This window comes from Curtobacterium salicis, from assembly GCF_011759505.1.
Lineage (GTDB): Bacteria > Actinomycetota > Actinomycetes > Actinomycetales > Microbacteriaceae > Curtobacterium > Curtobacterium salicis.
In genome coordinates, this window is sequence record NZ_JAAOYO010000004.1 from 168,512 (window position 1) to 224,522 (window position 56,011).

Here is a 56,011-nt window from a genome sequence, read left to right on the forward strand (position 1 = left end):
CCGGGCACGAACCCCGGTACCGACCCGGGCACCGACCCTGGCACGAACCCGGGTACCGACCCTGGCACGAACCCGGGTACCGACCCTGGCACGAACCCGGGTACCGACCCCGGCACGGACCCCGGTACGAACCCCGGTACCGACCCCGGTACGAACCCCGGTACGAACCCGGGCACCGGCCCGGTCACCGGGACGCCGAGCACCAACCCCGTGCCGGTGACGGGGACGACGACCGACCCGGGCACGCCGGTCACCGCTGTCCCTGCCGTGGGCACCGACCCGGCCGGCACGGTCCGGATCGCTCCGGCCGCGCAGGTCACCACTCGCACCACGGCCGCTCCGGTCGGCACCACGGTGACGGGCACGGGTACCAGCTCCGGCAGCACGGAGTCTGACCTCGCCACCCTCGCCTACACGGGAGCGGAACGTCCGGTCCTCCCGGCCCTCGCGGCACTCCTGCTGCTGCTGGCCGGTCTCGGGACGATGGCACTGCGACGTCGCCACTGACGCCACTCTGCTGAACAGCAGGCCGCCGGGCTCTGCACAACAGAAGCCACCCCGAACCACGGCATCCCGTGGTTCGGGGCGGTTTCCGTTGTGCGCGGGCCAACCGCACCAGCCGATCGGCGGCCGGCGGCCGGGCGCACGCGAAGCGCCAGCGGCCCGGCGACCCGCGGACCGCACCCGTCCTGGGGGAGCACTGAGTGCCTCCTGGGTGGCCCGCGCCGCTTGCTGAACACAGCGGCAGCCGACCGGCGGCTGTGCGTCAGCTGGACGGCAGCACGATGAACGCGTGCCATCCGACCTGCTCCAGCTCCCGATCGTCCTCCCGGCCGTGCTCGTGCCGGTGGACGTCGTCGCCGTCGTCCTCGTCCTCCTGACGGTCGTCGGCCCACGGGGACGCAGCAGGGGGACGGACACCCCGGCAGGCCCGGTCCGGCATCGCTGGGACCGCGGTCTGCCGGCCGTGCTGGTGCGGGTCGCCGCCCTGGCGGTGGGCGCCGGCATCGGACTGGTCGCCGTCTGGTGGTTCGGCGACGTCCGGGACCTCTTCGGGGTCTCGTTCACCCCGGTGACCCGCATGTGGGTCGCGTTCACCACGGCCGCCGTCCTGCTCTTCCTCGTCGTCCTCGTGCAGGGCGGGAACGGCCGTCGCGTCGTGGCGCTCGCCGCTGCGCTGGCCGTCGCCCTCACCGCCGGACTCGGCATCAACGTCGACTTCGGTGCCTACCGCACCATCGGCGAGGCCGTCACCCCGAACCCGTACCCGACCGGGCGCCTCGACCACCAGCACCCGGCGCGCGCCGGAGCCCACGAGGTGGACGCGGCGACCTGGACCGCGCCGGTCGGCATGCCCCGGCACGGCCGGACCCTCGCGGTCCGGATCCCCGCGACGGTCTCGCGGTTCCACGCCCGGCGCGCGGTCGTGTGGCTGCCGCCGGCTGCACAGGTCGCCGATCCGCCGACCCTCCCGGTCCTCGTGGTGCTCTCCGGGCAGCCCGGCCAGCCGTCCGACATGTTCCAGACCGGTCGGATCGGCACGTTCCTCGACCGCTACGCAGCCGCGCACCAGGGCCTCGCACCCATCGTCGTCTCGCCCGACCAGCTCGGCGCACCGGAGCGGAACCCGATGTGCGTCGACAGCCGACGACTCGGACGGAGCGCGACCTACGTGATGACGGACACCGTGCGGTGGATCCGGCAGCACCTCGACGTCGCGTCCACACGGTCGGCCTGGGGGATCGGCGGCTTCTCGCAGGGCGCGACCTGCTCCATGCAGTTCTCCAGTGCACACCCGGAGGTGTTCGGCGCGACCCTCGCGATCTCGAGCGAGCTGGCTCCGGCGAACGGGTCCCTCGAGCACACCGTCGACGTCGGGTTCGGCGGGTCGCGTCGCGCGTACGACCGGGCGACCCCGGAGGCACTGCTCGCCGCCCACGCGCCGTACCGTGGCCACCTGACGGTGTTCGGCTACGGCGAGGACGACGCCCCGTACGAGCGGTCGACGCTCGCCCTCCGCGCGGCCTCGGCCCGAGCCGGCATCGCGACGACCCTCGTCGTCTCCCCGGGTTCCGCGCACGACTGGAACACGGTCCGGTACGTGCTCGGTCGTGGCCTGCCGACCGTGATCGCCCACCTCGGTCTCCCGGTGGGCGAGGTCCGACGGTGACGGGCTCGGATGCCGGCCGCGCGGTCACCGCGCGCGTCCTGCCGGAGGTGCGGCGTGCCTCGCGAGCGCTCGGGCAGGCCGTCCGTCGACGACCGGTGACCGCCGTCGTCCTGCTCCTGGTCCTGGCGGCCTCGGTCACAGCCGGCACCATGCGGTTCGCGCACGGCCGGCCGGTGCCGGACGCCCTCGTGCCGTTCCGTGTGTTCGCCGTCACGACCGGCGTCCTCGCGCTGGTCCTGACGCTCGCTGGCGTCGTCGTGCTGGTCGGCGCGGCCGAACGGCTGATGGGGTCGCGGCGGACCGCCGCCGCCTTCCTGGCGACGAGTGTCGCGGGAGCCGCAGCCGCGGCGGTCGTCGGCGTCATCGACCCCGACGGACGGCACGGTGCAGCCCTGTTGTCCGGCGCCGAGGGCCTGGACCCGTGGACGGCGATCCTCGGGACGGTCACCACGGCGAGTGCCTTCGCCGGTCCGCTCTGGCGTCGGCGCATCCGGGTGAACGCCCTGGCGGTCGTCCTCGCGCTCTTCCTGTACGCCGGGCACACGGCCGACCTGTCCGCCGTCGTCGCGACCGCTGCCGGCTGGGGACTCGGCGAGGTGTTCCGTCGCACCCCGAAGCGGACCGGCTGGACCCGCAGTTCCCACCGGGAGACCCGGGTGCTGCTCGGGACGGTGGTCCTGGTGTCGGCGGTGGGACCGGTCATCGCCCTGGTGTCCCGCGCGCGGGTGGGGCTGCTCGCACCGCTCGCCGCGGTCGTCGGACTCGGGCCAGCCGACCAGCCGTCCGTGTGCCGCGCCGACGGTGTCGCCGGGGAGTGCCTGCACCGGCTGCTGACCTACCGGGCGACCGACCCGTGGTCCCTGCTGCTGGCGGTCGCGCCGTTGCTCGTGCTCGTCGTCGGCGCGGTCGGGCTCTTCCGGGGCAGCCGGTTCGCGGTCTGGCTCGTGGTGGTGGTCGACACCGTCACCGGTATCGCCGCCGCGGTGACGTACACCCACGTCCCCGGGCGGGTGGCGCAGCTGCGCGGCTCCGAGGACCACGTCGTCGTCGTGCTGTCAATCGCCGCGTCGATCGCGGTACCGCTCCTGACCGCGGTCGTCCTCGTGACGTTGCGGCGCTCCTTCACGGTCGTGGTCGCACGCGAGCGTGTCGTCGTGTTCACGGTGACGGTCCTGGCGGCCGCCGCGGTCCTCGCGACGGTCGTGTTCGTCGCCGCGGACGCGTCCCCGGTGCGGGTGCACGACCCGTTCGGTCTGGTGGTCGCGGTCCTCGGGCCGTTGTCGCCGGTCGTCCACCGTCTGCCGATCCGTGACCCGGGCCTCCGGACGGTGCTGAGCCTCGTCGGCCCGCTGCTGTGGGCCGTGGTCGCGGTCGCCGCCGTCCGGCCCGCGGGCGCCGCCCCGGGCGCGTCCGACGCCGACGTCACCACTGCCGACCGTGAACGGGCGCGGGCGCTGCTCGTCGCCGGTGGCGGGGACACGTTCGGATGGATGGCGACCTGGCCCGGCAACGCCCACTGGTTCAGCGCCGACGGACGTGCCGGGGTCGCCTACCGACGCGCCGGGACGGTCGCGGTGGCCCTCGGTCCGTTCGGCTGGCCGGACGCCCGGCACTCGGCGCTGACCGACTTCGCCCGGCACTGCGACGACAACGGGTGGACGGCGGTCTTCCACGGCATCGACACGACCAGTGCGGCCGCCCTCACCGCACTGGGTTGGCGGACCCTGCCGGTCGCCGAGGACGCCGCGTTCGACCCGCGGCAGTGGACCACGAGCGGCAGTCGCAAGCAGGACGTCCGGACCGCCGTGAACAAGGCCCGTCGTTCCGGCTGCACGGCCACCTGGTCGTCGTGGCAGGACCTGCCCGCGTCGACGACCCGGCAGATCGAGGCGATCTCGGAGGAGTGGGTCGCCGACCGCGAGCTCCCCGAGATGGGCTTCACGCTCGGCAGCATCGACGAGATGCGCGACCCGGCGGTGCGGACCCTGGTGGCGCAGGACGCCGAGGGAGCGGTCCTCGGTGTCACGAGCTGGTTGCCGTCACACCGCGAGGGCCGCGTCGTCGGGTGGACGCTCGACGTCATGCGGCGACGGGCGGATGCGCCGAACGGCGTCATGGAGTTCCTGGTCGCGTCCGCCGCCGAGGTGATGCGTGACCAGGGCGTCGAGCGACTCGGTCTCTCCGCCGCGCCGCTCGCCCGCACGCCGGGCACCACCGCGCCGAGCCGTGCATCGACCGACGCGGCGACCCCGGCCCGAGCGGACCCGGCCAGCGCGAAGCCGGCCACCGCGACGGTCAGCAGCCCGACGCCGGGCACGGCGCCCGCCGGGAACACGTCAACCGGAGACGGCGTCGAGACCCTGCTCAAGCTGGTCGGCGGCGTCCTCGAACCGGTCTACGGCTTCCGCTCGCTCCTCCGGTTCAAGCGGAAGTTCGGTCCGGACCTGGAGCCGCTCGTCCTCGCCTACCCGGACCCGGTGGCCCTGCCCGCGATCGGGGTCGCGGTGGTCCGCGCATACCTGCCCGACCTGTCGCTCCGGCAGGCGCTCGCCCTGGTCCGCGGGCGCGGCTGAGCCGTCGGACGGGTACGGCCGAGCCGACGGACGGGAGGCACGACACCCGTCCGAGACGCCGCATGACGTCCGGTGGACGGTCCGCCCACGACGGTCGGGGGCCTGGGGTATCGTCGGGGACACGCAAGCGCTCCGGGGTCGGTGTAATTCCGAACCGGTGGTGACAGTCCACGAGCGCCGCGCCGGGCCCGCCCGGTGCGGGGTTGACCCGGTGAAACTCCGGGACCGACGGTGAGAGTCCGGACGGGAGGAAGCGCTGACGGAAGGTGACGGTCGTTCCGCGACCCCTGCCTCCCGTCCGCCGACGACCGTCGCGCGCACCCGGAGTCCCGTTGAGAGGACACCAGTGTTCACCGGCATCATCGAGGAACTCGGCACCGTCACCGCCGTCGACGAACGAGGCGACTCCGTCGCGCTCACCGTCCGCGGCCCGCTCGTCGTCTCGGACGCGCAGCACGGCGACTCCATCTCGGTCTCGGGCGTCTGCCTGACCGTCGTCGAGCAGACCCCGGAGACGTTCACCGCCTTCGTCATGAAGCAGACCCTCGACATGAGTGCGCACGGGTCGCTCCGGTCCGGCGACCGGGTGAACCTCGAGCGTGCCGCCTCGGTGGGGGACCGCCTCGGTGGGCACATCGTGCAGGGCCACATCGACGGCACCGCGACCGTGCTCGAGACGGACGACGGGGACGGGTGGCGGCGGGTGCGGTTCGCCCTGACGCCGGACCTCAGCCCGCTCGTCGTCGACAAGGGCTCGATCGCCATCGACGGCGTCTCGCTGACCGTCAGTGCCGTCTCGTCGGAGTCGGTCGCTGCCGACGCTGCCTGGTTCGAGGTCAGCCTCATCCCGGAGACCCTGGCCGCCACGACGCTCGGCGCCCGGGTGCCGGGTGACCGCGTGAACATCGAGACCGACGTCCTGGCCCGGCACGTCCGCCGGATGCTGCGGCTCGACGCCGCTGCCGTCACGGCTGACGCGTCCGGCGTGGCAGCCGGCATCCCGGTCGCGGCGGAGGCACGGTGATGGCCGCCGAGACCGCCCCCGTCGCGCAGACCGTCCCCGCCGTCCCGGGTCTGTCCTCGGTCGAGCAGGCGATCGCCGCGATCGCGGCCGGCCGGCCGGTCATCGTGGCCGACGACGAGCACCGCGAGAACGAGGGCGACGTCGTCCTCTCCGCCGAGCTGGCGACGCCGGAGTGGATCGCGTGGACGGTCGCGCACTCGTCCGGGTTCATCTGCGCCCCGGTCAGCACGGACATCGCCGACGCCCTCGACCTGCCGCCCATGGTCCAGCACAACGAGGACGTCCGGGGCACCGCGTACACGGTGACCGTCGACGCGGCCGTCGGGGTCACGACCGGCATCAGCGCGCACGACCGCGCCCGGACGCTCCGGGTCCTCGCCGATCCGACCTCCGTCCGCGACGACCTGCACCGACCGGGGCACGTCGTCCCGCTGCGCGCACGGCCGGGCGGGGTCCGCGAACGGGCCGGTCACACCGAAGCCGCGATCGACCTCGTCACCGCTGCCGGACTCCGGCCGGCGGCGGCGATCTGCGAGATCGTCGACGAGCAGGGCGGCATGATGCGCCTGCCGGAGCTCGTCGGACTCGGGACACGCGAGGGCGTGCCCGTCATCACCATCGCCGCGTTGGCCGACTGGCTGGACGCGGCCGACCGGGCGGCGGACGTCGCCCGCACCGAAGGGACACACGCATGAGCGGAGCAGGAGCGGCGGAGCGCGAGCTCGTCGACGGCAGCGGCATCCGGGTCGCGGTCATCGCCGGACAGTGGCACGACGTCATCGCGAACGGGCTGCTGGCCGGGGCGCAGCGCGAGATCGAACGGCTCGGTGCGACGGCCCAGGTCGTCCCCGTGCCGGGCAGCTTCGAGCTGCCGGTCGTCGCGAAGGTCGCCCTCGAGTCGGGCTTCGATGCCGCGGTCGCGCTGGGCGTCATCATCCGCGGTGGCACCCCGCACTTCGAGTACGTCTCGGACGCGGCGACGAGCGGCTTGACGAAGGTCGCGATCGACACCGGCAAGCCCGTCGGCTTCGGCGTGCTCACCCTGGACGACGAGCAGCAGGGCATCGACCGCGCGGGGCTGCCCGGGTCGAAGGAGGACAAGGGGGCCGAGGCTGCGCACGCTGCGATCGCCACCGCCGTCACCCTGCGGGAACTGCGCGCCTCGGCGTAGCGCCACCGCCGATCGCCGGCGACCGGCCTGCGCGCAGGACCGCCGGCATGCAGAACGGCCCCGCACCGAGAGGTGCGGGGCCGTTCTGCATGCGGAGGTCGGTGACTACCGCTTGCCGAAGACGTGGATCGGCAGGAAGAAGGAGAGACTCATCAGCAGCACGCCGGCGATGAACACGAAGGCCTGACCGGAGTCGACTTGGAACGCGAACCCGAACAGGTACATCGACACCAGCAGCAGCAGGATCGAGAAGACAGCAGCGATGACGCGGCCCACGGTGGTACCTCCGGGAATCAGCGGGTTGAACAGAGGTCAGTCTATCCCCAGGACCGAGGACGTCGGTTCACGGAGCCGGTTTCGTCGCGATCAGGCGGTCCACCACCTGGAGCAGCGCGGCCATGTCGACCGAGGCCCGGTCGGGGCGGACGTCGCTCGCGGCGCCCAGGGACGCGGCGTGGTAGAGCCCGTCACCGAGGAGCTTGACCGCCTGCGCGGTGGGGACGTCGTCGAGCGCTTCCACCAGGGTGGCGAGCCAGGCGTTCTCGGTCTCGTCGAGGGTCCGTCCTGCCTCTTCGTACCCGGCCTGCTGCAGCCGCGAGGCCGCGAGCAGGGCGAGGTCGAGCTCACTGCCGACGAACTGGCAGTTCTCGACGAAGTAGCGCGCGGGTCCGTCCTCCGCCGCCCGCATCCGCTCGATGTCCAGGGCGGACAGGTCGGCGAGACGTTCGCAGAGCCCCTCGACCAGGGCGGCCTTCGAACCGAAGTGGTAGAGCAGTCCACCCTTCGAGACGCCGGCGCGCGCGGCGACGGCGTCGAGGGTCGCGGGACGTTCGCCGTCCTCGCACACGATGGCGACGAAGCTGTCGAGGACGCGGTCGCGAGCACTTGCCATGCGCACGAGTCTAGGGACACCCCGGGGGAAGTCCCGCCCGTGAACGTTCACGGCCGCTTGTCCGCTGTGTCGTCAGCGGATAGCCTCGCTCCGACCGTGAAGGTTCACGACGAACAGGATCCGCATGTCAGCGCAGACCGCGACCCCCACCACCCCCACCACGAACGACACGACCCCCGGCTGGGCGGTCCTCGGCCCCGGGGGCATCGCACGCCGTTTCCTCTCGCAGCTGTCGACCAGCAGCGGCCGACTGCTCGCCGCCGGCAGTTCATCGATCGAGCGGGCGCAGGCGTTCGCGGACGAGGCCGCCGAGCACGGCTTCCCCGACGTCACCGCGGGCACCTACGACGACGTCCTCGCCGACCCGCGCGTGGACGCCGTCTACATCGCGACCGTGCACACCGGCCACGCGGCACTGGTCCTCGCGGCGCTCCGCGCAGGCAAGGCCGTGCTCTGCGAGAAGCCGCTGACGCCGAACCACGGCACGACGATGGCGCTCGTCGACGCGGCACGACAGGCCGGACTGCCCCTGGTCGAGGCGTTCATGTACCGCTTCCACCCACAGACCGCCGCCTTCCTCGACCTGGTCCGCGACGGTGCGGTCGGCACGGTCACGCACGTCGACGCGTCCTTCGCGTTCCGGACCGAGGAGCGCACCGGACGGCTGTTCGACGTCGAGACGGCCGGCGGCGGCATCCTCGACGTCGGCTGCTACCCGGTCACCATGACCGCGGCGATCGTCCAGGCCGCCACCGGCGTCGCCGCGGCCGAACCGGTCGAGCTGCACGCCGTCGGCACGCTCGGGCCGACCGGGGTCGACGAGTGGACCGTGGCCAGCGCGACCTACGCGACGGGCATCACCGCGAGCCTCCGGACCGGCGTCCAGGTCGAGGACACGAACGCCGTCGTCGTGCACGGCACCCGCGGCACGATCACGCTCCGCGACCCCTGGACCATCGGCGGCGACCCGGTCATCGAGGTCCGCACCGTCGACGCCGCTCCGACCGAGACGTCCTTCGCCGGTGCCGCCCCCTACGGGCTCGAGGCCGACGCCACCATCGCGGCACTCCGTGCCGGCCGGGTCGACGCACCGCAGATGACGACCGACGAGAGCCTCGCCGCCGCCCGCACCCTCGACCGCTGGCGTGCGGCGGTCGGTCTGCGCTTCCCGTTCGAGGCCGAGACCGCCGACATCCCCACGGTCAGCGGCCGTCCGCTCACCGTCGCACCCGACGCCCCGATGACGTACGGCGAGCTGCCCGGCATCGACAAGCGCGTCTCGCGCCTCGTGATGGGTGTCGACAACCAGCCCGACCTGGCCCACGCGAGTGCGGTCTTCGACCACTTCGCCGAACAGGGCGGCACCGTGTTCGACACGGGCTACGTCTACGGCGGTGGCGAACTCGAGGGCCGCCTCGGCGCGTGGATCCGCAACCGCGGTGTCCGCGAGGACGTCGTCGTCATCACCAAGGGCGCACACACCCCGTACTGCGACCCGGAGTCGCTCACCCGCCAGCTGCTCGAGAGCCTGGAACGTCAGGGCACCGACTACGCGGACGTCTACATGATGCACCGGGACAACCCCGAGATCCCGGTCGGGGAGTTCGTCGACGTCCTCGACGAGCACCGCCGCGCCGGCCGGATCCGCGTCTTCGGCGGGTCCAACTGGACCCCCGCCCGGTTCGACGAGGCGAACGCGTGGGCCGCGGCGAACGGCAGGTACGGGTTCGAGGTGCTCAGCAACCACTTCGGGCTCGCCGAGGCCCTCGACGTCCCCTGGGCCGGGTGCGAGCACGTCACCGATCCGGCGTCGAAGCAGTGGCTCGAGGAGCGCCAGGTCCCGCTGCTGCCCTGGTCCTCGCAGGCACGCGGGTTCTTCACCGGCCGGGCCCGTCCGGACGACACCAGCGACGCCGAACTGGTCCGCTGCTACTACTCGGACGCCAACTTCGAGCGCCTGCGTCGGGCCGAGGAGCTCGGGGCGCAGTACGGCGTCCCGGCGACAGCGATCGCCCTGGCGTACGTCCTGCACCAGCCGTTCCCGACCTTCCCGCTGTTCGGCCCGCGGACCATCGCCGAGGCCCGCTCCTCGATGCTCGGCCTGACCGTCGACCTCACGCCCGAGCAGGTGGCATGGCTCGACCTCCGCAGTTGACCGGCGCCGGCGGCCGCGCGACGATCCTCGACGTCGCCGCGGCCGCCGGGGTGTCGCGGCAGACCGTCACGCGGGCGGTGAACGGCCTGCCGGGGATCAGCGACGCCACGAAGGAGCGGGTCCTCGCCGCCGCCGAGGCGCTCGACTACCGCCCGTCCCGGTTCGGGCGAGGGCTCGTGTCGGGAGGCGCACGCCAGCTCGGGTTGCTCGTCGACGACCTCCGGAACCCGTACTCGCCCGAACTGGCGGCGGCGGTCCTCCGGCTCGCTGCCGCCCGGGGGTGGAACGTGATGCTCGCCGACGTCGGACTCGCGGGCGACTCCGACCGGTCGGTGCAAGACCTCGGCGCACAGAGCGACGTCGTCATCGGCTCCCTCGGCGCACGGGCACCGGAGTGGATCGACCGGCTCGGCTCGGTGCCGGTCGTCGAGCTCGATCCGCACGGAGCACCGGCCCGCGGTGCCGTCCGGCTGGACCCGACCGACGCGGTGGAGGCGCTCGCCGACCACCTGGTCGCGGTCGGCGTCAAACACCCGCTCGTCCTCGACGCGCCGTCCGCAGTCGCAGCACCGGGGGAGCCGAGCGCGCGCGGTGCGCTCCTGCTCGACGCGTTGCGCCGACGCGGGTACCTGCCCGAGCACGTGCACGCCGAGGCTGCCTCGGCCGACGCCGGTGCCGCGGGGACGACCGCAGCCCTCGCCCGGCACGCCCGGCTCGACGCCGTCGTCGCGTTCAACGACGTGATGGCGCTGGGCGCGCTCGCCGCCTGCCGTGGCGCCGGTGCCGACGTCCCCGGCCGCGTCCGTGTGGTCGGGATCGACGGGCTGACGCTCGGCACGCTCGTGGCGCCGACGCTCACCACGCTCGCGGTCGACCTCGACGAGCTGGCCCGCCACGCGGTCGACCTGGCGCTCGGCATGCTCGACGGGTCGCTGCCGCGGTCCGGTCCGTCGGTGGAGCGGGTGGTCCGGCACCGGCTGGTCGTGCGCGGATCCGCGTGAGCGGCTGACCGGTCGCCCACCGGACGGGAGGCGCAGGACGGCCCGGATCCGTGCCTCCCGTCCGCCAATGGTTGCATTTGCAACCACCACCGTCCGGACGGTACACTAACAGGACCCTGACGGGGCGCGTGACGACTTCCGCGTCCCGTCTCGTCTGCGCTCGGCCCCTCGCGGCCGACGGCGCGACACGCTCGAAGTCCTGGAGTCCGCCATGTCCGCCCTGCTCACCAGCCCCGTCGCCACCCGGATCGCCGCCAGCCGTGGCTCCCGGTTCGCCGCGCTCGCGGTGCTCATGCTGCCGGTGCTGCTCATCTCGGTCGACAACACCGTCCTGAGCTTCGCGCTGCCCTCGATCTCGCGCTCCCTGCACCCCGACGCCACCACCCAGCTCTGGATGGTCGACGCCTACCCGCTCGTCCTCGCCGGCCTGCTCGTCGTGATGGGCAGCATCGGGGACCGCATCGGTCGTCGCCGGATCCTCGTCGTCGGCGCCACCGGGTTCGCCCTGCTCTCCGCCGCGGCCGCCTTCGCCACCGAGGCCTGGATGCTCGTCGCCGCCCGACTCGCGATGGGCGTGTTCGGCGCGATGCTCATGCCCGCGACACTCTCGATCATCCGCAACGTGTTCCCGGACGCCGGCGAACGACGTCTGGCGCTCGCGGTCTGGTCGACGATGTTCGCGGCCGGCAACGCCCTCGGCCCGCTCGTCGGCGGCGTGCTGCTCGCGCACTTCCACTGGGGCAGCGTCTTCCTCGTCGCGGTGCCGATCCTCGTCGTGATGCTCGTCGCCGTGCCGTTCTGCGTGCCGGAGTCCCGCGACCCGGAGCCCGGGCCCGTCGACGTCCCGAGCATGCTGCTGTCCCTCGGCGCCCTCGCCCCGACGGTGTGGGCCATCAAGTCGCTCGTGCACCCCGAGGAGCGCGGCCTCGCGATCGCGATGGTCGCCGTCGGCGTCCTCTGCGGCATCGCCTTCGTCCGTCGGCAGCTGCGCTCGCGCACCCCGATGCTCGACATGCGGCTGTTCCGCAGCACGGCGTTCACCGGCAGTGTCCTGATGAACATGGCCGCGATGTTCTCCCTCACCGGGTTCCTGTTCTTCATCGCGCAGCACCTGCAGCTCGTCGCCGGCCTCGACCCGTTCGCCAGTGGCGTGGTGCTCATCCCCGGCGCCGTCCTGACGATCATCGCCGGCCTCGCCGTCGTGCCGGTCGTCGCTCGGGTCGCTCCGCGCTGGGTCGTGTCCGTGTCGCTGCTCTTCTCGGCCGCCGCGTACGCCCTCGTCGCCGTGCTCGGCCACCACGCCTCGATCGCTGCCCTGGCGTTCGCCTTCGTGCTGCTCGGCATCGGCATCGGCGCATCCGAGACCGTGACGAACGACCTCATCATCTCGACCGCCCCCGCCCACAAGTCCGGCGCGGCCTCGGCCATCTCGGAGACCGCGTACGAGATCGGAGCCGTCCTCGGTACCGCCGTCCTCGGCACGATCCTGGCCACGGCCTACCGGGCGCACGTCGTCGTGCCGGACGGGCTCTCCTCGACGGCGCACACCGCCGCGGGGGAGACCCTCGGCGGAGCCGTCACCGCGGCGACGCAGCTCGGCGGGTCCGCGGGGCAGGCGCTCCTGGAGTCCGCACGTGCCGCGTTCGACTCCGGGGTCACCACGACGGCGGGTGTCGCGGCGGCGCTGATGGTCGTCGCGGCGGCCGGTGCCGTCGTCATGCTGCGGCGTCGCTGACCCGGTCGCGGGCCGCGCGTCGCGGCACGCCCGGGATGAGCCGATCCTGTGAATCATGGACCGGCACCCGGGCACAGGTCCTACGTTGGGAGGTGGCCGCGACGACCGTGGCCGCACCCACGAACGAGGAACGACCACGACTGACATGCCCGACGCCGCTCCGGTGGACGTCCCCCAGCCCGGCACCCCCGCCGCCCCGCCCGAGGTCGACGCCACCACGGCGGACATCACCGCCGCGTACAAGGACGCCTTCCGAGGACACCCGGCCGGCGTCGCCGTGATCACTGCCGAGGGCCCGGACGGTCCCACCGGTCTCACCGCGTCGAGCGTCGCCTCCGTCGCGGTCGACCCGCCCGTCCTGGTGTTCTCGCTCTCCACCAACTCCGGGTCCGCCGGGGTCGTCCTCGGCGCCCCGCTGTTCGTCGTGCACCTGATGGACGCGCGCGGCGTCGCCCTCGCCAAGCGGTTCGCCTCCACCGGCAGCCCGGCCGCCGACGACCCGATCTGGGGCACGCTCCCCTCGGGCGACCGCTACCTGCCCGACGCTGCCAGTGTGCTCCGCTGCCGACCGCTCTCGACCACTCCCATCGGCAGCTCGACCGTCGTCGTCGCCGAGGTGCTCGACATCGTCGTCGGGCTCGACCGCGGCGAGCCGCTGGTCTACCACAACCGGGAATTCCACTCCCTGACCGATCGTTCCCGGCTCTCGTGAGCCGCGGAGCCCCGCACCCCACACCACCGATCGAAAGGACCGCACATGGCTGAGTACACCCTGCCCGAGCTGCCGTACGACTACGCCGCCCTCGAGCCGCACATCAGTGGCAAGATCATGCAGCTGCACCACGACAAGCACCACCAGGCCTACGTCACGGGTGCGAACACCGCCCTGCAGCAGCTCGGTGAGGCCCGCGAGTCCGGCAACTTCGGTGCGGTCAACAAGCTCGAGAAGGACCTGGCGTTCCACCTCGGTGGCCACGTCAACCACTCGATCTTCTGGACGAACCTCGGCCCGGACACCAAGGTCCCGGAGGGCGAGCTCGCCGCCGCCATCGACGAGTTCTTCGGCTCGTTCGAGAAGTTCCAGGCCCAGTTCGCCGCCGTCGCCAACGGCATCCAGGGCTCCGGCTGGTCCGTCCTGGCCTGGGACGTCGTGGGCCAGAAGCTCGCCACGTTCCAGCTGTTCGACCAGCAGGGCAACATCCCGTTCGGCCTCGTGCCGATCTTCATGCTCGACATGTGGGAGCACGCCTTCTACCTCGACTACCTCAACGTCAAGGCGGACTACGTCAAGGCCGTGTGGAACATCGTCGACTGGGAGAACGTCGCCGCGCGTTTCGAGAACGCCAAGTCGCAGAGCTTCGTCACGCTCTGAGCGTCCCCGACGCGGGTCGCTGAGGCGACCACCTGACGGAACGGGAGGCCCGGTACCAGCTGGTACCGGGCCTCCCGTCATGCGGTCGTCGCGTCGCACCCCGCCCGGGTCAGTGGACGGTCGCGCCGATCTCGGCCGCCATCCGCCGGGCGACGATCCGGAGGGTCTCGTCCGCGAGGGCGGTGTCCCCGTCGAGGACCGCGCCCCACTGCGCTCCCCGGGCCGCGAGGACCGCGGTCCGCGCCACGCGGACGGCGTCAGCGTCCCGCGCCCCGTGCGCGCGGCACCAGGCAGCGAGTGTGTCGACGTGTGCCTGGTGCAGGCGACGGTGCCGGTCGTGCCCGCTCAGGTACTCGACGGCGCCGAGCTCGAACGTCAGGCGTGCAGCGAGGAACCGCTCGGGGACGTGGAGGTCGCCGAAGACGCGCACGAGGTGTCCGGCCAGCGCCTGCTCGTCCGCGCCGGGGTCGAGGCAGACCGCGAGGACCGGGCGGCTCAGGTGCTCGACGACGGCGTCGATGAGGCCGTCGCGGGAACCGAAGTGGTAGACGATCGGGTACGCGCTGGTCCCGAGGACGCGGCCGAGGCTGCGGACGGAGACGTCCTCGAGCCGGGTCGTGTGGAGGTGGTCCGTGACCTTGCAGACGATCGCGGGCTTGAGCGTCGGGTCCGGTTTGCGTGGCATGGTCTCTTCCGGGGCGGTGGTCGGACGGATGACCGCCACGAAGACCGAGCGGACATGTCGCATGTTACCGGACAGTCCGAGCGAACGGATCCGATCCGCTCCCGCCCTGTGCCACCCCGCTCGGTCAGGCGGGCGTCGGCTCCGCGCGGACGGTCAACGTCTGGACCAGACCGGCAGCCAGCGGCGCGAGCCGGATCTCGACCCGCAGGCGGCTGCGCTCCCCGGGCAGCCACCACCGCAGGTGCGTCGGGGTGCCCGACTCCTCCGCCACGGGATCCGCGCCGAGGTCCGCACCCACGGCGTCGACCGCGGCGGCGAGGGCGGCACGTCGGCGGTCCCACGGCACGTCCAGCGGCACGTTCGGCGTGCAGACCAGCGCGGCACGGTCGTCGTCCCAGTCGGCCAGGAGGCGCCGCACGGCATGCTGCGCCGCTCGCGTCTCCGGCAACACCGGGCTCGCCGCCACCGCCGGAGCGGGCAGGGTCGGTGCGGGCCCGGACGGGAGGTCGGCGCTGCCGACGGTGATCGACTCGCCGCCCGCTGACAGGACGTCCGTCAGGACGAGGTCGTGCGCTCGTGTCGCGGCCACCGAGACCTTCGCCTGCGTCGCGTTCTCGAACGCGACGACCCCGATCCCGCGCGACGCCGACCAGCGCATGTGAGCCGAGAAGCCCGGGTACCCGCCCGAGTGCGACACGATCGACCCGACGACGGGGTCGTGCTCGACGAACAGCCCGAAGCCGTACCCGGTCGCCCGGCTCGAACCGGGCATGGCCTCGCCCGGCACCATCCGCATCGCCTGCTGCATGGCCCGGCGCCCGGTCGTGTCGAGCGGCACCGGTGCCGCGACGACGGCGGACGACCCCGGCGGCGCCGTGCGTGTCGGGAACGGGGGCGTGGTGCCGTCGAACGCGGCAGCGAGCCAGGAACCCCACCGGGCGAGGTCGCGCACGGTGGAGAACAGCCCGCCGATCGGTGAGAACGCCCCGGGCCCGGGCGTCGTCAGGGCCTCCCAGTCGGAGCCGTGCCGTCGATGACCGGTCACCACGTGCCCTCGGGCGTCCGCCGCGGCGAAGACCGTGTCGTCGAGCCCGAGCGGGCGCAGGACCCGCTCGGTGGCGACCGTGGTGAACGGTGCGCCGGCGGCGACGGCGACCACCCGACCGAGCAGCGCGTAGCCGAGGTTCGAGTAGGCGAAGCGCGTGCCCGGCACCGAGTCGAAGAGCAGTCCGGCCCGCAGGACGTCGTCGAGGTCGTCGTCGGAGATGTTCTCCTGCCGGTCACCCCAGGGGTCGTCGGTCGGGAAGCCCGCGGACATCGTCAGGAGCATCCGGACCGAGGGCACGGGGGAGTCCGCCGTCGGCAGGGCGACGGACCGGAACGCCGGCACGAAGTCGGTGACGGGAGCGTCGAGCGACAGCAGCCCGTCCGCGACGAGACCGAGAAGGGCCGTGGCGGTGACGCTCTTCGTGCACGAGGCGATCCGGTACACGGTGTCCGCGTCCGGCGCGGTGCCGTCCCCGCGGTCACCGGCGCCACCGGAGGCGACGAGGCCGTCGCGGTCGAACACGCCCCAGACACTGCTCGGGGCGATGCCGTCGGCCACGCGCTGCCGGTGCAGGGCATCGACGGCGTCGATCGCCGCCGAGGACGGCCGGGTCATGCGCGCCGCATCTCGGCGTAGGCGTCGAGCGCACGCTGCCGTGTGGCCTTGAGGTCGACCATGGGTTCCGGGCGGTCCTCGTCGGCCGGGACCCAGCGCCGGACGTACTCCCGGTGCGGGTCGAACCGCTCGAGCTGGCGGTCCGGGTTGAACACGCGGAAGTACGGCGCCGCGTCGAAGCCCGAGCCGGCGACCCACTGCCAGTTCGCCGCGTTGTTGGCGGCGTCGGCGTCGACCAGGGTGTCCCAGAACCACTGCTCCCCGATGCGCCAGTCCACGAGCAGGTTCTTCACGAGGAAGCTCGCCGTGGCCAAGCGGACGCGGTTGTGCATGGCGCCGGTGTGCCAGAGCTCGCGCATGCCGGCGTCGACCAGGTCGAAGCCCGTCGTACCGTGCCGCCAGCGGTCGAGCTCCGACTCGGACGCGTCACGCCACGGGAACGCGTCGAACTCACGCCGGACGTTCGTCCGGGCGATGTCGTCGCAGTGGAAGTACTCGTTCCAGTTGAACTCCCGCCACGCGAGCTGGCGGAGGAACGCCGGTGCTGCACGACGCTGGTCGGGCTCGAGCGTCTCGTGCATCCGGTGCCAGACCTGGTAGGGGCTGATCTCGCCCCAGCGCAGGTGCGGGGACAGGCTGCTCGTCGCGGCCTGGGCCGGTTCGTCGCGCTGGTCGTAGTCGGCGAGGGCCTCGTCGACGAACCGTTCGAGACGGTCCGACGCGCCCTGCTCGCCCGGCGTCCAGGCGTCACGCATGCCACCGGCCCAGTCGGGCGTCGTCGGCAGCAGACCCCAGTCGTCGAGGCTGTCGGAGGCCACGTCGTGCGGCGCCGCGATGGTGTCCGGCTCGGCCCAGGGGTGCCGGGGCTCGGGCATCGCCTGCGCCGCGCGCCAGAAGGGCGTGAAGACCTTGAACGGTTCGCCCTTGCCGCTGAGGACCGTCCAGGGCTCCCAGAGCAGGTTCGCCGCTGCGCTGTGCGCCTCGATGCCGCTGGCGATGAGACCCGACTTGATGCCCGCGTCGAGCTCCCGCTCCACCGGGCCGTACCGGCGGTTCCAGAACACCGCGCCGGCCCCGGACTCCTGCACGAGGGAGGGGATGACCTCGGCCGCCGGACCACGGCGCAGGACGAGTCTGGAGCCGTACCCGCGCAGGTCGGCGTCCAGGGCGGACAAGGATCGGTGGAGCCACCAGCGTGCCGCGGCGCCGAACGGCCGGATGCCGTCGCTCTGCTCGTCGAGGACGTAGACGACCGTGACCGGGCCGCCGCGGTCGGTCGCGGACCGGAGCGCCGGGTTGTCGGCGAGGCGGAGGTCGTCGCGCAGCCAGACGACCGAGCCGCCGGGACCCGCCCTGCCGGCGTCGTCGCCGCTCACGCCGGGGCCCCCACGGAACGACGGGTCGGCGTGGTCGCCGCAGCGGCGACACGGAGCTTGGTGCAGAGCTCGGCGAGCGTCCGGAGTTCGGCGTCGTCGAGACCGGCGCCGACCTGGGCCGCGATGGTCGAGGCGTGCTGCACCGCGACGGTCCGGTACACGTCGAAGCCGTGCGGCGTGAGGGCGACGATCACCCCGCGGGCGTCGGTCGGGTCGGGCTGCTTCTCGACGATGCCCTTCGCGGCGAGTCGGTCGACCAGGCGGCTGACGCTCGGCTGCGTGAGCAAGAGGTGGCCGGTGAGGTCGCGCATCCGGCACCGGCGACCGGGCTGCGTCGACAGGTTGAAGCACACGTCGTACTCGTTGAACGAGATCTCGGCGGAGGGGAACTCCGTGTTGAGGTTCCGCATCACGGTGACCTGGGCGCGGAACAACGACTCCCATGCCGCGACCGCGGTGGCCTTCTCGGTGCGGTGATCGCTCACGGGTCTTTCCCTCCGTCTGGTGGACCACCACCCTACCGACGGGGTCGGACACAGAACGCGGGCCGGTCGTCCTGGTGGACGACCGGCCCGCTCCCTTGCACCAAGAGATTCCTGCAATCACATTCCACAGCCGGTGCCACAGCAAACACCGTCTGCACGACCGACTGTATAACGGTGCGGTAACGCTGGGGAAGGCCGCCTCGCCGTCGAATCCTGCGAGTTGTCCGATCGGCGCGCGAGAACCGGTTCAGGAGAGGTCGGGCGACGGGGTGGACGCGTACCGCACGGAGACGTCGGCGTGCCGGTCGAAGCGGTACCCGACCCCGCGGACGGTGCGGACGATCTCCTCGAAGGCGCCCAGCTTCGACCGGAGTCGGCGGACGTGCACGTCGATGGTGCGCTCGTTCGGGGCCTCGTCCTCGCCGTCGGACCACAGGCCCTCGATGATCGCCGAACGGTCGACCGTGCGACCCTCGCGGAGGACCAGGAACTGCAGGAGCTCGAACTCCTTGAAGGTCAGCGGGGCCGCTTCCCCGTCGAGGACGACGCGCTTGCGGGAGATGTCGATGACGACCCCCGTCTCCTCCGGTTCGGGCTTCTCGGTCTGCTTGCGCGCCGCGACCGCCGAGCGGTCCTGCAGGGCCAGACGGACCACGTCGACGTCCCGCCCGCCGGAGCCCTCCGCGGCGACGGCGACGGCTGCGTACGTCTGGGCGGACGGCACGAGCTGGGCGGTCAGGGCCTTGAGCTGCTCGACGACCGCGGCGAGCGTGGTGCCCGCGGCAGCCGCAGCGGCCTCGTCGAGACCGACGTAGAGGGCGAACCCACGCGCCTCGGTGCCCTCCGGCAGCGCGCGGTTGCGTGGTGCCGCCACGGCCGGGCTGGTCGGGACGGCCGAGTCCGCGGCGGCCGGGCGGACGGGCTGTGCCGGTGCAGCCGACGGGCGACCGCCGCGGATCGGCGTCACGCTGCCGAGGTCGGTCGTCGCCGGCGTGGCGGTCCGGAGGGCGGGGGTGCGGGGCTGGGCGATGGTGAGCGACATGGTGCGGTCTCCGGGTGGTGCAGGGGCCGAGCGGGATGTGGTGCATCGGCCGGTGTCGAATGCGTCGGCCCGGATCGGCGACGGCGTCGGCGGTCACTGGGACAGCGGTCGTCGAGACGCCCTGCGGTCCGTGGGGGACCGGGGCGGATCCGGGGGAGCGGGGTCCGACCTCGCGACGGTGGTGCGCGTCGTCGACGGGATCGTCACCGGGGGATCACGCGCGCGCGACGGGGGTGGTGTCGCGGGGGATCCGGCTGGAACGGGTACCGATCAGGCACACATTCGACAACGCATGACCGCCGTGGTCGGCATCATCATGCCGACGGTCCCCGAGGCCTCGTGGAGGGCGCGAGTGGACACGGTTGCAGTCATGGCACGAGTATCGGCGGTATACCAACGCCGTGTCAACCGTTCGCACGGACGGTGGCGGATGTGGACAGTGGTGCAACGACTGACGGGAGGCTCCCCACCGGTCCGGTGGGGAGCCTCCCGTCAGGAGCGTGGTGCGGCGGCTACTCGGCCAGGCCGTAGAGGCGGTCGCCGGCATCGCCGAGACCCGGCACGATGTAGCCGTTCTCGTCGAGCCGTTCGTCGAGCGCGCCCAGGACGATGGTCACGTCACGGTCACCGACGGCCGTCTCGAGCGCCGCGAGGCCCTCGGGAGCGCCGAGGATGCAGACGCAGGTCACGTCGACGGCGCCACGGGCGAAGAGGAAGTCGATCGCCGCGGCGAGGGTGCCGCCGGTCGCGAGCATCGGGTCGAGCACGAAGCACTGTCGGTTCGACAGGTCGTCGGGCAGACGCTCGGCGTAGGTCTGCGGCTCGAAGGTCACTTCGTTCCGGGCCATGCCCAGGAACCCGACCTCGGCCGTGGGGACCAGCTTGACCATGCCCTCGAGCATGCCGAGTCCGGCACGGAGGATCGGCACGACGAGCGGACGCGGCTTCGCGATCGCGACGCCCATCGTCTGTGCGACCGGCGTGGTGATCGGCGTGGCCGTCACCCGGACGTTGCGCGTGGCCTCGTACGCCAGGAGCGTGACGAGTTCCTCGGTCAGGGCGCGGAACGTGGGGGAGGGAGTGGTCCGGTCGCGGAGCACCGAGAGCTTGTGGGTGATGAGCGGGTGGTCGGCGACGTGGACTCGCATAGGGTCGAGCGTACCGTGCCGCACCCCTCCCGTCGGTCGCGGTCCCAGCGGACGATCGGAGCACCCGTGGACCACCCGGCGCACCGCCCCTTCGTCCCCGCGATGGAGCGCGCCCTGGCCGAGGCCCGCGCCTGCCTGGCGACCGACGACGTGCCGGTCGGTGCCGTCGTCCTCGACGCCTCCGGTGCGGTGGTCGCGGTCGGCCGGAACGAACGTCAGGCCCGCCAGGACCCGACCGCACACGCCGAGGTCCTGGCGCTCCGCGCGGCCGCGGCGGTCACCGGCGACTGGCACCTGGCCGAGCACACCCTGGTCGTCACGCTCGAGCCGTGCCCGATGTGTGCGGGTGCCGCCCTCGCGGCACGGGTGCCCCGGATCGTCTTCGGTGCCTGGGACCCGAAGGCCGGGGCGAGCGGCAGCGTGTACGACATCGCGCGGGACCGGCGCCTGCCGCACCGCGCCGAGGTGGTCGCCGGCGTGCTCGAGGACGAGTGCGCCGCGGTCCTCGACGCGTTCTTCGCCGAGCGGCGCTGACCGCCGAGCGGCGCTGACCGCCGAGCGAGCCGCTGACCGGAGAGCCAGCCTGGGGCGTCTCCCTCAGTCGGCTGCGCGCAGGACGATCGCCTCGGTGCTCGGGTGCGGACCGTCGTGGCGGACGTCGGGCTCGATGTAGATGACCCGGGCGATCGGGACGGCTGCACGGACCCGCTGCTCCACGGTGTCGATGCCCGCCGCGACGTCACCCAGGCGGCGGTCGCCGTCGACGGCGACCTTGACGCCGACCATCAGCTCCTCCGGGCCCAGGTAGAGGGTCTTGAGGTGGATGATCGAGTCGACCTCCGGGCCGTCGAGCACCGCCTGCTTGATGCGGGTGACGTCGCCGGCGCTGGCACCCTCGCCGACCAGGAGGCTCTTCGTCTCGACACCGAGCACGAGGGCCACCGCGATGAGGAGCACCGCGATCAGCACCGTGCCGATCGCGTCGAACACGCCGTCGCCGGTGAGTGCGGTCAGACCGACGCCGAACAGTGCGAAGACCAGGCCGATGAGGGCCGCGGTGTCCTCGAGCATGACGACCGGCAGTTCCGGGGCCTTGGCGCGTCGGACGAACTGGATCCAGGACTGGCCGCCCTTCTGCGGTGCGGCTTCCTTGAGGGCGGTCCGGAGCGAGAAGCCCTCGAGTCCGATCGCGATCACGAGCACCACCATCGGCAGCCACCAGTTCTCGAGCGGGTGCGGGTGGGTGAACTTCTCGATGCCCTCGTAGAGCGAGAACACGCCGCCGACCGAGAACAGCACGATCGAGACGACGAACGCGGAGACGTAGCGCTCACGGCCGTGGCCGAACGGGTGCTCCTCGTCAGCGGCCTTCTTCGCCTGGCGCCCACCGAGCAGGAGGAGCAGCTGGTTCGCGGAGTCCGCGAGGGAGTGCACCCCTTCGGCGAGCATCGACGCGGATCCGCTGATCGCGGCGGCGATGAACTTCACGATCGCGATCCCGATGTTCGCACCGAGTGCGGCGAAGATCGCCTTCGTCCCTCCGGAAGCGCTCATGTGGCAGTCCGACCCCTTCTCTCACCCGACCTGGACCACGATCCTAGGCTGCCACCGGTCGCTAGGTTGGAGGCCATGACCATCGAACTGCCCCGCGTCGCCATGCTCGGCGTCGGCTCCATGTCCGGCGCGGTCCTGCAGGGGCTCCTGGCGTCCGGGGTGGCGTCGGACACCGTCGTGCTGACCACCCGTTCGGAGTCCTCCGCGGCGGCCCACCGCGTTTCCGGGCTCGATGCCTCGGCGACCGAGACGGACGCGGACGCCAACCGGGCCGCCGTCCGCGGCGCCGGACTCGTCGTGCTCGGGGTGAAGCCGTTCGGCATCGTCGACCTGCTCGACGAGGTCGCCGCCGACCTGGCGCCGGGGGCGGTCGTGGTCAGCGTCGCCGTCGGCGTGACCACCGCGACCATGGAGGCGCATGTCCCGGCGGGGGTCCGCGTGGTCCGGGCGTTGCCGAACACCCCGATCGGGGTCGGCCTCGGCGTCACCGGCATCAGCGCGGGTGCCTCGGCGGACGCGGACGCCACGGCGCTGGCCGGGCAGCTGTTCGCGGTCTCGGGCGAGGTCATCGAGGTGCCCGAGTCGCAGCTCGACGCCCTGTCCGCGGTGTCCGGCTCCGGCCCCGCCTACGTCTTCCTGCTCGTCGAGCAGTGGCAGCAGGCCGCCGAGGCCCTCGGGTTCACGCACGAGCAGGCGCGCACCATGGTCCAGGGCACCGTCCGGGGCGCCGTCGAGCTCCTCGCCCGTTCCGGCAGCGAGCCCGCGGACCTGCGGCGCGCGGTGACGAGTCCGAAGGGGACGACCGAGCGTGCCGTCGCCGTGCTGCAGGACGCGGACCTGGCCGGGACGCTCGAGCACGCGGCACGCGCGGCCATCGCCCGTGCCGAGGAGTTGTCCCGGCTCTGAGCCGTGCCGGTCGCTGCGGGAGCGGCTACTCGAGCGCGGCGAACCGCTCGAGGTCGGTCTCGGTGCCGGAGACGATGATGACGTCGTCCTCGCCGATGACGCTGTCCGGGGTCGCCGGGACGAACGCCTGCCCGGGCGGCTTGATGCCGAGGACCGTCAGCCCGAAGCGCGTGCGGATCACCGTCGTCGCCAGGTCCCGCCCGCGCACGGCCCGCGGCGGGAACATCTTGACCACGGCGAAGTCGTCGTCGAACTCGATGAAGTCGAGCATCCGGCCGGACACCAGGTGCGCGGTGCGCTCGCCGGCTTCGCGCTCCGGGTAGACCACGTGGTTCGCGCCGATGCGGTTGAGGATCGTCCCGTGGGACCGGCTGATCGCCTTCGCCCAGATCTGGGGCACGCCGAGGTCGACGAGGTTCGCCGTGATGAGGACGCTCGACTCGAGGTCGGATCCGGTGCCGACGACGGCGATCGCGAAGTCCTGCGCACCGATCTGCTTCAGCGCGTCCATGTCGGTCGCGTCGGCCTGCACCGCGTGCGTGACCCGGTCCGACCACTTCTGCACCAGGGCAGCGTCGGTGTCGACGACCAGGACGTCGCGTCCCTGTCGCTCGAGCTGCCCGGCGGTCGCGGCACCGAAGCGTCCGAGGCCGATGACCAGCACCGGGGCGTCGTGGCTGACGGGACCCTGCTGGTGGTGGGTGCGGTTTCGGTCAGCCAACGATCGGCCTCTCCTCGGGGCGGCGGAACAGCTGCCGGCTCTGACTCGCTGCGAGCGCGGCGGCGATGGTCACTGTACCGACCCGGCCGAGGAACATCGTGGCCGCGAGCACGTACTTGCCGGAGTCCGGCAGGGCCGAGGAGACGCCGGACGACAGGCCGCAGGTGGCGAACGCCGAGATCACCTCGAACAGGACACGGTCGAGCGGTTCGTGGGTGATCTGCAGCAGCACGACCGTGGCGACCGCGACGATGGTCGCGCCCCACAGGACGATCGCCACCGCGACGCGGAGCACGTCACTGGGGATGCGCCGGCCGAACGCCTCCATGCTCTGCCGGCCACGTGCCTCCGCGACGGCCGCCAGGAACAGCACGGCGAGCGTGGTCACCTTGATGCCGCCGGCGGTGGAGGCGGAGCCGCCACCGATGAACATGAGCATGTCCGTGACCAGGAGGCTCGAGCCGTGCAACTCGTCGAAGTCGACGAGCGAGAAGCCGCCGGACCGGGTCATGGTCGACAGGAACAGCGCCTGGAATGCCGTGCGGCCCGCACCTTCCTGCCCGAAGGTGGCCGGGTTCGAGGCCTCGAGCGCGACGTACGTCGCCGCTCCGCCGAGCAGCAGGATGCCGCTCGTCACCAGGGTGAGCTTCACGTGGATGGGCCAGCGCCGCGGGGAGCGCAGCTGCTTCGTCAGCGTGCGGATCACCGGGAAGCCGATCGAGCCGGCCACGACCCCGACCATGAGCAGGCTGAGGAACCAGTAGTCGTGCGCGAACGGGTCGAGGCCGTCGGCGTTCGGAGCGAACCCCGTGTTCGTGAACGCCATCGCCGCGTAGTAGAACGAGTCGCCGACCGCGGACCAGAACGGGATGCCGGTCACCAGGACGCTCGGCAGCAGCAGCAGGCCGAGGACGATCTCGATCGACAGGGTGCTCACTGCGACGGTCAGGAGGAGCGTGCCGACGTCGCCGAGCCGGACCGCCTGCCCTTCCGGGACGGCGCCGTGGTGGGTGCGCAGCGGGTTGGAGTCACCCGCCGCGATGAGCTTGGCGCGGAGGCCCAGCCGACGGGTCACCACGAGCCCGAGGATCGAGGCGAAGGTGAGCACCCCGAGCGCACCGATCTGGGTCCCGATCACGACCAGGACCTTGCCGAAGACGGACCAGTGCGTCGCCATGTCGACCGTCGCCAGTCCGGTGACACAGACGACGCTGGCCGCCGTGAACAGGGCGTCGGAGAAGTGCGTGGTCGAGCCGTCCGCCGTGGCCATCGGCGTCATGAACAGCACGGTGAACAGGAAGATCAGCACGATGAACACGAGGATCGCCAGGCGGGAGGGCGAGGACCGCAGTGCGGTGGTGATGCGGCCGGGGTGCCGCCGGGCCGACGCGGGACCCGGGGCGGGGACCGGCTCGGTGCGGTCGAGCATCGTATGCCTCCGGGGACATGGGCGGGACGGTTCGTCATGGTACATCCGCACCGCGGCGGTTAGCCTCTCCCCATGGCCGACATCTTCAGCGTCGTCGCGGACCCGACGCGGCGTGCACTGCTGGGCGAACTGCTCACCGCGTACGGGGCGGACGCGACCGGCGGTGAGCTCAGCGTCGGACAGCTCGTCCTGCGGCTCGGTGTGAGCCAACCCACCGTGTCGAAGCACCTGCGGGTCCTGCGGGACATCGGACTCGTGACCAGCCGCGAGGAGGGCCAGCACCGCTACTACCGCCTCGACCCGGAGCCCTTGCTCGGCATCGAGGACTGGGTCGTCCCGTTCACGAACGCGGTGGACGCCGACGGCACCCCGGCCACGACCTCGTGGACGCCGGACGGCCAGCCGGTGTCGTTCCGCCGCGGTGCTCCGGGTGGCAGGGCGACCGTCGAGGTCGGGACCGAACTGGGCCGGGTCATGGCCGAGGCGTCGCACCGCGCGACCGTCGCGTTCACCGGCGCACAGCAGGGCTGGGAGCGTGTCGTCGACCGCAGTCGGCGCCGGTTCACCAAGCGTCCCGAGGACGACTGACCGGCTGCTGGACAGCGAGGCTCACGCGCCTCTACAGTGTCCAGAGACCACACAGGTCACAACAAGCAAGCCAGCCCGAAGGCGGATCATGACCGGCAGTTTCGACGACGTGCGCTTCCTCACCGTCGCGGAGGTCGCCGAGATGATGCGGGTCTCCAAGATGACGGTCTACCGCATGGTGCACGCCGGCGAGCTCCCCGCCATCCGGTTCGGTCGGTCCTTCCGGGTCCCCGAGTCGGCGGTCGCGGAGATGCTCCGCGGCGGCGTCGCCGACGTCGGCTGACCCGACGCATCCGCCCCGGGCGTCCATCGTCCGTTCCGGCGCCGTTCGACATCGCGACAGCCCTCCGGTAGACTCGGGCAGGTTGATTTTCCGCGGCTTCATCGGCCCGGTGTCCGTACATCACCATCAGTCCGAGCGAGGTCCACATGGGTTCTGTCATCAAGAAGCGTCGCAAGCGCATGGCGAAGAAGAAGCACCGCAAGCTCCTTCGCAAGACGCGCCACCAGCGTCGCAACAAGAAGTAAGTCGCAAGACTTGCCGCAGAAGCCCCGGTTCGCCGGGGCTTTCGCATTTCCCGGGGCAGGTCCGGGCGACACGGATCCGCCCCGATGCCCGCTGATCCGCGGATGCCGGGGCGCTCGTCGGTCCGAGGGCCCGCCGGGCTACCCTGGAGCAATGCCCGACGTGACACTCCTCACCAAGCCCGGATGCCACCTCTGCGACGACGCGCGACCCGTCGTGGAACGGGTCGTGTCCGCGCACCCCGGCACGACCCTCCAGGAACGCTCGATCCTCGACGACGACGCGCTCCGCGAGGAGTACTCCGAGGACATCCCGGTGGTGCTCGTCGACGGCCGGGTACACAGCAACTGGCACGTTGATGCCGAGCGACTCGCCCGGGCGATCGAACTCGCGGAGGCCCGCGCATGATCCGTCACGTCGTCTCCTGGACCCTCCGCGACGACCTCGACCGCACGGTCGCCGTCGCCCGGGTCCGCGAACTGCTGACCGGTCTCGTCGGCGTCATCGGGTCGATCCGGTCGCTCGAGGTCGTCGAGAACGTGGCGTACCCGGGGAAGAACCAGGACCTGGCGGTCGTGGCGACCTTCGACGACCTCGCCGGGCTCGACGAGTACCAGTTCCACCCCGAGCACCAGGCCGCCGCCGCGGAGATCCGCGCCATGGTCACGAGCCGCGCGGCCATCGACTGGCAGGAGTGACTCCGGCCCGGCCGTCGACTCCGTGACGGTCCGGCGTCGACGGCCCCGACGGGTGGACCGTGGCACTGCACGACGAGAACCGGCTCGAACCACGGATGTCCGTGGTTCGAGCCGGTTCCTGTTGTGCGAGGGCGCTCGGCGCCGGGGGCGGTCCGCGCCGCCGGAGTGCCTAGGGCGTGAGGCGCGTCGGCCCGCGGAAGAGGTACGTGACCTCGCGGATGGACGGTTCGCCGAGCATGAGCATCAGCACTCGCGCGAGGCCCATGCCGAAGCCACCGTGCGGCGGGACGCCGTACCGGAAGAAGTCGAGGTACCAGCCGAGCTCGGCGGGGTCGAGGCCCTTCTCCTCCGCCTGCGCGGTGAGCACGTCGACGCGGTGCTCACGCTGCGCGCCCGTGGAGATCTCGGCGCCGTTGAACAGCAGGTCGTAGCTGTTCGTGAGCGTCGGGTCGTCGGCGTGACGCATGTGGTAGTACGGCCGGATCGAGGCGTCGTAGTCGGTGACGAAGACGAACTCGGAGCCGTGGTGCTCCTTGGCCCAGGCAGACACGCGGCGCTCACCCTCGGGGTCGAGGTCGCCGTCGGCGCGGACGACGTCGTGGCCGCTGTCGGCGACGATCTGGCGCGCCTCGGCCAGGGTCACGCGGGGGAACGGCGTGGACGGGACCTGCAGCTCGAAGCCGAAGACCTCCTGGATCGCGTCACCGTACTTCTCCTTGACCGCCGTGATGCCGGCGACCAGGACCTCTTCGTGCATCGCCATGACGTCCTCGTGCGACTCGATCCACGAGAACTCGGCGTCGACGCTGGTGAACTCGGTGGCGTGGCGCGAGGTGAACGACGGGTCGGCGCGGAAGGCGTCGGCGATCTCGAACACGGCACCGAAGCCCGCGGGCTGCGCCATCTGCTTGAAGTTCTGCGGCGACTGCGCCAGGTACGCGGTCGTCTCGAAGTACTCGAGCTGGAAGAGCTCGGCGCGCGACTCGGACGCCGACGCCATCAGCTTCGGGGTGTGGATCTCGATGTAGTCGCGCTCGACCCAGTAGGTGCGGAACGCGTGCTCCAGCGTGGTCTGGATGCGGAAGATCAGGTTCTGCTTGCGGTTGCGCAGGTCGAGGAAGCGCCAGTCGAGCCGCTTGTCGAGCGAGGAGTCGTCGGCGATCGGCGTCTCCGGGATGGCGGCGCTGACCACGGTGAGGGTGCCGACCTTGACCTCGAGCCCGCCGAGCTTGACGCGCTCGTCGTGCTTCAGGGTGCCGGTGACGTGGATGAAGGACCCGTGCGCCAGGCCCGAGATCGACTCGGTGGTGGCGAGGGCCGCGGCGGAGGTGTCGTCACCCTCGACGGCTTCACGGGTGGCGGGGTTGACCAGCTGGACGGCGCCGCTCTCGTCGCGGAGGACGACGAACTGCACCTTCTTCTGATCGCGGACGGTCTCGACCCATCCGGCCACGGAGACGGGGCCGTCGGGGAGGCTTGCGAGGTCGGCGATGCGGGTGCGTTCGATCACGGTCGTCGAGTCTACCGGCCGGGCGCGCGAGTGGCGTGCCGCGGGATGACTCGGGTCCGACCGCGGCCTCCCTGCACATCGCGATCGCTCGGGCTGTTCCTCCACAGGGACTGCCGGGAGGCGTGACCCGCGCCCGTCCGGTCCCTAGCGTCGTCGTCGTGGCCAGGTCGCGGGACGCGGCGGGGTGGGACTCATGACGGAGGGTCCCAGCAGGTGCTGCGGCCTGGCCACCCGAGTCCCCACACCGGTCAGACCGAGGCGCGCAGCCGTCCCAGGGTCCCGATGAACTCCTCGGCCATGGCGGCCCGCTCCAGCAGCTTGGCGTGCCGGGCCCGGGCGTCATCGAGGAACTCGTCGAGCCGTGCAGCAAGTGCCGGCGCCTCGGAGGGATCCGCCGTCGCCAGCCCGTCGACGACCCGGAGCAGACCGGCCATCTCCTCGAGCGTGAACCCCAGCGGCTTCATCCGTCGGATGACGAGCAGGCGTTCGAGGTCCCCGGCCGTGTAGACCCGGAAGCCGCCGGACGTCCGACCGCTCGGCACGAGGAGCCCGACCTCGTCGTAGTGCCGGATGGACCGGAGCGACATCCCGGTGCGTTCGGCGAGTTCGCCGATGTGCATGGTGGCGGGGACGTCCGGGTCGGTCATGCCCGCCATCGTGGCAGAGGCGGTGGGGAAGGTGCTCCGGTCGCCGCAACCCTCACGCGACGGTAGAGTTGTCGCCGATGTCGATCACCAGCACCGTCCCCGGCCCGACGAGCGTCCTGTCCGCCCTGCGTTCGCCGCGCCTCCTGACCCGGGAGGTCCTGGCCGGCGTGGTCACCGCGCTCGCCCTGATCCCCGAGGCCATCTCGTTCTCGGTGGTCGCGGGCGTCGACCCGGCCGTCGGGCTCTTCTCGAGCGTGGTCTTCGCGATCGTCATCTCCATCGTGGGCGGCCGTCCGGCGATGATCTCCGCCGCGGCGGGGTCCGTCGCCCTCGTCATCGCGCCGCTGGTGCGCGACCACGGCGTCGCCTACCTGGTCCCGACGATCGTGCTCGGCGGCCTGTTCCAGCTCGCGCTCGGGTTCCTCGGCGTCGCCCGGCTGATGCGGTTCATCCCGCGGAGCGTCAACGTCGCCTTCGTCAACGCGCTCGCCATCCTGATCTTCACCGCGCAGCTGCCGAACCTGTTCGGCGACGACGTCCCCGTCGTCGTGTGGCCCCTCACCGCGCTCGGCATCGGGCTCATCGTCGGCGTCCCGTACGTCACGAAGGCGGTCCCGGCGCCGCTCATCGCCGTGGTCGTGATCACCGGCATCACGGTCCTGTTCGGCGTGGCCGTCCCGACCGTCGGCGACGAGGGTGCGCTCCCGACGGCACTGCCCGGGTTCAACGGGGTCACCGTGCCGTTCACGCTCGACACCCTGCGGCTCATCGCGCCGTACGCGTTCGGCGTCGCGATCGTCGGCCTCATCGAGACCCTGCTCACCGCGCAGCTCGTCGACGCCGTCACCGAGACCCGCTCGAGCGCGTGGCGGGAGTCCTGGGGCCAGGGCATCGCGAACATCGCCGCCGCGTTCTTCGGCGGCACCGGCGGCTGCGCCATGATCGGCCAGACCGTCGTCAACGTGAAGACCGCCGGTGCCCGGACGCGGGTGTCGACCTTCACCGCAGGCGCGGCGATCCTGGTCCTCACGATCGTGCTGCACGACGTGGTCGCCGAGATCCCCATGGCCGCACTGACCGCCGTCATGCTCATGGTCTGCGTCGCGACCTTCGACTGGCACAGCGTCCGGCCACGGACGCTCCGGCGGATGCCCCTGGGGGAGACCGCCGTCATGGTCACCACCGTGCTGGTGGTGCTGGCGACGGACAACCTGGCGACCGGGGTGCTGGTCGGTGTCGTCGTCGCCGCGCTCGTCTTCGCCCGCCGCGTCGCCCACGTGGTCGAGGTCGTCCGGGAACCCGTCGACGAGCACACCGTCCGGTACCGGGTCCGGGGCGCCCTGTTCTTCGCGTCGTCGAACGACCTCGTCACCCGGTTCTCCTACGCGGCGGACCCGGCACACGTGGTCATCGACATGGCCGACGCACACGTCTTCGACGCCAGCACGGTGGCCGCACTCGACGGGATCGAACAGCGGTTCGCCCAGCACGGGTCGAGCGTCGAGGTCGTCAACCTCGACACCGGGTCGACCGCCCTGCACGGACGGCTCTCCGGCCACCTCGGATGACGGCCCACTGAACGGTTGTGCAGCCGTGGATCTGCTGTGCGGCCGGTGGGCGAGCAGGACCGACCTACACTGGAACCCATGCCCGCGAACACGATCCACCTCGTGCGCCACGGCGAGGTCCACAACCCCGACCGTGTCCTGTACGGGCGGCTCCCGGGCTTCGGTCTGAGCGAGCTCGGCACCCGGATGGCCGGGGCGTCCGCCGCTGCCTGGAAGGACGCCGGGGTCGACGTCCGGGCGATCGTCGCCTCGCCGCTCCAGCGCACGCAGGAGTCCGCCGCTCCCTGGGCGGCCGCCTACGGGCTCGACGTCCGACTCGACGAACGCCTCATCGAGCCGACGAACCGGTACGAGGGCCAGCCCCCCGGGTTCACCAAGCGCTCCGTCCGTCGCCCGAGCGAGTGGCCGTGGATCGCGAACCCCTGGCGTCCGAGCTGGGGCGAGGCCTACGAGTCGATCGCGAACCGGATGCTCGCCGCCGTCACGACCGCCTGGGAGAGCGTGGACGGCGGGGACGTCGTCCTCGTCAGCCACCAGCTCCCCATCTGGATGGTGCACCGTCGCCTGGCCGGGGAGCCGCTCTGGCACGACCCGCGGAAGCGCCGGTGTGACCTCTCCAGCATCACGAGCCTCCAGCGGGTACCCGACACCGCTTCCGGTCGTTTCACCGAGGTCGGGTACGCGGACCCGGCGGCGGACCTCCGCGCGTCAGCCGTCGACGAAGGAGCAGTGTGACCCGCACGACCCGAACGAACCGCGCCCGTCTCCGGACCACCGGAGCCGCGGCGATCGCCGTCGCCGCAGCACTCGTGCTGGTCGGGTGCAGCTCGGCGGACGGCGGCCTCGCCCAGCAGTACGGCAAGGGCAGCACCCAGAACTACATCTCGGGCACCGGCGCCGTCACCGAGGTCGCGGTCGACAAGCGGACCGCGCCGATCGACTTCACCGCGGAGTCCATGGACGGCGACCAGCTGTCCGCGAAGGCGATGCGCGGCGACGTCGTGGTCATCAACTTCTGGTACGCCGGCTGCCCGCCGTGCCGCGCCGAAGCCGGTCACCTCAACACGGTCCAGGACGAGTTCGCCGACGACGACGTGCGCTTCATCGGCGTCAACGTCCGTGACGAAGCCGGCACCGCGAAGGCGTTCGAGCGGAAGTTCGGCGTCGACTACCCGACCGTGCTCGACGCCCGCTCCGGCACCATGCAGCTCGCGCTCTCCGGCGACATCGCCCCGAACGCCGTGCCGACCACGATCGTCCTCGACAAGAAGGGCCGGGTGGCCGCCCGCGTGCTCGGTGCCGTCGACGGGCCGAGCATCCTGAAGACCCTGGTGGACGACGAGCTCAGCGGCAAGGCGTCCTGACCGGTGTCCAGTGGCAACCCCTTCGCCGACGCGATCTTCAGCGGGCAGCTCCTCGTCGGTCTGCCGGTGGCGGCACTCGCCGGCCTGGTGTCCTTCCTGTCCCCGTGCGTGCTGCCGCTCGTGCCCGGGTACCTGGGCTACGTCAGCGGCATCGCCGACGGCAGCCGGCACTCCCGCGGGCGCGTGCTGCTCGGCGTGCTCCTGTTCGTGCTCGGCTTCACCGTGGTGTTCGTCCTCGGCTCCGCGGCCGCAGGCGCCGTGGGCTTCTGGCTGGTGCGCTGGCGTGACCTGATCGTCCAGCTCATGGGCATCGTCGTGATCGCGATGGGCCTGGTGTTCATCGGTCGGTTCACGTTCCTGCAGCGGACCGTCAAGACGAGCTTCACGCCGCGCACGGGCCTGCTCGGTGCGCCGCTCCTCGGCATCGTCTTCGCGTTGGGGTGGACGCCCTGCATCGGCCCGACCCTCGCGGCCATCAACCTCATCAGCTTCCAGTCCGGCAGCGCCTGGCAGGGCGTCGTGCTCGGCATCGCGTACTGCATCGGACTCGGCGTCCCGTTCCTGCTCGTCGCACTCGGTGCCGGCTGGGCCTCGGGCGCGATCGGTGTCGTCAAGCGGCACATGCGCACCGTCAACATCATCGGAGGAGCGATCCTGATCGTCATCGGTCTGCTCATGGTCACCGGCATCTGGTCGGCCGTCATGTCGAGCGTCGGGGCGGTGATCCAGAGCTATGTCCCCGCGGTCTGACATCGACGGGGACGACGTGACGGACGCCGGCACCACCGGCGCCGACAGTTCCTCCGACCCGCAGCGCCCGTCCGACCACGTCGACGGGACGCCCGTCGTCCGGAACGACGCCGACGGCATCGCCCAGCCGAAGCTCGGTCTGGTCGGCTACCTGCGGTTCGCGTGGCGGCAGCTCACGAGCATGCGCACGGCGCTCTTCCTGCTCATGCTCCTCGCCCTCGCGGCGATCCCGGGGTCACTCGTGCCGCAGACGCAGGCCGACCCGAACGGCGTCGTCCAGTACAAGAACAGCCACCCGCAGCTGTCGCCGGTGCTCGAGAAACTGCAGGTGTTCGACACCTACACGTCCGTGTGGTTCTCGGCGATCTACCTGCTGCTCTTCATCTCGCTCATCGGCTGCATCGTCCCGCGCACCCGCCACCACTGGCAGGCCCTCCGCACCCGGCCGCCGAGGACCCCGGCGCGCCTCGGCCGTCTGGCCGGCTACCGGTCCGTGACGATCAGCCCGGAGACGGTGGGCGGCGCGGCGGTGGGCGGCGCGGCGGGCGCGGCCACGGGCCTCCCGTCGGTGGACCATGCGATCACGACGGCGATGACCCAGCTGCAGAAAGCGGGCTACCGCGTGGAGCGGTTCGGTGACTCGGTGAGTGCCGAGCGCGGCTACCTGCGTGAGACGGGCAACCTGGTCTTCCACTCGGCGCTCGTCGGCGTCCTGCTCGCGGTCGGCCTGGGTGGCGGGTTCAGCTACACCGGGCAGCGGCTGCTCGTCGAGGGGCAGACGTTCACCAACGTCCTCGGCTCCTACGACTCGTTCAACCCGGGACGCTGGTTCTCGCAGTCGGACCTCGAGGGCTACAACCTGACCCTCGACAAGTTCACGACGAAGTACGAGGAGACCAACCTCGACGCCCTCGGACAGGCGACCGACTACTCGGCCACCGTGACCGCGCGCACGAAGGACGGCACCGCGAGGACCAGCCGCCTCGGTGTCAACGAGCCGCTGTCGATCGGCGGCACGAACGTCTACCTGCTCGGCAACGGCTACGCGATGCAGGTCACCGTGCGGGACGGCAAGGGGGACGTGGCGTTCCAGGACGTCGTGCCGTTCCTGCCGGACGACGGCAACTACACCTCCACGGGCGTCATCAAGGTCCCCGACGCCTCGCCCGACCAGCTCGGCATGATCGGGTTCTTCTACCCGACCGCGGTGCAGCAGACCAGCGGCACGAACGCCGGAGCGTTCACCTCGAACTACCCGGACATCAAGAACCCGATGCTGTCGCTGCAGGTGTACACCGGCAACCTCGGGCTCGACGACGGCGTCCCGCAGAGCGTCTACCAGCTCTCGACGAAGGGCCTGCAGCAGATCGCAGGCCGACAGTCGGACACCGCGAGCATCGCGATGAAGCCCGGCCAGACGAAGCAGCTGCCCGACGGCGCCGGGTCGATCACGTTCGACGGGGTCAAGCGGTACGTGTCCCTCGACGTCCACCACGACCCGTCGCAGCTCTGGGTCGCCTTCTTCGCGATCCTCTCGGTGCTCGGTCTGCTCACGTCGCTGTTCGTGCCGCGCCGTCGCGTGTGGGTGAAGGCGGTCCGTCGACTCGGCTCCGAGGACGGCGAGTTCGACCTCGAGTACGCCGGGCTCGCCCGCGGTGAGGACCCCAACCTCGAACGCGCGGTGGCGGACATCGCCCAGAAGCACATGTCGGACCTCGGCGTTAGGATCAGCAAGTGAACACGACGACCCTTGCGACCTACTCGGTCGTGCTGACGTACTCCGCGATGGCGGTCTACGTCATCGCGTTCATCTCCTTCGCGCTCGACATGGCGAAGCGCGCCGGCGACGTCGGGCTCGAGACCACCCGCACCGGGTCGTCGTCGGACCGCGACGACGCGACGGCGACCACGGTCGCGACCGTCCAGGGCGGCACCGTCGTCCTCGAGCGCGTCCAGCAGAAGCGCGACGGCGACGGCGTCGGTGGTGGCAACGGCCAGCGCGGATCGAAGTTCGAGCGGGTCGGCATGGCCATGACGGTCCTCGCGCTCGTCGTCCACATCGGTGCGATCGTGCTCCGCGGCATCGCGGCCGACCGTGTGCCGTGGGGCAACATGTTCGAGTTCTCGTTGACCGGGACCGGCTTGATCATCGCCGTGTTCCTGCTCGTCCAGTTCTGGCAGGACCTCAAGTTCCTCGGTGTGTTCATCACCGGCCTGGTGATCATCCTGCTCGGCATCGCGACCGTGAACTACTACGTCCCGGTCCGGCCGCTCGTCCCCGCGCTCGAGTCCTACTGGCTCGTCATCCACGTCTTCGTCGCCATCGCCGGCACCGGGTTCTTCGCCCTGGGTGCGGGCCTGGCGGTGTCGCAGCTCGTCCAGACGTACCGCCAGGGCCGCCCGGTCTCGCGCGGTCTGCGCTTCATGGAGACCCTGCCCGACGCCGACCGCCTCGAGGTCCTCAGCTACCGCGTGATCCTCGTCGGCTTCGTGCTCTGGACCTTCACGCTCATCGCCGGCGCGATCTGGGCCGAGCGGGCCTGGGGCCGCTACTGGGGTTGGGACACGAAGGAGGTCTGGACGTTCATCATCTGGGTCCTCTACGCGGGCTACATCCACGCTCGGGCGACCCGCGGCTGGCGCGGCGCTCGGTCGTCCTGGCTGGCCCTCATCGGCTTCGCCGCCGTGATGTTCAACTTCTCCGTGGTCAACGTCTTCTTCAAGGGGCTGCACAGCTACTCCGGTCTGTGAGACCCGCCACGGCCATGCACCACTGACGGACAGGAGGCCCGACACCAGCCGGTGTCGGGCCTCCTGTCGTTCCCGGGGTCGGCCCTAGGGCCGACCCACGAGCAGTGCGTGCACGCGACGGAGCCGTGACAGCCACCACTCGGTCCGTTCCGGCGAGGCCGCCCACCGGTCGAGCAGACCGGGGTCGGGCTCGACCCGGCGCACCGCGATGCGACCGTCCACGGGCAGCAGCGGCTCGGTGGTGACGTCGCCGGCGAACATCGCCGCGGTGCCGAGCCCGGCCGCGAACCCGGGGGCCATCGACCGGGCTGCCAGGAAGGCGCCCATGCCGAGGCCGATCGAGGTGTCGATGGCGCTGGAGACGACACAGGGCAGTCCGGCCTCGGCGACGACGGCCCCGGCTGCGGTGATGCCGCCGAGGGGCTGCGCCTTGACGACGAGCACGTCCGCTGCACCGGCGCGGGCGACGGCGAGCGGGTCCGAGGCCTTCCGGACGCTCTCGTCCGCGGCGATCCGCAGGCCGAGCCCGGCGACCCGGGCCCGCAGCACCGCGAGGTCCGCCACCGAGGCCACGGGCTGCTCGGCGTACTGCAGCCGGAACGGGGCGAGTCGTCCGAGCGCCGCCGTGGCCTGATCGAGGTCCCACAGGCCGTTCGCGTCGACGCGGACGTCGGCGTCCTCGCCCATCACGCGCCGGACCGCGGCGACGCGGGCGACGTCGTCCTCGACGCTCGTGCCGGGCTCGGCGACCTTGACCTTCGCGGTGGTGCAGCCGGGGAAGCGGCGGAGCAGGTCGGCGACGTCCTCGGCGGGGATCGCGGGCACGGTGGCGTTGACGGGGACGCTGTCGGCACCGGGGTCGTGTCGGGTCCAGCCGAAGTCGACCGCGGCGCGGAGCCAGGCAGTGGACTCGGTGTCGTCGTACTCGACGAACGGGGAGAACTCGGTCCAGCCCTCGGGGCCGCGGAGCACGAGGGCCTCGCGGACGGTGATGCCGCGGAAGCGGACCCGCATCGGCAGGGCGACCACCCGAGCGGTCGCGAGCAGGTCGTGCAGCTCCGGGACGGCGTCGGGCGTGGGCAGGGTCACATCGGGCACCCGGCCATCCTCGCAGGGCCGCCCAGGGGGTCTCCCGGACTCTCCGAGGGGACCGCCAGGGCAGCGCACTAGCATCGCTGCGGTCGACCACCGGTCGGCAGTGCCGGTGCCGATCAGGGACACCGGTCGGGACGGACGAGGAGGCTCGGTGGCGACGGACGAGTTCGCGCGGCTGATGCGTCAGGGCACGGTCGACGTCCACCGACAGCCCGCAGCACGTCGTCGGAAGAACCCCATCACCGGCAAGATCGCCCTCGGCCTGGCGGTGGTCGCCGCCGCGGTGGACGCCAGCGCGTTCGCCGTGTTCGTGGGCGGCGACACCACCTTCGCGTTCGGCATCTGCTTCGTCGTGGTCTTCCTGACCCTGGTGGCCGCGGTCCTCGGCTTCATCGCCGCCGTCGGGTCGTTCGGGCGGTGGTACGGCGTCGTCGGCGTGGTGGTGGCGTTCTTCGCGAACCCGGTGATCCTCATCGTCCTGATCGTCATCGTCGCGCCCGAGATGCTTTCCGGGATGAGCGGCCGCTAGCCGGCCCCCGGCGACCGCCCGGGCAGGAGCCCAGCGGTAGGTTCGGAGCATGCCCTCTGTCGTCTCCGACCTGTTCGACCCCGACGTCTGGACCCCCGCTCCGATCGCCGAGCGGTTCACCGACATCACGTACCACAAGCACGTCTCCGGCGGCATGGTGCGCGTCGCCTTCGACCGCCCGGAGGTGCGCAACGCTTTCCGCCCGCGGACCGTCGACGAGCTCTACCGCGCCCTCGACGACGCCCGTCAGGACCCCCGCGTGGGCGTCGTGCTGCTGACCGGCAACGGCCCGAGCCCGAAGGACGGCGGCTGGGCGTTCTGTTCCGGTGGCGACCAGCGCATCCGGGGCCGGAGCGGCTACCAGTACGTCGGCGACGAGGGCGCCCCGCCCGAGGGCGTCGACCCGGCCGCCGCGCAGGCGTCGATGGGCCGGCTGCACATCCTCGAGGTCCAGCGCCTCATCCGGATGATGCCGAAGGTCGTCATCGCCGTGGTCCCGGGGTGGGCTGCCGGCGGTGGTCACTCGCTGCACGCGATCTGCGACCTGACGATCGCCAGCGCCGAGCACGGGAAGTTCAAGCAGACCGACGCCGACGTCGGGTCGTTCGACGGCGGCTACGGCAGTGCCTACTACGCCAAGCAGATCGGTCAGAAGCTCGCGCGCGAGGTCTTCTTCCTCGCCGAGGAGTACTCCGCCCAGCGTGCCTACGAGATGGGCGCGGTGAACAAGGTGGTGCCGCACGAGGACCTGGAGCGCGAGGCCATCCGCTGGGGCGAGACCATCCTCGGCAAGTCCCCGACGGCGATCCGGATGCTCAAGTACGCCTTCAACGCGGTCGACGACGGCATGGTCGGCCAGCAGGTCTTCGCCGGCGAAGCCACGCGCCTCGCCTACGGCACCGACGAGGCCGTCGAGGGCCGCGACTCGTTCCTCGAGAAGCGCTCGCCCGACTGGACCGCGTTCCCCTGGCACTACTGATGACCCGTCCGCTCGTCGCGCTGGGCGCGTCCGACCCGATGGCGGTGCTGCGCGGACTGGAGGCGGCACTCGCCGGCGGCCCCGCACTGCTCCCCGTCGCCGAGGGGGCCCCGGCGCTGCCGACACCGCCACCGGCCGACGTGCCGCAGCGGGTCGCCCTGGTCGTCGAGACGAGCGGCTCCACCGGGACCGGCAAGCGGGTCGCGCTGTCCTCGGAGGCGCTGCTCGCCGGTGCGGCCGCCGCGGACGCCGCCCTCGGCGGACCGGGCGTCTGGCTCCTCGCGTTGCCGACGCACTACATCGCCGGGCTCAACGTCCTGACGCGGTCGATCGCCGCCGGCACGACCCCGGTCGTCGTGGGACCCGGGCACTTCGACGCGGGGGTGTTCGCCGACGCCGTCGACCGGCTCGTCGTCGGGCCGGCGGCACCTCGTCGGTACACGTCGCTCGTGCCGGTGCAGCTCGCCCGGGTGCTCGACGACCCGCGGGCGACGGCCGCACTCGGGCGGTTCGACGCGGTCCTGGTCGGAGGACAGGCGACCCCGGTGGCCCTGCGCGAGCGCGCTCGTGCCGCAGGGATCCGCGTCGTGACGACGTACGGGGCGAGCGAGACGAGCGGCGGCTGCGTGTACGACGGCACGCCGCTCGGCACCGTCCGCGCCGAGCTCGTCGACGGGGAACTGCAGCTGGCCGGTCCGATGCTCGCCGAGGGGTACCTCGACGACCCGGAGCGGACGGCGGCGGCCTTCACCGAGCGTGAGGGGCACCGCTGGTACCGGACCGGGGACGCCGCGACGATCGTCGACGGTCGCATCCGGGTCACCGGTCGACTCGACGACGTCGTCATCTCCGGCGGCGAGAAGGTCCCGCTCGGGGCGGTCGAACGCATCGTCCGGGAGCTCCCCGGGCAGGACGGTGCCGTCGTCACCCGGCGGGCATCGGGGGAGTGGGGCGAAGTGCCGGTCGTCGTCACCGAGCACCCCGTCGACCTCGAGGTCGTGCGCGCCCGGGTCGCCGACGCCCTCGGTCGTGCCGCCCGCCCCGCCGAGGTGCTGGTCGTGGACCGGATGCCGATGCTGGCGTCCGGCAAACCCGACCGGCGCGCGGTGCGGACGTTGGCCGATCCGCCGGGGTGAGCCCGGCCTCCCGGCAGCGCCGGTACGCTTGGCGGTCGTGGCACGATCGAAGAACACGACACGTCCGAAGGGCCGGTCCGGCAACCCGGCGAAGGCCGCTGCCCCGCAGCGCACCGCACGGCGGGCGACCGCGCGCGACTGGATCGGCGGCGCACGACTGCGGACCCTGACCCTCGGCGTCGTACCCGTCGTGCTCGGTACCGCGGTGGCCTACGTCGACAGCAAGGCGACCGGCGACTTCGGGGCGTTCCTCGGCACGGACGCACACCTGGCGATCGCCCTGCTCGCGCTCGCCGTCGCGCTGTTCCTGCAGATCGGCGTGAACTACAGCAACGACTACTCGGACGGTGTCCGCGGCACGGACGAGTTCCGCGTCGGCCCGGCCCGGCTGACCGGCGCCGGCCTCGCGAAGCCCCGCACGGTGCTCACCGTGGCGCTGACGTTCTTCGGGCTCGCCGCGGTCGCCGGCATCGTCATCGTGGTGCTCACCCAGCTCTGGTGGCTCCTGCTCGTCGGCGCGGCCGCGATCGTCGCCGCGTGGTTCTACACCGGCGGCAAGAAGCCCTACGGGTACAACGCCCTGGGCGAGGTCTTCGTCTTCGTGTTCTTCGGACTCGTCGCGGTCCTCGGCACGCAGTACGTGCTCATCGGGCAGGCGACCCTCAGCGGTTGGGCCGCCGCGGTGGCAGCGGGCCTGTTCGCCTGCGCGGTGCTCATGGTGAACAACATCCGGGACATCGACGAGGACACCGCTGCCGGCAAGCGCACGCTCGCCGTCGTGGTGGGCGGGCCGGTGGCGCGGGTGCTCTTCGCGCTCTTCCTGCTGCTGCCCTACGTCGTGCTGGTCTGGTTCGTGCTGCTGTACTTCCGGTCCGGCTTCGCGTACTTCTCGCTGCTGCTCGCGCTGCCGGCGCTGCTCATCGGCGTGACCTCGCGGAAGCCGCGCGAGCTCATCACGGCACTGCAGCTGTCGTCGTTCTCGGCGCTGGCGTACGGCGTGGTGCTCGGCGTCACGCTCGCCGTCCAGCCGTAGCCGCCGCTCGGCCGAGGCCGCGCGTGGGGGTCAGTCCTCGTCCGGGCGCTTCCGCAGGGTGAGGTCGGTGTCGCTCGCGTCGCTGACGTCCGAGGTACCGGTGGCGTCAGCGGTGTCGACGAAGTCGTCCTCGAAGTCGCTGTCCGCGTCCCGCTCCGGACGGGCGCGGCGCTCGGCGATGCTGGTCGTCACGGCCCCGCGGAGGCCCGGCAGCGCGATGTACGACACGAGCAGCCCGATCAGCGCGCCACCGATCGCCGCCCAGTACCAGGGCAGCCCGATCACGAGCAGCACGACGAGTGCCACGACGAAGATGCCGAGCCGAGCCAGGGTGTAGACGAGCCACGCTTTCACCCTGCAAGTGTACGGATGCCGTTCTCCACGGCGACCGGACGAAGGCCAGGGCGGTCACAGCCGCCCGACCTACACTTCGAGGATGGTCAGGTTGTGGCTCGTCATCGTCGTCGCCGCCGTGGCGTTCACGGTGTTCGCCCTGATCGACTGCGCCACCATGCCGCGGAACCGGGTCCGGTCGCTGCGCAAGGGCGTCTGGGTCCTGCTGGTCGTCGTGCTGCCGGTCCTCGGCGGCGTGCTGTGGTTCCTGCTCGGCCGGACGCCCGTCGCCGGAGCGCGCGGCGACGGTGGCGGTGGTGCCGGGTACCGTGGTCCCGAAGACGACCCCGACTTCCTCGGCGGCGCGACCGCCGGGCGGAAGAGCGATGACAAGGACCAGGACGACGCGACCCTCCGATCCCTCGAAGACCAGTTCCACGACGGCGACGACGACAGCCGCCCCGATCGCTGACGGCACCGCCGCTGACGGCACTGCCGCTGACGGCGCTGCCGCAGAAGGCGCTGCCGCAGAAGGCGCTGCCGCTGACGGTCGTCCGGGCCCGAGCGGATCCGGCAGTCCCGCGACCGACTTCGCCCTCGCCTTCCTGCAGGAACTCGCCCGCGCCGGCGTGACCGACGTCGTGGTGAGCCCGGGCTCGCGCTCGCAGGCCCTCGCCCTCGCCGCGGTCGCACTCGAACGTGCGGGTGGCATCACGGTGCACGTGCGGCTCGACGAACGGACGGCCGGGTTCTTCGCGCTCGGCCTGGCCGTCGAGTCCGGCCGTCCTGCGGCGGTCGTCACGACCTCGGGGACCGCCGTGGTGAACCTGCACCCGGCCGTGCTCGAGGCGCACCACTCCGGCGTGCCGATGATCGTCGTGTCGGCGGACCGTCCGGCCGAGCTGCGCGGCATCGGCAGCAACCAGACCACCGTGCAGCCCGGGGTCTTCGGGCCCGCCGTGTCCTTCGTCCGGGACGTGCAGGCGCCGAGCGTGCACGGCGTCGACGACGACGTCCGCGCCACCGTCCGCTCGCTGGTGCGCGAGGCCGTCGCCGCCGCTGCCGGGCACTCCGGTCAGCCCGGTCCGGTGCAGCTCGACCTCGCGTTCCGCGAGCCGCTGTCCGCCGGCCTCGACCAGGTCGACGGTGTGCCCGACGACCAGGTGGACCGGTCGTACGCCACACGCCGGACGACCGCCGCGCTGCCGGTCGCCGAGCTCGCGCCGGACGACGAGCCCGCCACAGTGGTCATCGCCGGACACGATGCGGGTGTCAACGCCGAACGGATCGCGTGGGAACTGGGCGCTCCGCTCCTGGCCGAGGTGTCGAGCGGTGCCCGTTTCGGGCGCAACCTGGCAGCCGCGTACCGCGAACTCCTCCGTGACGACGAGTTCGGCGGACGCGTCCGCCGGGCGGTCGTCCTCGGGCACCCGACCCTCAGCCGCGAGGTGCCGGCGCTCCTGCAGCGCGCGGACGTCGAGACCGTCGTGGTCCGTGGTGCCGGAGCCGACGTGTACGACCCGGCCCGTGCCTCCCGTCCGGACGCCGCGACGCAGGTGGTGTCGGACGTCCGCGTCACCGAGCGGACCGGACCGGCGCACCGCGCCTGGGTCGGCCGCTGGGTCGCCGCGAGCCGGTCCTTGCTCGGCGAGGGTGATGCCGGACCGGACCTCGACGCCAAGCGATCCGCGGACCGAGCCGAGCGGAACCGGTTCCTCCGGGACGAGGTCGCGCTCCGCCGTCGACCCGTGGACCGCGCCATGCTGGCCGAGGCGGTGTGGGGCGTCACGTGGCCGCACGACCGTCTGGTGTTCGGCGCGTCCCAGATCATCCGGGAGGCCGACATGACGGTCGCCGGCAAGAAGATCCGGGTGCACGCCAACCGCGGGCTCGCCGGCATCGACGGGACGATCTCGACGGCGCTCGGCATCGCCACCGCGCTCGAGGCGGAGTCCGGCGCCGTCGGCACGACCCGGGTCGTCGTGGGCGACCTGACGTTCCTGCACGACCTCGGCGGACTCGTGACGGGGACCGAGGAGGCACACCCGCGTCTGCAGGTCGTCGTCGGCAACGACGGCGGCGGCGCGATCTTCCGCGGGCTCGAGGTCGCGGCGACCACGGCGCCGGAGGACATGCGCCGGATGATGACGACGCCGCAGCACGTCGACGTCGAACGGGTCGTCACCGGGCTCGGATGGGAGTACCGCCGGGCCGAGACGTGGGGGGACCTCGAACGCGTCCTCACCGATCCGGCCGAGCGCGTGGTCATCGAGGTGCCGCTGGCCGACTGACGCTGGCCGGCTGACCCGACTGATCCGAATGACCCGGCTGACCCGACCGATCCGACTGATCAGGGAGGGGCCGGCCGAGCAGCGCGTCCGCTCAGGCCAGCGCGTCGACGACCGGCCGGAACTTCAGGCGGGTCTCCGCGACCTCCCGTGCCGGTTCCGAGCCGGCGACGATCCCCGCCCCGGCCCACGCGCGGACCGTGCCGTCGTCGTCGATCTGCGCGCTCCGGAGCGCGAGCATCCACTCGCCGTCCCCGGAGGCGCCGAGCCAGCCGACCGGACCGGCGTACCGTCCGCGGTCCACGCCCTCGAGCTCGGCGACGAGCCGCACGGCGACGTCGGTGGGGGTCCCGGCGACCGCTGCGGTGGGGTGGAGCACGTCCGCGACGTCGAGCGCGGTGACGCCGGCGGGCAGGACGGCCTCGACGTCGCTCGCCAGGTGCCAGACGTTCGGCAGCTGCAGGCGGAACGGTTCGGGGTCCACCCGGAGGTCCGTCGCGATCGGCCGCAGCGAGGCGACCAGGCTCGAGATCGCGAAGGCGTGCTCCTCGAGGTCCTTCGTGCTCGCGGCGAGGGTCTCGGCGGCGACCCGGTCGCTCTCGGCATCCGCACCCCGAGCAGCACTGCCCGCGAGGACCCGCGCGGTGAGGGTGCGGCCCTCCGTCCGGGCGAGCGTCTCGGGGGTGGCCCCGATGAGCCCGTCGACGGCGAAGGTCACGCAGGTCGGGTAGGCGGCGGCCAGGTCGAGGAGCACCGCGCGCCGGTCTGCCCCGGGCGGCAGGGTCCCGACGAGGTCGCGGGCCAGGACGACCTTCTGGGCGCGTCCGGCCGTGATGGCCGTCACTGCTGCGGCGACCGATGCCGCGTAGGCGTCCTCGTCGACGGCGCCGGGGTGCAGCGCGACGGAGACGTGCGGGCCGACGCGGGGCACCGGCACCGAGGTGCTCGTGAACGGCAGGGGAGCCGGGGCGTCGGTGGTGTCGATCGCGGTGATCCACGCCCGGCCCCGACGGCGGCCGACCACGACACGCGGCACGATGAGGACACTCGTGGCGGCCGAGTCGTCGGCGAACGCGAAGGTGCCGAACGCGACGAGGCCGCTGCCCCGGAGCCGGACCGGGTCGTCGACGGCGGCGGCGGCGACGATCTCCCGCCAGCGGGCGGACGCGTCACGCATCCGGGACGGACCGGAGAACTCGAAGCGCATGGCCTCGCCGATCCCGACGATCCCGTCGCCGCCCCGCACGAAGGCCATCGGGTTCCCGGCGAGGGTGTGTCGGAGCACGGCTCCCGGGTCGTCGAGGATCCGGGTCGAGACCGTGAGCGGCCGGACCGCTGTGGGAGGACGGGTCACGGACCGATGCTACGCGTCGGGGCGCGCCCGGGGATGCTGCGCTCCTGCACGCCTACCGGGAGACGTCCGGTCGCGGCCTCTAGGATGACTGGGTGAGCAGAGCGGACATGCAGAAGCGGCCGGACGAAGTGGCGGCCATGTTCGACGACGTCGCGGCGAAGTACGACCTGACCAACGACATCCTGTCGGCGGGCAACGCACCGCTGTGGCGCGTCGCGACGGTCAAGGCCGTCGACCCCCAGCCGGGCGAGCGCGTGCTCGACCTCGCTGCCGGCACCGGGACGAGCTCGGCTGCCCTGGCGAAGAAGGGTGCCGAGGTCACCGCCCTCGACCTGTCGTCGGGCATGATCGCGGTCGGCCGTGAACGCCACCCCGAGATCACCTTCGTCGAGGGTGACGCCGAGCACCTGCCGTTCGAGGACGAGTCCTTCGACGCCGTCACGATCTCGTTCGGTCTGCGCAACGTCAACGACCCGATGCAGGCCCTCACCGAGATGCTCCGGGTCCTCAAGCCCGGCGGTCGGCTCGTCATCTGCGAGTTCTCCACCCCGCCGTTCGCCGCGCTGCGGTTCGGCTACAACACGTACCTCAGGCGGGTCCTGCCGGGCATCGCGAAGCTGTCGAGCAGCAATCCGGCCGCCTACCGCTACCTCGCCGAGTCCATCGAGGCCTGGCCCGACCAGCAGGTCCTGAGCCAGTGGCTCCGCGGCGTCGGCTTCACGATGGTCGCGCACCGCAACCTCACCGCCGGCATCGTCGCACTGCACCGTGGCCGCAAGCCGGTCGAGGGCAGTGTCCGCGAGTCCGCCGCCCGGCGCGCCAAGGCACGTCGCGAGCACCAGCCCACCGGCGAGCAGCCCCGCGTGGAGCCCGAGGCCTAGGCCCGCGGCCCAGGTCCCCACCGCCACCCCGCGAGTACGGAGCAGCAGTTGAACCCGAGTGTCCCGGTCGCACGACGCGCACCGAGTCTCCGAGCGTCCCTGGGCATCGGTGAGCGCCTGTTCGCCACCCCGGCGGACCGTCGTTTCATCGCGGCCGTCGACGACGGGCTCGAGCTCGTCGAGCAGGGACTCGAGGACGCCATGCGCTCCGCCGACACCCTGGCCGACACCACCAGCCGCTACCTGCTCTCCGCGGGCGGCAAGCGCATCCGGCCGACCCTCACGCTGCTCATCGCACAGCTCGGCGACGGCGTGACCGACCACGTGGTGAAGGCCGCCGTCAGCGTCGAGATGACGCACCTGGCATCGCTGTACCACGACGACGTCATGGACGAGGCCCCGGTGCGCCGCGGTGTCCCCGCCGCCCACGTGACGTACGGCAACAACATCGCGATCCTCACCGGGGACCTGCTCTTCGCCCGTGCCTCGCTGATCACCGCGGACCTCGGACCCGAGGGCATCCGGATGCAGGCGGAGACCTTCCAGCGGCTCTGCATGGGCCAGCTCCACGAGACGACCGGGCCCCGGCCCGAGGACGACCCCGTCGAGCACTACATCCACGTGCTCAGCGACAAGACGGGGTCCCTCATCGCGACCGCCGCGCGCGCCGGCGTGCTGTTCTCCGGTGCCGACCGTTCCCTGCTGGAGGCCGTCGGCACCTTCGGCGAGAAGGTCGGCGTCGCCTTCCAGCTCGTCGACGACGTGATCGACCTGGCACCGGCGAAGGACAAGACCGGCAAGATCGCGGGCAACGACCTCCGTGCCGGCGTCGACACGCTGCCCCTGCTGCAGCTCCGCCGCCGCGCCGCCTCCGACGAGGGCGCCGCGGCCCTCCTGGCCCGCATCGAGCAGGACGTCCGTGACGCCCCCGACGACGCGGTGCACTCCGACGCCTACCAGAGCGCCGTCGCCGAGCTCCGCGAGCACGAGGCGACCCTGGCGACCCGGGCCCTCGCCGCGAGCTGGGCCCACGAGGCGGTCGCCGCCCTGGCACCCCTGCCGGACGGCACCGTCAAACGAGCCCTCACCCGGTTCGCGGAGACGGTCGTCGACCGCAGCCGCTGACCTGAACGAAACTGGAGACCGAACAGTGCCCACCCTCCGACTCGCCATCGTCGGCGCCGGTCCGGCCGGCATCTACGCCGCGGACATCCTCCTGCGGGAAGCGCGCGGCTTCGACGTCTCGATCGACCTGTTCGAGCAGCTGCCGGCCCCGTACGGCCTCGTGCGCTACGGCGTCGCCCCCGACCACCCCCGTATCAAGGGCATCGTCAACGCCCTCCGCGACGTGCTGGACCGCGGCGACATCCGGATCTTCGGCAACGTCCGCTTCGGCGAGGACATCACCCTCGAGGACCTGAAGCGCCACTACAACGCGGTCGTCTTCTCGACCGGTGCGATCAAGGACGCCGACCTCGACATCCCCGGCATCGACCTCGACGGCTCGTACGGGGCCGCTGACTTCGTCAGCTGGTTCGACGGCCACCCGGACGTCCCGCGCACCTGGCCGCTGACCGCGGAGAGCGTCGCCGTCATCGGCAACGGCAACGTCGCACTCGACGTGTCGCGCATCCTCGCGAAGCACGCCGAGGACCTGCTGCCGACCGAGATCCCGGCGAACGTGTACGAGGGGCTGCAGGCCTCGCCCGTCACCGACGTGCACGTCTTCGGTCGTCGCGGACCGGCACAGGTGAAGTTCACGCCGCTGGAACTCCGCGAACTCGGTGAACTCCGCGACGTCGACATGGTCGTGTACGACGAGGACTTCGACCACGACGAGGCCTCGAAGCTCGCGATCGCGACGAACAAGCAGGTCACCGTCATCGACCGGGTGCTGCAGCAGTGGCGGACGCGCGAGGTCGGCACGGCGAGCCGCCGCCTGCACCTGCACTTCTACGCCAAGCCGCTCGAGCTCCTCGGCAACGAGGACGGCACGCTCCGCGCCATCCGGTACGAGCGCACCCGTCCGGACGGCCAGGGCGGTGTCGAGGGCACGGGGGAGATCCGCGAGATCCCGATCCAGGCGCTCTACCGTGCGGTCGGCTACGTCGGGTCGCCGCTGCCCGGCGTGCCGTTCGACGAGCGCTACGGCGTCATCCCGAACCACGAGGGCCAGGTCCTCGACACCGACGGCAACCGGCTCCCCGGCGTCTACGCCACCGGATGGATCAAGCGTGGGCCGGTCGGCCTGATCGGGCACACGAAGTCCGACGCGATGGAGACCGTGCAGCACGTGGTCACCGACCAGGGCACCTGGTGGAGCCCGGAGGACCCGTCCGAAGCGGCGATCCCGGCACTGCTCCGCGAGCGCGGCGTCGACTTCACCGACCTCGCCGGTTGGCACGCCCTCGACCAGCACGAGATCGCCCTCGGCGAGCCGCAGGGCCGCGCGCGGGTCAAGGTCGTGCCGCGCGACGAGATGATCGACGTCTCGCTGCGACGGTCCCACGCCGACTCGCAGGCCTGAGCGACCCCCGGGTCCGAGCATGACGACGCTGCGCCCGGCACCTCCACGTGGGGCGCCGGGCGCCGCGCCGTCCGGGCGGCTGGTCGGGGTCGACGTGGCCCGGTCGCTCGCCCTGTTCGGCATGATGGCCGCGCACGTCGGCGACGTCGCCGAGAACGTCGACTGGACCGACCCGACGAGCCTCGGTGCCGTGGTGAACGGCCGCTCCGCCGCGCTCTTCGCGGTGCTCGCCGGGGTGTCGATCGGACTCGTCAGCGGCCGTGACCACCCGCCTGGTCCGCCGCAGATCGGACGCGTCCGCGCACGGCTCGCACTGCGCGCCGTCGTGGTGGTCGTCGTCGGCCTGCTGCTGATGGCACTGCAGACACCCGTCTACGTGGTCCTGCCGACCTACGGCGCCCTGTTCCTGCTGGCCCTGCCGGTCCTCCGCTGGCGACCGTCGGCACTGCTCCTGCTCGCCGCGGGCTGCGCCGCCGCGGCGGCTCCGGTCGCGATCGCGATCCTCCCGCTCTACGCCGACGCGGACATGTTCGGCGTGCAGCTCGGGCTGGTCTACCCGGTCGTCACGTTCGCGACGTACGTCCTGGTCGGACTCGCGGTCGCGCGGTCTCGGCCGGGAGGCGCGGGGCGGCAGGTCCTGCTCCTCGCGTCCGGCACCGTGGTCGCGACCGCCGCCTACGTCGTCGGGAACGCCGCCGCGCCGATCCCGTTCGACACCACGTCCGCGTTCCCCGGTGTGCCGTTCGTCCCCTCCGGTTCCGACGCCGGCCAGACGTTCGCCCAGGTGTTCCTGTCGCCGCGGGACCACTCGTCCTCGGTCGTCGACGTCGTCGGCACCGCGGCGATCGCGGTCGCCGTGATCGCGCTGTGTCGGCTGGTCGTCGACGGGCACGGACCGCTCGTCACCCGGATCGCGTTCCCGTTCGCGGCGGTCGGCTCGATGCCGCTCACGGTGTACGCGCTGCACCTCGTCGTCATCGCCGTGTGGCCGGACCTGCCGCACGGCCCGAGGACCTGGTGGGGCTTCGTCGTCGGCGCGGTGCTGTTCGCGATGCTCTGGCGCCGGTTCCTCGGACGCGGGCCACTCGAACGGCTGACCGCGCAGATCGCCTCGGCGGTCCCCGCACCGGCGCCGGTGCGGGCCTGACCGACCGGACCGACCACAGCCCGGGCCGGCCGACGAGGCGGACCGGTGACGGGCCTCCCGGCCGTGCGCTACTGCAGCGCCGCGGTGAGCCGCGCGACGTTGTCGAACACCCGTGACCGACGCGGGCGGGTCAGCCACTCGTCCAGCGTGAGCTCGCGGCTGGCAGCGCGGTAGTCGTCCTGGACGTCCCGGAGCGCGTCCACGAAGGACTTCCCCCGCACCATCACCGAGATCTCGAGGTTCAGGGTGAACGAGCGCATGTCCATGTTCGACGAGCCGATCACCGCGACGTCGTCGTCGATCGTGAAGTGCTTCGCGTGCAGCACCGTCGGCGCGCGGTACAGCCAGATCTTCACACCCGCGCGGAGCAGCCCCTCGTAGTAGGAGCGCTGCGCGTGCCACGTCATCGCGTGGTCACCGATCTCGCCGACGAACAGCTCGACCTCGACCCCGCGCTGCGCGGTCGTCGTGATCGCGTAGAGCATCGAGTCGTCGGGGACGAAGTACGGCGACGTGATCGACACCCGCTCCTGCGCCGAGTACAGCAGCGCGTTGAACAGGCGCAGGTTGTTCTCGCCGTCGAAGCCGGGGCCGGACGGCACGACCTGGCAGTCCAGCGAGTCCTGACGGTCGGCGCGGTGCACCGGGTCGCTCTCGCGGAGCAGCAGCTCGTCGGTCTCGCTGTACCAGTCGGTGACGAACAGGGCGTTGATGCCCGCGACGACCGGGCCCTCGAACCGGGCGAAGAGGTCGCGCCACCGGAGCCCGCGCTCGATGTTGGCCTTCGTGTCGTACGAGCGGTCGATGAGGTTCTGCGAGCCCGTGAACGCCACCGAGCCGTCCACCACCAGGATCTTCCGGTGGTTGCGGAGGTCCGGGCGCTGGAACTTCCCCTCCATCGGCAGCAGCGGCAGCATCAGGTGCCACTCGATGCCGGCCGCGTCCAGGAACGCCAGGGTGTCCTTGAAGTACGGGTAGCTCTTGCTCGCCCAGTGGTCCATGAGGAACCGGACCGTGACTCCACGGGCCTGCGCCCGCGCCAGCGACTCGAAGAACGGCCGCGTCGTGTCGTCGAGCGAGGCGATGTAGAACTCGACGTGCACGAACCGGCGTGCGGCGTCGACGGCGTGGGTCATCTCCGCGAACGCGTCGTCGTAGTGCGGGTACAGCTCGGCCTGGTTGCCACCGACGAGCGGCATCGCCCCGAGCTGTCGGTTCAGCCGGGTGATGCTCTCCAGCCACGCCGGCCACGGGTGGTCGCGGCGCACCCGCTCGATGCCCTCGGTCTGCTCGAGGATGTAGCGGTTGATCTCGGTCTGCTTCTCACGGCGCGACCTCGGCAGCTTCGTCGACCCGAGGACGAGGAACAGGATGAAGCCGATGTAGGGGATGAGGAAGATCGCCAACAACCAGCCCGTGGCCGTCTGCGGCTTCCGGTCGATCGGGACGTAGACGAGGGAGAAGGCGCGGATCGCCAGGTCCAGCAGGACCAGGAGGATGATCAACGCGACGACGAGCCAGTGCTCCACGGTGTGGGTCGGTGTCTGCGCGGGGGGCGCGGGTCAGCGGAAGTTGATGAACTGCAAGGGCACGTCGAACTCCTGGCCCTTGAGCAGCTGGATGGTCTGCTGCAGGTCGTCGCGGCTCTTCGAGGAGACCCGCAGCTCGTCGCCCTGCACCTGGCTCTTCACCGTCTTCGGTGCCTCGGCCCGGATGAACGCGCCGATCTTCTTCGCGATGTCCTGCTCGATGCCGTTCTTGAACGACACCTCGATGCGGAACTCCTTGCCCGAGGGGAACGGGTCACCGGCGTCGAGGCTCTTCAGGCTGATGCCGCGCTTGATCGCCTTCGTCTGCAGCACGTCGAGGACGGCCAGCGCGCGCTCCTCGGTCGAGGCCTTGATGAGGACGTCCTCGCCGCTGAACGCGACGGACGCACCGACGCCCTTGAAGTCGTACCGCTGCTCGATCTCCTTCGCCGCCTGGTTGAGGGCGTTCTCCGCCTCCATCTTGTCGACCTTGCTGACCACGTCGAAGGAGCTGTCTGCCATGCCGGACAGCCTATCCGGCGGCACGCGGGCCTGTTCCGGGAGGCCCGCCCCGCCGCCGCCACCCGGCCAGCGTTAGGCCGTGGTCGCGAGCACCTCCGGACATCGGCTATGCTCTTCACCGCGCCTTCGGTCGGTGATGACACGGGCCGGGTGCGCACATGGCGAGTTACCCAAGCGGCCAAAGGGATCTGACTGTAAATCAGCCGGCGTATGCCTCCGGGGGTTCGAATCCCTCACTCGCCACTGTGCTAGCGACACATTCGTGTTGGCTTCCACGAATGGCCCCGTCCTCGGACGGGGCCATTTGCGTTGCTGCCCGGGGGGACGGCGTAGCGGAGGGACGGCGGAGCCGAGTCGTTCGGCGGATCCGGGCGGAGCGGCGGGGGATCGGCTGTTCGGGCAGGATCGGGGTATGTCGAATGCTGCCGTGTCCGCTGCTCCTGATGCCCTCGCCGACCTCGCCGAGACGATCGCCCGCGAAGCCGCCGCGCTCGCCGTGCAGCGCCGCGCCGAAGGGGTCGAGGTCGCCGACCGGAAGTCGAGCATCGCCGACGTGGTCACCGCCGCCGACCGCGAGGTCGAGGAACTCATCCGCCGGCGCATCGGCGAAGCCCGTCCCGACGACGCCTTCTTCGGTGAGGAGTCCGGCGCCGCGACCGGCACCTCCGGCCTGACCTGGGTCGTCGACCCGATCGACGGCACCGTCAACTACCTCTACGGCAGCCCCGTCTACGCCGTGAGCATCGGCGTCGTCCGTGGCGTTCCCGACCCCTCGATGTGGGAGCCCGTCGCCGGGGTCGTCATCGCGCCCGCGACCGGGCAGGTGTACCGCGCCGTCGCCGGGGGAGTGGCGACCCTGGACGGTCGACCGCTGTCCGTGTCCGCACCCGAGTCCCTCGCGGAGACGCTCGTCGCCACCGGCTTCGGGTACACGGCCGAGCGTCGGTGGGAGCAGGCCGCGGTCCTCGCCGGCCTCGTCACGGAGGTGCGGGACGTCCGTCGCGCCGGGGCGGCCGCCCTCGACTGCTGCGCCGTGGGGGCCGGCACCGTCGACGCGTACTACGAGCGTGGGATCAACCCGTGGGACATGGCCGCCGGGTCGATCGTGGCCGCCGCCGCGGGAGCGGACGTCCGCACCTGGGAGGTCGGCGACACGCGGTCCTTCCTCTTCGCCGCGCCGAGCATCGTCGAGGACCTCGCCACACTCGTGCGCACCCTCGAGGACGACGTCCTGGGGTCCTGACCCGACGGCACCTGCTCTGGGGGTGCTGCACAGGCGTCCACACGACTGGCGGGGACAGAGGTCCTTTGCTACCGTTCTGGAGTCCCGTTACCTGCTCGTTACCGACGAGCGCCCGTGCCTCGAACTCAGGATCATCACCGAACGCATGCTCGACTCCTCGCAGACGCCCACGACCATCGACCGCACCGCCCCTGAGGCGACGCCGTCCGTGCACCTGACGAGACGAGCCCGGATCGAAGCCGAACGCTCCGCCGCGAAGACGTCCCGCCGCCGTTCGACCACCGACCGCTCCGTCGCGTCGCCCGACCGCAGTGCCGCCCGTCCCGCGACGGCCGGCCCCGCGACCCCGCCGGCCCCGTCGTCGCCCGTCCTCCCCGCGTCGAGTGCTGCGCCGCTGACGCCGCCGGCGCCGTCCTCGCCGATCGTCGCCCCGCTCGCCGAGCGCACGTCGGCCGCGGCCGCTCCGGCTGCCGCCCGCCCTGCGTCGTCCCGTCGAGCGCCGTCGGCGAAGCGTGCCGCTCGCGTCGCTGCGCCGAAGCCCATGCGCTCCGGTGCCGTCCCGACCGTCCCGGCCATCGCCGACGGACCCCGGGTCGACCGTGCGACGCGGCACATCGCCCGGACCGCTCCGGCCGCCGGTCGTGGGTCGCGGAAGTCCGGTGCGTCGTTCCGTCGGACCGCCTCGGGCGTGACGGTCGTCGGCGCGCTGCTCTTCACCGCCGGGCTGGTCGTCTCGACCTCGCTGCCCGCGCAGGCCCTCTACGTCCCGCAGCCGGGTGCCGCCACGGTCCGTGCCTCCGTGCAGGCCGCGCAGTCGCTCTCCGTGGGGGACGCCGTCGAGGGCTCCGTGGACCGGGACGCCTACACGGTGTCCGAGCCGAAGCCCGTCGTGGTCGCCCCGACCGTCGGCATGGCGACGGACTCGTCCACGTTCACGAACGACGCCGACGGCACGATCCAGTGGCCGTTCCCGGTCGGCGTCCCGATCTCGTCCGGTTTCGGCGGCCGCCAGGTCGCGGGGTGCTCCTTCTGCTCGACCTTCCACCAGGGCGTCGACTTCGCCCCGGGTGCCGGGACGGCCATCGGCGCCGTCGCCGACGGGACCGTCATCAAGGTGCAGGCGGACGACGGCGGCTTCGGCAACGACGTCTGGATCCAGCACGACGTCGACGGCAAGCAGTTCGTCAGCGTCTACGGGCACATGCTCGACAACTCGTTCCAGGTGGTGCAGGGCCAGCAGGTGAAGGTCGGCCAGACCCTCGGCCTGGTCGGCAGCACGGGCAACTCGACCGGCCCGCACCTGCACCTCGAGATCCGCATCGACGGCGTCCCGGTGGACCCGCTGGCGTGGCTCGAGGCCAACGCGAACTAGCCCTCGCGGACGGCACGCCCGGGCGTCACGGTCGGTTCCAGACCAACGTTCCGGGTCTGCTATCCTCGTGTGGTGCCGCTCGCGGTACTCGCCCCGATAGCTCAGTGGTAGAGCACTTCCATGGTAAGGAAGGGGTCGTCAGTTCAATCCTGACTCGGGGCTCCGACTCGCAGTGCTGTCACTTCGCGGTGATCACTGCGGATCCATGGCGGGGTAGCTCAGTTGGTTAGAGCACACGGCTCATAATCGTGGTGTCGCGGGTTCAAGTCCCGCCCTCGCTACCGTGCTGGTGGGACGACAGTGTCGACAGACACGGTCGTGTGACCGGCGGGAACGACGTCAAGACGGCAAGGCCCGGCGCAGCAGCGCCGGGCCTTCGTCGTTCCCGGGAGGGGGGCGGTCGGCGCCGTCCCCTGCGGACCCGCGCCGTGCCTCCCGTCCAGCGCCTCCGCGGTACCGGACCTGCTCGCGACGGCGACGGCGACGGCGACGGCGATGGTGACGGTGACGGCGACGGATCGGTGCGGGCCTCGGGCGCACCACTGTCGCTTCCGCCGAGGACATGCGCAGCCGGCCACGGGCACGCGCCGACGGACGCGAGCGCGCAGGTGCCTCAGCGCAGGGAGATGCCCGCCGTGTCCATCCGGTCGATCCGGTGCAGGAGCACCCCGCCGCCGTGGAGCGTCGTCTCGACGAGCGCTGCGACGTGGTGCCAGGCGGCTCGTCGCCGGTTCGCCCCGATCATGCCGCCGACGACGGCCACGCCGTGGTCCGCGTGCCGCAAGGTGAGCACCGCGTGCCCGGGGATGCTGGACAGAGCGACCTCGTACCGCCGGTACTGCCGGGAGGGCCGGACGAACGCGCCGAGCAGCGCGGTCGCCAACCGGTCCCCGGCGGCCACGAGCAGGCGCCCGTCCTCGGGCACGACACGGTGCCCGTGGGCGCGCAGGGCGGCGTCGACCAGTTCCACCGCCGTGCACCGGTAGTGCTCGAGCACCGTGTACTCGGTCGTCGTCTCCATCGCCACTCCCCGCGGACCTGCGCGGTCGACCCCCGACCGACGCGCCGTCAGCCTAACCGATGCAAACTCATCTAACCGGGTCCGCGGGACGGACCGGGCGTCCGAGGGCCTCGGTAGACTGCTGCGGTGTCAGTGAACCCCGAGCTCGTCGGCAGGACGTTCCCGCCGGCCCCGCCGTACCTGGTCGGTCGTGAGAAGGTGCGCGAGTTCTCCCGCGCCGTGTTCGCGACGAACCCGATCCACTCCGATCCCGCAGCCGCCCGCGCCGCCGGGCACGCCGACGTCGTCGCACCGGCCACCTTCGCGGTCGTCGTGCAAGAGGCGACGCTCGCGCAGCTGCTCGCCGAGCCGGACGCCGGCATCGACTTCTCCCGGGTCGTGCACGGGGAACAGAAGTTCGTCCACAAGCGACCGATCGTCGCCGGGGACGAGCTCACCGCGACCCTCGCCGTGACGAGCGTGAAGACCCTCGGCGGCAACGCGATGGTGACCGCCGAGTCGAGTGTGGTCGACGCCGACGGCCAGCACGTCGTCACCGCCACGTCCACCCTCGTCGTCCGAGGAGATGACGCATGACCGACACCACCTCCGACCCGCAGGTCGGCACCGTCGTCGCCGAGCGCCAGGTCCACCTGACGCGTGACGCACTCGTCCGCTACGCGGGTGCCTCCGGGGACTTCAACCCCATCCACTACCGCGACGACGTGGCCGCGTCGGTCGGCCTGCCCGGTGTCCTGGCGCACGGCATGCTCACCATGGGCCTCGCCGTCCAGTCCGTCTCGGAGTGGCTGGGCGACCGCGGCTGGGTCACCTCCTACGGGGTCCGCTTCACCCGCCCGGTCGTCGTCGACCCCGCCGACGGGGCCGACGTCGGCGTCGTCGCGAAGGTCGCCACGCTCGACGAACAGGGCCGACCGCTGCGCATCGACCTCACCGTGACCGCCGCCGGGCAGACCGTGCTCGGCAAGGCGCAGGTCACCGTGGCGTTCCACTGACCGTGGCGGACACGACGCTCGCCGAGCTCACCACCCTCCGCGTCGGGGGACCGGCCGGACGACTGCTGGTCGCCGAGACGACGGACGAACTCGTCGCCCACGTCATCGACGCGTGGTCGGACGAGGACGACTGGCTGGTCCTCGGCGGCGGCAGCAACCTGCTGGTCGCCGACCAGGGCTTCCCGGGGACCGTCGTGGTGGTCCGCACCCGCGGCGTGCGGGCCGAGACGGACGCCGACGGCGTCACCGTCCGCGTCGCCGCGGGAGAGCCGTGGGACGACTTCATCGCGACGACCGTCGAGCGCGGATGGACCGGTCTGGAGGCCCTCAGCGGCATCCCGGGCACGGTCGGCGCCGCCCCCGTGCAGAACATCGGCGCCTACGGGGTCGAGCTGTCCGACGTGCTCACCGCGGTCGACTTCCTCGACGCCGAGACCGGCGAGCGTTCCTGGGTCCCCGCGTCCGAGCTGGCGCTCGGCTACCGCACGAGCACCCTCAAGCACGGTCGACGCGGAGTGGTCCT

General features: G+C 72.1%; 58 protein-coding genes, 3 tRNA genes and 1 riboswitch (2 of these 62 cut by a window edge). Of the genes, 42 read left to right on the top strand and 19 right to left on the bottom strand.

The window, feature by feature from the left end; all coding sequences use genetic code 11:
- The 6 genes from E9228_RS17400 to ribH all read left to right on the top strand — a co-directional run.
- Positions 1-507, top strand: partial view of a cell wall anchor protein gene (locus tag E9228_RS17400; protein WP_166780850.1) — the 3' end only. It extends 1,842 nt beyond the left edge of the window; 507 of the gene's 2,349 nt are visible here — the last part of the coding sequence; its start codon lies beyond the left edge, outside the window; it ends in the stop codon at positions 505-507.
- Between the two features lie 286 nt (positions 508-793).
- Positions 794-2,170, top strand: a complete 1,377-nt coding sequence (locus E9228_RS17620) for an alpha/beta hydrolase-fold protein (protein ID WP_166780995.1) — start codon at positions 794-796, stop codon at positions 2,168-2,170.
- A complete protein-coding gene (locus E9228_RS13070) occupies positions 2,167-4,743 on the top strand; it encodes a phosphatidylglycerol lysyltransferase domain-containing protein (protein WP_166780996.1) in 2,577 nt (858 codons plus the stop codon). Before E9228_RS17620 ends, E9228_RS13070 begins: the two co-directional genes overlap by 4 nt.
- 125 nt (positions 4,744-4,868) lie before the next feature.
- Positions 4,869-5,002: riboswitch (FMN riboswitch) on the top strand.
- Positions 5,003-5,089: 87 nt separating this feature from the next.
- On the top strand, positions 5,090-5,767 hold the full coding sequence (locus E9228_RS13075) for a riboflavin synthase (protein ID WP_166780997.1): 678 nt from the start codon (positions 5,090-5,092) through the stop codon (positions 5,765-5,767).
- A complete protein-coding gene (gene ribB, locus E9228_RS13080) occupies positions 5,767-6,462 on the top strand; it encodes a 3,4-dihydroxy-2-butanone-4-phosphate synthase (RefSeq protein WP_166780998.1) in 696 nt (231 codons plus the stop codon). Before E9228_RS13075 ends, ribB begins: the two co-directional genes overlap by 1 nt.
- Complete coding sequence (gene ribH, locus E9228_RS13085) at positions 6,459-6,938, top strand: 6,7-dimethyl-8-ribityllumazine synthase (protein ID WP_166780999.1); 480 nt, start codon at positions 6,459-6,461, stop codon at positions 6,936-6,938. The genes ribB and ribH overlap by 4 nt, the downstream gene beginning before the upstream one ends.
- A gap of 105 nt (positions 6,939-7,043) precedes the next feature.
- Here the strand turns inward: ribH and E9228_RS13090 are convergent, their stop codons facing one another.
- The gene (locus E9228_RS13090; protein WP_166781000.1) at positions 7,044-7,214 is read right to left on the bottom strand and encodes a hypothetical protein; all 171 of its coding nucleotides are present in this window, start codon (positions 7,212-7,214) and stop codon (positions 7,044-7,046) included.
- 67 nt (positions 7,215-7,281) lie between these two features.
- A complete protein-coding gene (locus E9228_RS13095; protein WP_166781001.1) occupies positions 7,282-7,830 on the bottom strand; it encodes a TetR/AcrR family transcriptional regulator in 549 nt (182 codons plus the stop codon).
- 124 nt (positions 7,831-7,954) lie between these two features.
- On the opposite strand from E9228_RS13095, the gene E9228_RS13100 reads away from it, so the two are divergent.
- The 5 genes from E9228_RS13100 (at position 7,955) to E9228_RS13120 (ending at position 14,093) form a co-directional block, all read left to right on the top strand.
- Positions 7,955-9,985, top strand: a complete 2,031-nt coding sequence (locus E9228_RS13100) for an aldo/keto reductase (protein ID WP_166781002.1) — start codon at positions 7,955-7,957, stop codon at positions 9,983-9,985.
- The gene (locus tag E9228_RS13105) at positions 9,964-10,986 is read left to right on the top strand and encodes a LacI family DNA-binding transcriptional regulator (RefSeq protein WP_166781003.1); all 1,023 of its coding nucleotides are present in this window, start codon (positions 9,964-9,966) and stop codon (positions 10,984-10,986) included. Before E9228_RS13100 ends, E9228_RS13105 begins: the two co-directional genes overlap by 22 nt.
- Before the next feature lie 211 nt (positions 10,987-11,197).
- Positions 11,198-12,721 (top strand): MFS transporter, encoded by a 1,524-nt coding sequence (locus E9228_RS13110; protein ID WP_166781004.1) that lies wholly within the window; start codon positions 11,198-11,200, stop codon positions 12,719-12,721.
- Between the two features lie 145 nt (positions 12,722-12,866).
- Positions 12,867-13,433 carry a flavin reductase family protein gene (locus E9228_RS13115; protein ID WP_252728140.1) on the top strand — a complete coding sequence of 189 codons (567 nt, stop codon included), beginning with the start codon at positions 12,867-12,869 and terminating at the stop codon, positions 13,431-13,433.
- Positions 13,434-13,478: 45 nt separating this feature from the next.
- Complete coding sequence (locus E9228_RS13120; RefSeq protein ID WP_111079598.1) at positions 13,479-14,093, top strand: superoxide dismutase; 615 nt, start codon at positions 13,479-13,481, stop codon at positions 14,091-14,093.
- A gap of 109 nt (positions 14,094-14,202) precedes the next feature.
- Here the strand turns inward: E9228_RS13120 and E9228_RS13125 are convergent, their stop codons facing one another.
- The 6 genes from E9228_RS13125 to upp all read right to left on the bottom strand — a co-directional run bounded on the left by E9228_RS13125 (position 14,203) and on the right by upp (position 20,492).
- Complete coding sequence (locus E9228_RS13125) at positions 14,203-14,778, bottom strand: TetR/AcrR family transcriptional regulator (RefSeq protein ID WP_166781005.1); 576 nt, start codon at positions 14,776-14,778, stop codon at positions 14,203-14,205.
- A gap of 124 nt (positions 14,779-14,902) precedes the next feature.
- Positions 14,903-16,441, bottom strand: a complete 1,539-nt coding sequence (locus E9228_RS13130; RefSeq protein WP_166781006.1) for a serine hydrolase domain-containing protein — start codon at positions 16,439-16,441, stop codon at positions 14,903-14,905.
- Positions 16,438-17,817, bottom strand: a complete 1,380-nt coding sequence (locus E9228_RS13135; RefSeq protein ID WP_166781007.1) for an FAD-binding domain-containing protein — start codon at positions 17,815-17,817, stop codon at positions 16,438-16,440. Before E9228_RS13135 ends, E9228_RS13130 begins: the two co-directional genes overlap by 4 nt.
- The gene (locus tag E9228_RS13140; RefSeq protein WP_341849890.1) at positions 17,814-18,302 is read right to left on the bottom strand and encodes a MarR family winged helix-turn-helix transcriptional regulator; all 489 of its coding nucleotides are present in this window, start codon (positions 18,300-18,302) and stop codon (positions 17,814-17,816) included. The genes E9228_RS13135 and E9228_RS13140 overlap by 4 nt, the downstream gene beginning before the upstream one ends.
- Before the next feature lie 247 nt (positions 18,303-18,549).
- Positions 18,550-19,344: a winged helix-turn-helix domain-containing protein gene (locus E9228_RS13145; protein ID WP_166781008.1), complete on the bottom strand. Its 795-nt coding sequence runs from the start codon at positions 19,342-19,344 to the stop codon at positions 18,550-18,552.
- Positions 19,345-19,856: 512 nt separating this feature from the next.
- Positions 19,857-20,492, bottom strand: coding sequence for a uracil phosphoribosyltransferase (gene upp / locus E9228_RS13150; protein WP_166781009.1), 636 nt, complete (start codon positions 20,490-20,492; stop codon positions 19,857-19,859).
- A 102-nt stretch (positions 20,493-20,594) separates the two neighbouring features.
- Between upp and E9228_RS13155 the strand changes: the two genes are divergently transcribed.
- Complete coding sequence (locus E9228_RS13155; RefSeq protein WP_166781328.1) at positions 20,595-21,026, top strand: nucleoside deaminase; 432 nt, start codon at positions 20,595-20,597, stop codon at positions 21,024-21,026.
- Positions 21,027-21,089: 63 nt separating this feature from the next.
- Here E9228_RS13155 and E9228_RS13160 read toward each other — a convergent pair whose 3' ends face one another.
- Positions 21,090-22,046, bottom strand: a complete 957-nt coding sequence (locus E9228_RS13160) for a cation diffusion facilitator family transporter (RefSeq protein WP_166781010.1) — start codon at positions 22,044-22,046, stop codon at positions 21,090-21,092.
- Between the two features lie 75 nt (positions 22,047-22,121).
- Between E9228_RS13160 and proC the strand changes: the two genes are divergently transcribed.
- The gene (gene proC, locus E9228_RS13165) at positions 22,122-22,952 is read left to right on the top strand and encodes a pyrroline-5-carboxylate reductase (protein ID WP_166781011.1); all 831 of its coding nucleotides are present in this window, start codon (positions 22,122-22,124) and stop codon (positions 22,950-22,952) included.
- A 25-nt stretch (positions 22,953-22,977) separates the two neighbouring features.
- Here the strand turns inward: proC and E9228_RS13170 are convergent, their stop codons facing one another.
- Complete coding sequence (locus E9228_RS13170; protein ID WP_208386165.1) at positions 22,978-23,673, bottom strand: potassium channel family protein; 696 nt, start codon at positions 23,671-23,673, stop codon at positions 22,978-22,980.
- Complete coding sequence (locus E9228_RS13175) at positions 23,666-25,102, bottom strand: TrkH family potassium uptake protein (protein ID WP_166781012.1); 1,437 nt, start codon at positions 25,100-25,102, stop codon at positions 23,666-23,668. Before E9228_RS13175 ends, E9228_RS13170 begins: the two co-directional genes overlap by 8 nt.
- 72 nt (positions 25,103-25,174) lie before the next feature.
- Between E9228_RS13175 and E9228_RS17625 the strand changes: the two genes are divergently transcribed.
- The 5 genes from E9228_RS17625 to E9228_RS13200 all read left to right on the top strand — a co-directional run bounded on the left by E9228_RS17625 (position 25,175) and on the right by E9228_RS13200 (position 26,914).
- A complete protein-coding gene (locus E9228_RS17625; RefSeq protein ID WP_166781013.1) occupies positions 25,175-25,690 on the top strand; it encodes a metalloregulator ArsR/SmtB family transcription factor in 516 nt (171 codons plus the stop codon).
- Between the two features lie 88 nt (positions 25,691-25,778).
- Positions 25,779-25,973: a helix-turn-helix domain-containing protein gene (locus E9228_RS13185; protein ID WP_055954473.1), complete on the top strand. Its 195-nt coding sequence runs from the start codon at positions 25,779-25,781 to the stop codon at positions 25,971-25,973.
- A 146-nt stretch (positions 25,974-26,119) separates the two neighbouring features.
- On the top strand, positions 26,120-26,218 hold the full coding sequence (locus E9228_RS13190; protein WP_003792170.1) for a 30S ribosomal protein bS22: 99 nt from the start codon (positions 26,120-26,122) through the stop codon (positions 26,216-26,218).
- Positions 26,219-26,369: 151 nt separating this feature from the next.
- Positions 26,370-26,624, top strand: a complete 255-nt coding sequence (locus tag E9228_RS13195) for a glutaredoxin family protein (RefSeq protein WP_166781014.1) — start codon at positions 26,370-26,372, stop codon at positions 26,622-26,624.
- Positions 26,621-26,914: a Dabb family protein gene (locus E9228_RS13200; protein WP_166781015.1), complete on the top strand. Its 294-nt coding sequence runs from the start codon at positions 26,621-26,623 to the stop codon at positions 26,912-26,914. The genes E9228_RS13195 and E9228_RS13200 overlap by 4 nt, the downstream gene beginning before the upstream one ends.
- 169 nt (positions 26,915-27,083) lie before the next feature.
- Here E9228_RS13200 and aspS read toward each other — a convergent pair whose 3' ends face one another.
- Positions 27,084-28,424, bottom strand: coding sequence for an aspartate--tRNA(Asn) ligase (gene aspS, locus E9228_RS13205; protein WP_166781016.1), 1,341 nt, complete (start codon positions 28,422-28,424; stop codon positions 27,084-27,086).
- Between the two features lie 248 nt (positions 28,425-28,672).
- Positions 28,673-29,071 carry a MerR family transcriptional regulator gene (locus E9228_RS13210; RefSeq protein ID WP_166781017.1) on the bottom strand — a complete coding sequence of 133 codons (399 nt, stop codon included), beginning with the start codon at positions 29,069-29,071 and terminating at the stop codon, positions 28,673-28,675.
- Between the two features lie 77 nt (positions 29,072-29,148).
- Here E9228_RS13210 and E9228_RS13215 point away from each other — a divergent pair, with 77 nt between their 5' ends.
- The 6 genes from E9228_RS13215 (at position 29,149) to ccsB (ending at position 35,504) form a co-directional block, all read left to right on the top strand.
- Positions 29,149-30,639, top strand: coding sequence for a SulP family inorganic anion transporter (locus E9228_RS13215; protein ID WP_166781018.1), 1,491 nt, complete (start codon positions 29,149-29,151; stop codon positions 30,637-30,639).
- A gap of 78 nt (positions 30,640-30,717) precedes the next feature.
- Positions 30,718-31,374, top strand: coding sequence for a histidine phosphatase family protein (locus tag E9228_RS13220; RefSeq protein WP_166781019.1), 657 nt, complete (start codon positions 30,718-30,720; stop codon positions 31,372-31,374).
- Positions 31,371-32,003: a redoxin family protein gene (locus E9228_RS13225; protein WP_166781020.1), complete on the top strand. Its 633-nt coding sequence runs from the start codon at positions 31,371-31,373 to the stop codon at positions 32,001-32,003. Before E9228_RS13220 ends, E9228_RS13225 begins: the two co-directional genes overlap by 4 nt.
- Positions 32,004-32,006: 3 nt before the next feature.
- Positions 32,007-32,753, top strand: a complete 747-nt coding sequence (locus tag E9228_RS13230) for a cytochrome c biogenesis protein CcdA (RefSeq protein WP_166781021.1) — start codon at positions 32,007-32,009, stop codon at positions 32,751-32,753.
- Complete coding sequence (resB, locus tag E9228_RS13235) at positions 32,737-34,491, top strand: cytochrome c biogenesis protein ResB (protein WP_166781022.1); 1,755 nt, start codon at positions 32,737-32,739, stop codon at positions 34,489-34,491. Before E9228_RS13230 ends, resB begins: the two co-directional genes overlap by 17 nt.
- On the top strand, positions 34,488-35,504 hold the full coding sequence (gene ccsB / locus E9228_RS13240; protein ID WP_425248379.1) for a c-type cytochrome biogenesis protein CcsB: 1,017 nt from the start codon (positions 34,488-34,490) through the stop codon (positions 35,502-35,504). Before resB ends, ccsB begins: the two co-directional genes overlap by 4 nt.
- Before the next feature lie 84 nt (positions 35,505-35,588).
- Here ccsB and E9228_RS13245 read toward each other — a convergent pair whose 3' ends face one another.
- On the bottom strand, positions 35,589-36,602 hold the full coding sequence (locus E9228_RS13245; RefSeq protein WP_341849891.1) for an o-succinylbenzoate synthase: 1,014 nt from the start codon (positions 36,600-36,602) through the stop codon (positions 35,589-35,591).
- Positions 36,603-36,750: 148 nt separating this feature from the next.
- Between E9228_RS13245 and E9228_RS13250 the strand changes: the two genes are divergently transcribed.
- The 4 genes from E9228_RS13250 to E9228_RS13265 are packed head-to-tail and all read left to right on the top strand — an operon-like array spanning position 36,751 to position 40,276.
- Positions 36,751-37,128, top strand: a complete 378-nt coding sequence (locus E9228_RS13250) for a hypothetical protein (RefSeq protein ID WP_166781024.1) — start codon at positions 36,751-36,753, stop codon at positions 37,126-37,128.
- Between the two features lie 49 nt (positions 37,129-37,177).
- Positions 37,178-38,107, top strand: coding sequence for a 1,4-dihydroxy-2-naphthoyl-CoA synthase (locus E9228_RS13255; protein ID WP_166781025.1), 930 nt, complete (start codon positions 37,178-37,180; stop codon positions 38,105-38,107).
- Positions 38,107-39,243 carry an AMP-binding protein gene (locus E9228_RS13260; RefSeq protein ID WP_166781026.1) on the top strand — a complete coding sequence of 379 codons (1,137 nt, stop codon included), beginning with the start codon at positions 38,107-38,109 and terminating at the stop codon, positions 39,241-39,243. Before E9228_RS13255 ends, E9228_RS13260 begins: the two co-directional genes overlap by 1 nt.
- A 28-nt stretch (positions 39,244-39,271) precedes the next feature.
- A complete protein-coding gene (locus E9228_RS13265; protein WP_166781027.1) occupies positions 39,272-40,276 on the top strand; it encodes a 1,4-dihydroxy-2-naphthoate polyprenyltransferase in 1,005 nt (334 codons plus the stop codon).
- A gap of 30 nt (positions 40,277-40,306) precedes the next feature.
- Here E9228_RS13265 and E9228_RS13270 read toward each other — a convergent pair whose 3' ends face one another.
- Positions 40,307-40,630 (bottom strand): DUF4229 domain-containing protein, encoded by a 324-nt coding sequence (locus E9228_RS13270; protein WP_166781028.1) that lies wholly within the window; start codon positions 40,628-40,630, stop codon positions 40,307-40,309.
- Between the two features lie 82 nt (positions 40,631-40,712).
- On the opposite strand from E9228_RS13270, the gene E9228_RS13275 reads away from it, so the two are divergent.
- Together E9228_RS13275 and menD are read left to right on the top strand one after the other, a co-directional pair.
- Entirely contained in the window at positions 40,713-41,081 is a 369-nt protein-coding gene (locus tag E9228_RS13275; protein ID WP_166781029.1) for a PLDc N-terminal domain-containing protein, read from the top strand.
- Positions 40,996-42,900, top strand: a complete 1,905-nt coding sequence (gene menD, locus E9228_RS13280; protein ID WP_166781030.1) for a 2-succinyl-5-enolpyruvyl-6-hydroxy-3-cyclohexene-1-carboxylic-acid synthase — start codon at positions 40,996-40,998, stop codon at positions 42,898-42,900. The genes E9228_RS13275 and menD overlap by 86 nt, the downstream gene beginning before the upstream one ends.
- Positions 42,901-42,991: 91 nt before the next feature.
- Here the strand turns inward: menD and E9228_RS13285 are convergent, their stop codons facing one another.
- The gene (locus E9228_RS13285; protein WP_341849892.1) at positions 42,992-44,251 is read right to left on the bottom strand and encodes an isochorismate synthase; all 1,260 of its coding nucleotides are present in this window, start codon (positions 44,249-44,251) and stop codon (positions 42,992-42,994) included.
- 92 nt (positions 44,252-44,343) lie between these two features.
- Between E9228_RS13285 and E9228_RS13290 the strand changes: the two genes are divergently transcribed.
- From E9228_RS13290 to E9228_RS13305, 4 genes are read left to right on the top strand one after another with little or no spacing between them, the layout of a single operon-like run.
- On the top strand, positions 44,344-45,132 hold the full coding sequence (locus E9228_RS13290) for a demethylmenaquinone methyltransferase (RefSeq protein WP_166781031.1): 789 nt from the start codon (positions 44,344-44,346) through the stop codon (positions 45,130-45,132).
- 48 nt (positions 45,133-45,180) lie between these two features.
- Entirely contained in the window at positions 45,181-46,257 is a 1,077-nt protein-coding gene (locus E9228_RS13295; protein WP_166781032.1) for a polyprenyl synthetase family protein, read from the top strand.
- A gap of 25 nt (positions 46,258-46,282) precedes the next feature.
- On the top strand, positions 46,283-47,659 hold the full coding sequence (locus E9228_RS13300; protein ID WP_166781033.1) for an FAD-dependent oxidoreductase: 1,377 nt from the start codon (positions 46,283-46,285) through the stop codon (positions 47,657-47,659).
- Between the two features lie 19 nt (positions 47,660-47,678).
- Complete coding sequence (locus E9228_RS13305; protein ID WP_166781034.1) at positions 47,679-48,806, top strand: heparan-alpha-glucosaminide N-acetyltransferase domain-containing protein; 1,128 nt, start codon at positions 47,679-47,681, stop codon at positions 48,804-48,806.
- 68 nt (positions 48,807-48,874) lie between these two features.
- On the opposite strand, the gene cls is transcribed toward E9228_RS13305, so the two are convergent.
- Both cls and E9228_RS13315 read right to left on the bottom strand, forming a co-directional pair.
- Positions 48,875-50,335, bottom strand: a complete 1,461-nt coding sequence (gene cls, locus E9228_RS13310; RefSeq protein WP_166781035.1) for a cardiolipin synthase — start codon at positions 50,333-50,335, stop codon at positions 48,875-48,877.
- Positions 50,336-50,368: 33 nt separating this feature from the next.
- Positions 50,369-50,857 carry a YajQ family cyclic di-GMP-binding protein gene (locus E9228_RS13315; protein ID WP_166781036.1) on the bottom strand — a complete coding sequence of 163 codons (489 nt, stop codon included), beginning with the start codon at positions 50,855-50,857 and terminating at the stop codon, positions 50,369-50,371.
- 160 nt (positions 50,858-51,017) lie between these two features.
- Here E9228_RS13315 and E9228_RS13320 point away from each other — a divergent pair.
- The 5 genes from E9228_RS13320 (at position 51,018) to E9228_RS13340 (ending at position 53,753) form a co-directional block, all read left to right on the top strand.
- Positions 51,018-51,100 (top strand) — tRNA-Tyr (locus tag E9228_RS13320).
- A gap of 169 nt (positions 51,101-51,269) precedes the next feature.
- The gene (locus E9228_RS13325; RefSeq protein WP_166781037.1) at positions 51,270-52,100 is read left to right on the top strand and encodes an inositol monophosphatase family protein; all 831 of its coding nucleotides are present in this window, start codon (positions 51,270-51,272) and stop codon (positions 52,098-52,100) included.
- A gap of 145 nt (positions 52,101-52,245) precedes the next feature.
- Complete coding sequence (locus tag E9228_RS13330; protein WP_166781038.1) at positions 52,246-53,472, top strand: M23 family metallopeptidase; 1,227 nt, start codon at positions 52,246-52,248, stop codon at positions 53,470-53,472.
- 90 nt (positions 53,473-53,562) lie between these two features.
- Positions 53,563-53,634 (top strand) — tRNA-Thr (locus E9228_RS13335).
- A 45-nt stretch (positions 53,635-53,679) separates the two neighbouring features.
- Positions 53,680-53,753, top strand: a tRNA-Met gene (locus E9228_RS13340).
- A 332-nt stretch (positions 53,754-54,085) separates the two neighbouring features.
- Here E9228_RS13340 and E9228_RS13345 read toward each other — a convergent pair.
- Complete coding sequence (locus tag E9228_RS13345; RefSeq protein WP_166781039.1) at positions 54,086-54,493, bottom strand: hypothetical protein; 408 nt, start codon at positions 54,491-54,493, stop codon at positions 54,086-54,088.
- A 126-nt stretch (positions 54,494-54,619) separates the two neighbouring features.
- Here E9228_RS13345 and E9228_RS13350 point away from each other — a divergent pair, with 126 nt between their 5' ends.
- The 3 genes in view from E9228_RS13350 to E9228_RS13360 are tightly spaced (each overlapping or abutting the next) and all read left to right on the top strand, a layout consistent with a single transcriptional unit that may run on beyond the window.
- Complete coding sequence (locus E9228_RS13350) at positions 54,620-55,069, top strand: FAS1-like dehydratase domain-containing protein (RefSeq protein ID WP_166781040.1); 450 nt, start codon at positions 54,620-54,622, stop codon at positions 55,067-55,069.
- Positions 55,066-55,488, top strand: a complete 423-nt coding sequence (locus tag E9228_RS13355; RefSeq protein WP_166781041.1) for a MaoC/PaaZ C-terminal domain-containing protein — start codon at positions 55,066-55,068, stop codon at positions 55,486-55,488. Before E9228_RS13350 ends, E9228_RS13355 begins: the two co-directional genes overlap by 4 nt.
- A protein-coding gene (locus E9228_RS13360) for a UDP-N-acetylmuramate dehydrogenase (RefSeq protein ID WP_208386265.1) crosses the window boundary here: on the top strand, positions 55,485-56,011 show its 5' portion. The gene runs 511 nt beyond the window's last position; only the first 527 of its 1,038 coding nucleotides appear in the window; it begins with the start codon at positions 55,485-55,487; its stop codon lies off the right edge, out of view. The genes E9228_RS13355 and E9228_RS13360 overlap by 4 nt, the downstream gene beginning before the upstream one ends.

Coding starts and splice junctions, on each gene's coding strand:
- proC (WP_166781011.1), top strand. CDS start 22,122: ATGACCATCGAACTGCCCCGCGTCGCCATGCTCGGCGTCGGCTCCATG.
- ribB (WP_166780998.1), top strand. CDS start 5,767: ATGGCCGCCGAGACCGCCCCCGTCGCGCAGACCGTCCCCGCCGTCCCG.
- E9228_RS13155 (WP_166781328.1), top strand. CDS start 20,595: ATGGAGCGCGCCCTGGCCGAGGCCCGCGCCTGCCTGGCGACCGACGAC.
- E9228_RS13130 (WP_166781006.1), bottom strand. CDS start 16,441: ATGACCCGGCCGTCCTCGGCGGCGATCGACGCCGTCGATGCCCTGCAC.
- E9228_RS13355 (WP_166781041.1), top strand. CDS start 55,066: ATGACCGACACCACCTCCGACCCGCAGGTCGGCACCGTCGTCGCCGAG.
- ribH (WP_166780999.1), top strand. CDS start 6,459: ATGAGCGGAGCAGGAGCGGCGGAGCGCGAGCTCGTCGACGGCAGCGGC.
- E9228_RS13305 (WP_166781034.1), top strand. CDS start 47,679: ATGACGACGCTGCGCCCGGCACCTCCACGTGGGGCGCCGGGCGCCGCG.
- E9228_RS13095 (WP_166781001.1), bottom strand. CDS start 7,830: ATGGCAAGTGCTCGCGACCGCGTCCTCGACAGCTTCGTCGCCATCGTG.
- E9228_RS13200 (WP_166781015.1), top strand. CDS start 26,621: ATGATCCGTCACGTCGTCTCCTGGACCCTCCGCGACGACCTCGACCGC.
- E9228_RS13210 (WP_166781017.1), bottom strand. CDS start 29,071: ATGACCGACCCGGACGTCCCCGCCACCATGCACATCGGCGAACTCGCC.
- E9228_RS17625 (WP_166781013.1), top strand. CDS start 25,175: ATGGCCGACATCTTCAGCGTCGTCGCGGACCCGACGCGGCGTGCACTG.
- E9228_RS13345 (WP_166781039.1), bottom strand. CDS start 54,493: ATGGAGACGACGACCGAGTACACGGTGCTCGAGCACTACCGGTGCACG.
- E9228_RS13260 (WP_166781026.1), top strand. CDS start 38,107: ATGACCCGTCCGCTCGTCGCGCTGGGCGCGTCCGACCCGATGGCGGTG.
- upp (WP_166781009.1), bottom strand. CDS start 20,492: ATGCGAGTCCACGTCGCCGACCACCCGCTCATCACCCACAAGCTCTCG.
- E9228_RS13145 (WP_166781008.1), bottom strand. CDS start 19,344: ATGTCGCTCACCATCGCCCAGCCCCGCACCCCCGCCCTCCGGACCGCC.
- E9228_RS13125 (WP_166781005.1), bottom strand. CDS start 14,778: ATGCCACGCAAACCGGACCCGACGCTCAAGCCCGCGATCGTCTGCAAG.
- E9228_RS13195 (WP_166781014.1), top strand. CDS start 26,370: ATGCCCGACGTGACACTCCTCACCAAGCCCGGATGCCACCTCTGCGAC.
- E9228_RS13185 (WP_055954473.1), top strand. CDS start 25,779: ATGACCGGCAGTTTCGACGACGTGCGCTTCCTCACCGTCGCGGAGGTC.
- E9228_RS13100 (WP_166781002.1), top strand. CDS start 7,955: ATGTCAGCGCAGACCGCGACCCCCACCACCCCCACCACGAACGACACG.
- E9228_RS13120 (WP_111079598.1), top strand. CDS start 13,479: ATGGCTGAGTACACCCTGCCCGAGCTGCCGTACGACTACGCCGCCCTC.
- E9228_RS13330 (WP_166781038.1), top strand. CDS start 52,246: ATGCTCGACTCCTCGCAGACGCCCACGACCATCGACCGCACCGCCCCT.
- E9228_RS13325 (WP_166781037.1), top strand. CDS start 51,270: ATGTCGAATGCTGCCGTGTCCGCTGCTCCTGATGCCCTCGCCGACCTC.
- E9228_RS13190 (WP_003792170.1), top strand. CDS start 26,120: ATGGGTTCTGTCATCAAGAAGCGTCGCAAGCGCATGGCGAAGAAGAAG.
- E9228_RS13175 (WP_166781012.1), bottom strand. CDS start 25,102: ATGCTCGACCGCACCGAGCCGGTCCCCGCCCCGGGTCCCGCGTCGGCC.
- E9228_RS13110 (WP_166781004.1), top strand. CDS start 11,198: ATGTCCGCCCTGCTCACCAGCCCCGTCGCCACCCGGATCGCCGCCAGC.
- E9228_RS13255 (WP_166781025.1), top strand. CDS start 37,178: ATGCCCTCTGTCGTCTCCGACCTGTTCGACCCCGACGTCTGGACCCCC.
- E9228_RS13215 (WP_166781018.1), top strand. CDS start 29,149: ATGTCGATCACCAGCACCGTCCCCGGCCCGACGAGCGTCCTGTCCGCC.
- E9228_RS13220 (WP_166781019.1), top strand. CDS start 30,718: ATGCCCGCGAACACGATCCACCTCGTGCGCCACGGCGAGGTCCACAAC.
- resB (WP_166781022.1), top strand. CDS start 32,737: ATGTCCCCGCGGTCTGACATCGACGGGGACGACGTGACGGACGCCGGC.
- E9228_RS13315 (WP_166781036.1), bottom strand. CDS start 50,857: ATGGCAGACAGCTCCTTCGACGTGGTCAGCAAGGTCGACAAGATGGAG.
- E9228_RS13115 (WP_252728140.1), top strand. CDS start 12,867: ATGCCCGACGCCGCTCCGGTGGACGTCCCCCAGCCCGGCACCCCCGCC.
- E9228_RS13160 (WP_166781010.1), bottom strand. CDS start 22,046: ATGAGCGCTTCCGGAGGGACGAAGGCGATCTTCGCCGCACTCGGTGCG.
- menD (WP_166781030.1), top strand. CDS start 40,996: ATGACAAGGACCAGGACGACGCGACCCTCCGATCCCTCGAAGACCAGT.
- E9228_RS13105 (WP_166781003.1), top strand. CDS start 9,964: ATGGCTCGACCTCCGCAGTTGACCGGCGCCGGCGGCCGCGCGACGATC.
- E9228_RS13275 (WP_166781029.1), top strand. CDS start 40,713: ATGGTCAGGTTGTGGCTCGTCATCGTCGTCGCCGCCGTGGCGTTCACG.